This window comes from Acidithrix ferrooxidans (assembly GCF_000949295.1).
GTDB classification, from domain to species: Bacteria; Actinomycetota; Acidimicrobiia; order Acidimicrobiales; family Acidimicrobiaceae; genus Acidithrix; species Acidithrix ferrooxidans.
In genome coordinates, this window is sequence record NZ_JXYS01000022.1 from 1 (window position 1) to 41,611 (window position 41,611).

Here is a 41,611-nt window from a genome sequence, read left to right on the forward strand (position 1 = left end):
GTCCTGGTTTGGATTTGCGAGCTCCCTCGTAGAGCTCGCGCCGTCTATTTAGTAGCTCAATATGTTCGCCACTGTGTGCTTGTTGTGGAGTTACGAATTTGATGCCAGAGTGCTGATGGTCGTTGTTGTAGTGATCAACGAAGTCACTCATCCACTTACGCGATTCTTCTATTGTGGCAAATCCTCCATAGGGATAGCTTGGAAAGTACTTCACCGTCTTAAAGAGCGACTCAATATGAGCGTTGTCATTTGATACCCGAGGCCGTGACCTCGATATATTTACATCTAGCTCATATAAGTACTCAACTAGTGACCACCCCTTCATGGGTGATCCATTGTCGCTGTGGATCACCTTCGGGACCATATTCTCTCTAGCCATTGCTCGCTTTACGACTCTCTTTAGCTGCTCAGAGCTTTCGGATTCGTATACTTCCCATCCGACTATCTTCCTCGAATAAAGGTCGATGATCACATAGGCGTAGTAATAGATACCCCTAGCTGGTCCATTTAGCCAGGTGATATCAAGTGTCCAGATGTCACCTGGTTTTACTGCTGTGTGCACTGGTCTAGCTCTCTTCTTCGGCGGTTTCGTCCTGCTCCTGCGCTTGTTTAGATTGCTATCGGCTAGTACTCGATAGAAGGTCCTCTCAGATGCAATGTATCTGCCCTGATCAGCGAGCTTTGGAACTATTTGGGCAGGGGTAAGAGAGGAGAACTTACTCGAAGTACATACTTCGATGATCTCATGTCTCTCTTCCTCCGATAGTGCGTTAGAGCGACGTTTGTGTACAGCTCCTCGCCGGCGATCTGTAGCACCAGATTCCCATCGCCTAAATGTACGAGTGGATATCTTCAAAACTTCACAGGCTTTGTAACATCTAGCACCTGCATCTACTGCTTCATTGATTAGAGCTACAGCTTGAGCTCGATCTGAGGGAGAGACTAAACGTCCCCTTCTTCCCCCCAGATCTCTCGTACTTTTTTTTGAAGAACCAATAGAGCAGCAGCTTCTGCTAGCGCCTTTTCTTTCCGTCGAAGTTCAGCTTCAATTCGTACTCTAGCTTTACGTTCTTTATCAAGTTCCGCCTGGTGAGCCCTATTAGCAGCACTCTTGTTGTCAAGAGCTGACTCTAGGGTGTTGCGCCACTCCTCCAGGTCTACTGCTAGAACTCCATTTGATCTCAACCAAGAACCGAGTTCGTGCTCATTCATCGCAGCTGTGTCAACAACAGCTTTGATCTTGTTGATCTTATCGCTGGCTGAATTTGCACTAGCCTTGCGCTCTGAGTTCCACTGGTAGACAACGTTTGCATTGATTTCGTTATCCCTTGCAATCTTGGCGATAGCACCAGGTGTAGCATCTCCTGAATTGTCGAGCTCATATAGAGCTGCAACTACTTTTTGCTTTAGTTCTTTGGGGTACCTTTTCATGACCATTCCATCTTCGCCCTCTTATAAACAAAAATCAAGCTAGGTGACAACAATCTTGGCAGAGAGGGTGTTTCAAGATCAGAAGAAGGAGCAACCAAACGAGCACATATTACAGCTTTAGCAATTGCTGTCTCTTTTTCACTAAGGCCACACCGTAGTAGTTGCTCTTTGATCTTCAATCTGTCATAGAAGCTACTAGCTATTAGTTCAGGACCTAAGCGCCTAATATCAGATGCCTCTAGAGATGATGTATTGACATTTAGGAACTCGGCATCTTTTGTGATTACTTCACGATCAGAGCGAAGTGTTTGAGTAACAGAAAAGCTAGATAGAACTTTATCGGCGATTGACTTTAGTTCTAGATCACCTTCAAACAAAGACTCAGAGCCAGCTAGTCTCATCGTCAATATCTGAGCTAGCTTCTTGTAGTCCTTAGGATCGATCTCAAGTCGTCCTAGATCCATAACTATCTCTTGGCGTACTTTATCTCCTTCGCGATAAGACCTAACTAACTGATGCTTTATATATTTAGTTCCAGTTGCCTTATTCTTAGTGGTCTTCTCGCGAATGAACATATAACAAGTATACCAGATGAATTACCTTGTAGGCCAATATACCCAGCTAATACTCAGCTTAGGGCACTACATTCGCCATTTGAGAAAACCGAACTTCATCTACCAGCATCTCCAAATAGGGGTTACCCCCAAATAGGGGCTAAAAGGGGGCTTAAACGGGGTCTTGGGGGGGGGATTCAGCCGAAACTGGGGTTAGAGAAATGGGCGCTGGCTCCGTCCCCCCCTGTGAATAGGAACGGAGCCAACTTTGGTTCAATTTGTTCGACGAGAGCCGCCATTCTCATCACAAAGATGAACCAATACTACTTTCGGTGTTAGTGGCTCTCACCTTGAGTGTTTTTACACCGAAAAATCTTTGTACCCAATTTATCGTCAATACAGATGCCAACTTAAAGACAAGTTTCACTTCGATCCTAAAAATCGAGCGCTATGTCGATAAGCCCGAATGGATTACAGGATCAAAAGGAGCCCCGATGGCACCTACGGTCGTACAAGACGCTAGCTCCAGAAGATACTGTCGATTCCCTGTCTCGCCCCACCTCGAACCAGCCCTTGCTTCACCCTGGTGATCCCAATGAATCGAGATAGATCCAAAACTCCAGAGTTAACCCACATAACGAAATTTACAATATTTAAATCACCTAAACAATAAACTCCTAATCGGCACTCTGTGGCATTCAAGGACACCACGACGGTTACTTCTACAAGGCGATCGATATCTTTGGTCCTTATCTGAACCCATAGTCATGCAATTTGCCTATCAAATAAACGCCCGCCCATAGTGAAGAGCTCAGCGTCAAAGTGTCAACAACCTGTCAAGGTTCATAGAAACTCGAGATTCAGAGAGGATAAAGTAACTGCAAACCGACTGCCTAGCCTCATTCTCCAAAGTGCAGTTGCTTCCTCCGCTAGGACATCGGCGGAGTAGCAGCTAACGTAAATGAAACCTTGCAGATCTCAATGGCCCCTAACAAGTTATAGGGAAGTTCTCAACTGTATGAATCGGAACATTGTAGCTTAGAGACCATCAGTGGAATATAATTTTTAAAAGCCACCTCTTATGCTCCAAATATGAATCGCAGAAAGCTGCGATTCATTTGAAGTCGCACCTAGCCCCTTACCTCTAAACGTGCCTTTACGATGACCCCTCGCAAAGGCTACCAATCAATCGCATGAACTCAAAGCTTTGTTGGTCGCAGCTTCCAACCACACTCGCTTTTATTGAAACGATTTCCAAAGGACACTCGATGATCGATACGAACCCTAGATGCGATTTGAGCCGCATCTGCGATCTAAATGGGGTTACCTTGATCCGATCGAATCCCTTAGAAGGCGAATTTCAATGGAGCAATAACTAAAGCACAGGAACGAGCCAACGAAATCTTCGAGTTACTAGAACCCCTATCTATCGCATTATGGTTACCTTTACATTTAATGCTTTCGCAAATCGTAGGTAACGCAAATTACAAAGATAACCCGACATGCAAACTTTATTCAAAGACGACTACTTGCGCGCTATTAAACCCTAAATAAAAGGTGCAATTCCCAGTTTTAAAATGCTATTTAGTCATAAATCGAGTTATTGGTCGATTATTTATAGAAGCATAGGATGGAAATCAACCCGGATATCCAAAATATATAAAGTAGCAATGAACTACTTCAACTTCATCCTGGAATTATAGTTACCGAGTCACCGGCCAATCTGTTGCGCTCTCTAAGGAGGAATCCTCTTCCTACGAGCATCAAAAGAGCCGCCACTACACCAGCAATACTCGCCATTGCCCATGCCGTCCCGAATGAATTATGATCTACTACATAGCCAAAGATCAATGGCCCGACAACGGATCCGACAAAGGCGCCAGATTGAGTAGTTCCAGTAGCGCGACCTTCTGCTCCTGGGTGGTTGACAATAATTGCAAAATTAAAGACACCGTTCCATCCCCAACCTGCGGCATAACCAATAACGGTAGCAGGAACAATCAGGTATGAAAGTCCAGTTGCAAATCCTAAATAGCCAATGGATCCAAGACATAACATGGTCGCTATCACGACCAAATGGCGTCCACCGCGCCTATCCGCGAAGTAACCGCCGGCCAAACGTGAAATCAAACTAGTTGCCGAACCTAGTGCGCCCAACAATCCTGCATTACCTGGTGTCCAGTGTGCATGCACTGCATTCTCAACCAAAAATGCACCAAGAGCATTTGCCACTCCAGCGCCGATAGCCATTGCAAGCGTAAGCATCAAAATTGGAGCAAGAGCGATTTTAGGCCGGGTCGCCTTGTCGACCTTTGCAATTATTCTTTCGCCTTCATGTGGCTCTCTCGGAATGGCGATAACGACCAAAAGGGCAAAGAGCGCGCCCATGGCGTACGCATATCTCCAGCCGATCGTCAAAGCAACAGAAGGCACCGCTAGACCTGCTAACAGGGTTGCTACTGGGATCGCGGCCTGCTTCACCCCAAGTGCAAAGCCACGGCGACTTTTGTTTACAGAATGAATGACAAAGAGATTAGCCGCAGGTTGATTAGCACCATTTGCCATACCCGCAATAGCCAAAATAACAATCATGGTAGATATCGAATGCACAAATAATGATATCGATGCCATTGACAGACTTGAAACCGACACACAGATACGCATTATCGTGGGTCCGCCTGCACGTTCAGCCAAGGATCCAGAGGCTAAAGAGACGATCGCTGCAGATGCGAAGAAGACAGCTACCAAAATACCGAGTTGGCCGATGGAAAATTTAAGACTTTGACGAACCTGCACCGCCAATGCACCGGTAAGAAATACAGGAAACACAGTTGAAGTGGTCGTTGAGATTGCCACTGCGACTCTGTACCCACCGCGAGAACGAAGTTTTAGGGGTTGAGTCGAAGTCAAATGAACCCCACCTCTACTTCTTGTAGAATCAAAGCTTTGTGACTAGCCTGATCAGTAGCGGATCCAATTTCAGATTCCATCGTTAATATCGCCTGTTGTATCTATCCATAACAGCTTAGTCAGTTAGGGTAGATTGCACAGACTATTGTAATGTGCAATGGATTACTCGATAGATCGAGGTGTATTCCGGTATTCGATCCAACCGAGACGATACAATACCGCTAGTTGTCTACAATTTTAATTGCGAGCTCTGGACAAAGCTGTACGGCTCTTTTGGCAGATTCAAGATGAACATCTCGAAGTTTATCGTTATGAACTAATGGGTAGTGCCACTTGTCGAGCTCCATATACTCCTCCAATAACGCAGCACACGTTCCATGGCCGTGACAGCGCGTAGGATCAATGACGATTCTCATTTTCCGCCTATGGACGACATGCCGCTATTCATCTTCGGCGTCGGCAGAAGAACCGATCTATGGTTTACGCCAACGACCGAACAGTTCCCGGACTTATGAAGCTTGATCTCATCTCCAAAGGCGCCTACTGTTGAGCGGACCAATCCGATAACACCATCTGGATGCTGGCAGCCACCTCGATGCTCGACGAGCGGGATTACACTTCTCAGCTCAGCTATACCTTTTTCAACATTTGAAGAGAGGGCAATACGTGCAAATGCCGTCGAAATCTCGGGGAGACCAAAGACGCAAGGGCCACACTGTCCAGCGCTCTGTCGTGAAAGATATTCAACAATTCCAGCAGCCTCAACTACTGGACATGTGTCCTTGGATAGGACGCCTATAATTCCTGCTCCGATATTAAGCTTGCGATCCGCCAAAGTATGATCATCGAAAGAGAAATTAAGATCACTTTCATCTCGGACATTGATCCAACCACCAAAGTAGCCGCCCACCAAAAGAGCCCTGACGGAGGAAGCTCCGGCCTCCCGTAATAGTGCAGCCACAGAGACACCTGGGTTCACCTCATAGACACCCGGCCTAGCCACCGAACCGGATATGGTAAGCAGTCTTGTTCCCGAGTCATACCCAACACCACCACTACGATACCAATCGCCTCCAAAGCGAAGTATTAAAGCAGCATTTGCAAAAGTCTCCACGTTGGATAGTAGCGTTGGCGCCCCTTTAATACCCGAAGTAGCGAGTCGATCTGTTGAAAACCTAGGAAGAGCAGGTCCGCGCTCAATGCGTCGTACCACAGAGGTCTCCTGACCCGAAACGTATCCAGGTGGGGCCTCTACGACCGAAACGCGTACCTCGTTGATTCCACGATCTCGACGTTCGCGAAGCGCAGCATTGATTGCTACGTGGGCCTCTTTATCTTTGACGTAAATATATCCTGCTTTAGCGCCCAAGACCTCGGCAATAATGGACATCCCATCTAATACCAAATGAGGGTTGGCTCGTAGTAAAGAAGAATCCTTCCTGGACAAAGGTTCTGACTCTGAGCCATTGGCGACGATATAGATAGCCTTCTTGGTTCGAGCGTTCGCTACAGCATCTATCTTTCGATACATCGGGAAACGCGCACCACCGCGACCGGTAAGGTTCGCAACCCTAAGTGTCTCTATAATCATATTCAAACTAAGCCCAGTGGGAATTCGGCCATAGTTTGAGATATGTTCAGCCAAAGTAACTCGAGATTTTGATCGGAGTTCGAAATCACCAGCATAGGAAATATCGGGATTGCCCGTTCTGAGCGAAGTCTCCCAAGATAGGCTCAGGCGACGTGAACCCGACGGTGCCATAATGCTAGTTGAAACGCTTTCATTCATTACTTCAAAACCTCCAAGATAGTAAAATATCCCAATAACCTTTAATGTCCCTCGGAAGATCCTGAGAATTGGAAGGGAGCGCTAAAAGTACCGCTAAAAGTACTGCCGCTTAAGGAGACATTCATCGAAGCAAGGACCTTGCCGCTAGGCCCGCTCAAAGAGAGAACTAGCGAAGAACCATTTGCTTGGGAGACCGTGCCAACATAGGTGTTGGGTTTGGCGACTGTACCAAAGTAAGCCGTGCTGGATTGCAATACAAGTGCCCCATTTTGAGGGACACCATTCAACTGCACTTCAACATAGTCCTGCGAGTTGGCTACCGAACCACGCAATGTCAAAATAACTACACCAGCACTTGTCTGGCTTTGAACCACCGTTCCAGATATCGACCCATTTACCGGCAAAGCAACCGAGGGGGTCGTAGTGGGTGAAGAAGACGAGATTGCGCCTGTCGTAGCGACCGTTGTTGCACTCAATGAAGTTGACTTAGGCAATATAGAAAAGCTAGACGAGGACTTCGCCCACCCTGGCTTTAACGGACCTTGAGATGCCCACGCCAAAATAGCCAGGGGAACTAAACTCAAACTCGCACCGGCCACCAACTTGCGAATTGGCGTCAAACCGCGCTCGCGCGAAGTTCTGAAGATTCCAAAGGCTCCAACTCCCAAAACAAACGCCACATAGATGATCTCGACGATCTTGATCTTGTCGTCAGAGCCTGTCCCAAGCGCATGAAAGAGAACCAGGCCAACCACTGCCCAGGACAGATAGTGGATCTTTTTCCATCTGGAGTGTGGAAACTTATGCCTAACGATAGACGTCGCAATAATGATAAGCATCAAGTCAAAAGATAAAGTCCCAAGGCCGACCCACAGCGGACGGTATTTAGAGACAAAGGGAATAATGGTTGTGGTAATTCCAATCTTTACAAAGGGATCCAAGATAGCAGTTACTATATGAACCCCGAGGAAGATAACTGTAGTAAGCGAAAGTCGCCTATGTAGATCTGGCCCGATAAACTTGCCAATTCCAGCTGGAGTTGACTTAGTGGCCGTCATTATTCCAAGGATTACAATCGCACCTAAAAGCAAAAGTGCGATAATACCGGTAGCACGCGTTATGTACCAAAGCAACTTCGGATTAGATACAATTGATCCAATAAGATTAACATGGCTCATCGCGCGCCCACCAGTGACGACTGCCCTTTGTTTGATAGTTCATTACTAGGCCAGCCACCCAAGCCAATTCCAATCCCATCTGCGGTGCGAACCAAAGCTGGAAGTCCAAAACGAGCCAACATCGCAGGAGCCTCATCTTGGGATAATAGAGCAAAGAGGGTGTAGAAATTGGCCAAAGTAGCACTGGAAGCTGCGACCGTGACACTCGTGTAATCACATTTTATGGGACTCTTGTCGCCAAGAACAATGTGTTCGCGATCATTTCCAGCCCTATCAATCCAACGTCTTGTGAGCCTAGATGATGTAGCCACCCCACCTAAGACAATAGAAATCAACTGACCAGGGGCATCCGGAGAAAGCGAGAGATCGTTTGTGACTTTAATAAGCCAACCGCCTTGAGGAACTTCTCCTTCTACGCGAATATCACCGCCTAGATTGACCAAAACGCCTCCACCACCAGCCTCTATGATTTTGATCGCAAGGTTGTCGGCAATAAACGATTTACCCAAACCACCAAAGTCAATTAAAAGTCCAACCGGACGAGTGATCAAATTATTTTTAGAATCGATCTTGACATCGCCAAAGGTAGCTTCACCACCGTGGGCATTTTGAACAGCAAATTCATAAAGAATAGAATTGTATGGTGCTACTAACTCAACGAGTTGGTGACCAACAGCGGCATCGATTTTGGACTTGCTCTCGCAATATGCCCAATCGTAGAGCTCCAGCAACTCTAAAAGTTGTTCTGAAACCGAAACGGTCTCACTTCTAGCGACATTCAGAGTTGTAAGTTCGGAGTCTGAACGATAAAAGCTAGCTACCTTGTCCATCTGGCGAATGTAGGAATGCGCGGTAGAGATAGCTAACTTCGAATCAGTTGATTTGTACAGAATTATCTGACAGCTAGTGCCAAGCGCGTCAAAGCTCTCAACGATGAAGTCGCTCTCAGACATCTCAAGATCCCCCAGTTGCTGCTACTGGAGCTTGGGCAGCGGGAGCTTGGGCAGCGGGCGTTCCCGCTACGGGAGCCAACGTGGGCGAGGTGCTATTGAGTGCCGACGAACCCGAAGCAGTAGTTCCAGATGAAGCTCCGGTACTGGCTGAGGTTGACGAGGTTGGCGCAGTTGAGACGCCCGGGTTAAGCCTAGCTAGAACCAGCGCAAAAGTTGCTGTTACTGCAATTGAGACCGCCACTACGGTACGATGTAACCTAGATGACCGAGCAAGAGCCACTTCACCGCTCGATCGTCCTGTTGGTCTGGCTGTTGTGTATGTGACAGACATAAATTTCCTCCATAAACTTCTGTGCAATATGTTGTGCTTGAAGACAAGCGCAACGGTTCACTGATAACGTTCTAATTGCTTCAATTGAGATCAAACTGAATAGATCTAAAGCTGCTCTTGGGTCGTGCTGTGAATTCAGTGAGTGTTTCTGCAAAATCCCTTGTTGAAGTGCATTTATGGCTCCCGCTCGAATGAGACGGATTTCACAGGCTCAATTAGATAACGTCGAAGAACCCGACCGCTTCAAAACGAGCTTCTCCTAAAGAATCTTTCCTCCAAAGAAAGAGCCAAGGGCCCCATTGTTTCAGAAAGGGCGAGCTGTGCTTCGAAAGATCATTAGATCTGGCGACGACTCAAAATGAACGAGCAAGATTGCGCTTAAAAGCAAGACAATACTTATATCCAAGATCCAAGGAGGCTAAAGAGCAAAACCGACCATCCTAACATTCATCGAGAGGGCCTTTATCCAATAATCCCCCGCTTGTACCAGTCTTGATTCAATTCATCGAATAGGGCGATAAACTGCGAACACCTTCGAAAAGGTGCATCATTTTGAGTGGTCTCACTATTGATCGCGCTGGTGCAACGGTTGAAACCTCTTGTGAATCTATCCAAACCGTCGCCTCAAAATGTCGCAATACTACATCTCAAAGGTAATGCAGCAAAAACATTACTAGAGGCTCTATTGATCACAGTACTCCCAACTGCCATAATTGCTGAAGCCAACCGAGCTGGCAGTCCTTGAACAAAAAGGGGAAACACCACCCATAAACAACCAATAATCATTTGTTTGATGGGTATTAATATTTTTCACCCATTAGCGTCAGCAAAGAAGTTAAAATGTCGCTAAGATTTTCAGAACGTAAATTCGATTGTCGGAGTGGCGGAATAGGCAGACGCGCTAGCTTGAGGGGCTAGTGCCCGCAAGGGCGTGGGGGTTCAAGTCCCCCCTCCGACACCAAATCATGGTGCTTTTAGCATCGGTTCAAAATAGCTTTTTGTCTTGGTGAATCTCCTTTGAGTTCAAATACTTCAATCTCGCCCAGGCCCATATGGTTGCCATTCATACAATAGTGTCACGCCAGAAACAGCATCGCACTAGTAACTGGGCGTTCGACCTTCGAAATCTTACTTAAGCATTTGGTCTTTTAGATTTGGCCCTTTGCACTGGCATAGATACTTGCGACTCTTGGTAGGCAAGTTATTTAAGTGCCACAAGATATTCATGGTAAACAATTCGGCAAGCCAATAAGTGAACTCGAAATTACCTTTGAAAATTGCTAGGCTGATTTCAACCAAAGGATTACCAAATCTATGGCAATCTATGATGCCTTGGAAGTTCCATTTGACGATCGAGGTGTGCGCCACGAGCAAACAACCTCGTCGAAAAAATTACCCAAAAACTAAAGTTGCCAGAGAAGTCTTGCACATCATTTCGAATCCTCATGAAGTTGTTCAAAGTTGCCTTCATCACCCTCAAAAAGCTTTAGTTCAAACGCTAGAATCCATAGTCGATGCATCCTCCCGGAGCGCTTTGAAGTATTCCCGAGAGAGTCGCACGAGTGTTGACAAAACAAGTCGAATTCGATTCCAATCATCCTCTTCTAAGGTTGCTGATCATCCATTAGAGCATTCACAAAAAGAATTCTTTCGAAAATTGCGTTATCAATCGTTGCAATTGCAAAAGTATCTTCAAAAAGAAATAGTTCTATTTTCCATATTTGCTAATATCGGTAATCAGCTTCATAGGTCATAAGTCATAAATAGAGGCAAGCGGCTTGTCTGTCGCGAGCACATCACTACGATAAGCAATTAGACACCATTTAAACAAATCATCTTCGATGTCGTAATGCATCAACCTTTATAGTCTGCAAAAAGCGCAAATACAAAAGATACCGCGCAACTCTCCTGTAAGTAATCGAAAATTTCCTCAAAAAACAAAATGAATATTGCTTTGATGATCGCACAATGCAAGACCCAATTTTGATGAAATTGATTGCGATAGATAGATCAATCAAATAAAACATTATACTGAGATTAGCTAGTCATAAACTAACTTATTCTTACAATAATAATCGATGCTAGCCTTCGATTATCAAAATTCCACGAAACATACTAAATGCAATAATAATGTAACTTCGAGAACAAACCTATAAATATCGATGACAAATCCGTATGCAAGTCAAAATCCAAGGTATCAACATAGAGAACCTATACAGCTAGTTTTTTAATCCGATTCTGCTTATAAATAAGTAAGGTTATCGATGCTTTGGGGAAAAGGTTTCTGTACGAAATTTTCACACTTATCATCTATCAGCCAACTTGATAATGACTCCCAATACTTTTAGATCAAGATCAATGATTGAAAGCGCCTAACTCTGTATGAGATATTCTATCACTTTCAAAATACAAAACTAACCCGGTAAAACTTATTTGAATTGAAGATCGCGCTCAAAGCTACTCTTCACCCTCGCGCACTTTATCGGCAAGCCAACCCAGCAAGCTCCGGCTCAATTCTCTTCGACGATCACGATCAATTCCACTGTGGATCTGACGGTGACATTCATTGATTTCGCTATCATGATATCCACTTATGGCGAGAAAAGCATCTACGGGACATTCATTGGCATCTGATTTAGCAGTTGCTCTTTCAAAATAAATATATGCCATATGATAGGCAAGAGCACCTAAGTACGAAGAGATCTCGTTGAACCGCGGTCTTTGCCATTCCTTTTCGGTGACCCATTTATAAATCATCCCAGCAGGCATGGGCTTAGCGATCTCAAAACCTTGCGCAATCGTAGCTCCTAGAAGATGAATCGCTTCTATCTCCGCTCGACTTTCCAAACCCTCCACTATTACATAGCGATCGAAGTCGTCGCCAATTTGAATTATCGTCCTTATCAAAGATAAGTTAGCAATTGGATCATATTTTAACGCCCGAACGATTGACTGATCAACTTTTATAACATCAAATGGCAAACTTGCAAGCCGCTTTAAGCTCGAATATCCTGATCCAAGATCGTCGATGGCCAATCGAATTCCAATCTTAGAAAGCGTACGAACTGCATCAGAATGACGGTCGCCCGCGATCTCCTGATTCTCTACCAACTCAAGTGTGATCCTCTGAGGATCAATTGAATAAGTGTCTAAGTGTTGCTTTAACCAAAGGTTGCTTTGGGGATTAAGCACTGTCGAGGGCGCGATGTTCATTGAAAGATCTATCTTGAGACCCTGGCGATCCCATGCTTGTAACTGTCGTAACGACTGATCTAACCCTTGTAAGAACAAAGTGTCCAAATCGCCATCGCTGAAACTGGGCAGAAATTGTCCGGGCGTTATCACCGAGCCATCAAAGCTAGTCAATCTCGCTAGCATCTCAACCTTGATCGTGTCGCCACTAGCAATATCTACAATGGGCTGAGCGTACATCGTCAAAGCTCCTGAATACAGCAATTTTCTAAAAGCTTCCCCTTCGCGCACCGTCAAACGATTGGGTTTCTCGCCAATACGACGAAACAATTGACTCCAACGCTGACAAAGCTCCATGGAAAACGAGGCACTCCACTTGCTGGAGAACTGATTCGGGTAGGCGCCATGGAGTACGAGAACTGAGCTAGGAGAGCCACGATCTGCAATTGGAATTGCAACTACGGAATGAACACCTAGAGGGTGGAGCAGGTCGTGCCACGATACTGTACGGGGATCTGAAGAAAAAGAACTAGAGAATGTAATCTCACCGGACAACATTGCGGCTGGCACCAAACCCGCGCCTGTTCGAAAGCGACTGTCAAGGCGCGGCAATATTGATCTAGCCACAACCTCTTCAATGGCTCCCTGCAAAAAACCCACGTTGATGTCCGGATAAAAAACTCCCTCTAAATTGGGCCTCCACAGTTGGCATCCCAAAATCCCGGTCAGCCCTCCAAGTACTCTGGCTTCGCCCAATATTACATCCAACCAATTTTCGCTCATTTGCGGTAATGGAGACGAAAGAACTGAACGATAGCTTTCGATGGCTTCGTCCATGGCTGTGAGTTGCATTTGAAGGTCCAGTTGCAGTCTGGCCTCTAACGCCGATTGAGTACGCAGACGATCGATGGAACGAATATTCATTTCGTCTAAGGCTGTATCCATAAATTTTCTATATAGATTCGTTATTTCAATCAAAGCACTACTAGAAGTGCCCACATAGGCATGTACTGCACCAAGATGACGCGAAAATTCCTTAAACGGTTCAACTCCGCTGGAGCAATCTATAAGAGTAGTTAGGGATTGAACTTGAATGGCCTTTAGGGATTCCAACTCATCCGGGGAGATCTCATTCAGGTTTTTCGAGATGGAACCATCCTGAATCAACCGATCGTAGAAGTCAGATACGAAACTTTGGATTGAACTGGCGACCGTCTTCGAAAGGTTTTCCAGCAAAAAGTTGGCTTCGCTGCCGTATGGATCAATCGTAACGATCTCAACCGCATCTTCAATCTTAGAATCGGCAACCAACCACCATCTTTTGCGGTTACCTTTAAGCTTTTTGATAGCGAACATCGCCGAATCGGCCATCCTAACAAGAATGTCCGGCTCGTCAATAGTGGGGTTTGAGAATGATATCCCCATTGACATTCCAACATTCACCAGATGGCCCCCATCGATCTCAAACGGTGACTCCACAGTCTCGTATAAACGCAGAAGAACTGTCTCAAGTTGTGATTCCAAAGTCTCCTTGCTTAGGCCCTCTAGAATCACAACAAACTCATCACCTCCTAGCCGCGAGGCAAAATCCCCCGAACGCAGGACACTCTTTAGACGTCTAGCAAACTCTTTTAAGAGTTCATCGCCAGATAAATGGCCATAGACATCATTAACTGGCTTGAAGTCATCTAGGTCTATAACGCCTACGGCGAGATGTCGTTCATCGCTACGTGCTCGGGCAATTGCCTCCTCTAGATATTGATGGAGTGCGCGTCGATTCGGAAGATTAGTCAAGGAGTCGAAGTTCGCAAATCGACGTAGCTCGTCGTTGAGTTGATGTCTCCCCGTCACATCTACCGAGGTCCAAACAACCACTTGACTTTCGGAGTCGCCACCATCAAGATAGCGGCCGTGAATATCTACGTAGATTGTCGACCCGTCTTTTTTAAGAACTTGAAGATCGCTCAGGCTCCCCTGTCCGCTCGAGAGGACCGATCGACTCAAAGCCGCCATCCTCGCGTTCTCGGAGTCAAGAGTGTAAAGAGTCGAGGTATTCATTCCAATTAGCTCGGTTAGATCACCATATCCCAACATCTCCGCGAACGCTAGATTTGCCTCAATGATTCGACGCGTTGGGTACTCGACTAGGTCAATGCCCGCAACTGTATTGTTTAGCAGGACGTCGCGCATCTTGCCAATTTCGTTACGTTGACGATCGGCCTCGACTCTATCAGTTACGTCAATCTGTGTCCACACAATTCGAGTAATACCATCTCCAAAGTTCAAAAGTCGACCTGACATGTCAAGAAATACCTTTTCACCTGTGATGGTTCGGTAACCAACAGTATCCAAACTCCCAGAGCCGCACATCTCGACAAGCTTGGCTAATTCGCCGACCCGCTCAAATTGTTCATCATCTAGGTACAGGCTGCGAACGGGCTGGTTCCTGAACTCCTCAAGGTCCTTTGCCTTTGCAATATCCAGCAACTTTTGGTTTGCAATCTCGATAACCCGCTCTGGGTATCGAACGACATTTATGCCCACGCCAAGGCTTCCGAGTAATGTTTCATTCATTGCGCTAGTCTTTAGATCGCGTTTCACGAGTTCGATCCGGTGGATCCCTCGCATGAGATCGTTGGCGATCTCGGCCATAAGCTCTTTTACAAATTGATTCGCTGGAAAGTGTCGTTTGTTGTCGAAAGTTACAAGAATCAACGCACTGGGATTCTTTAAATAATTTTTCAAAGGCAATACGACAGCCGTACTCTTTCCCTCAAAAACTCGTCGCCAAGAAAAAATGTGGCGGGTCAAAGTTGAAGGAAGCTCCAAAAAATAAGGAGATCCGGCGTCTAAACCAATACGAACTGCTGGCTTTATAGCCTCAAAATAACCTTCAAAAACTCCAGACCCTTGCGATTCAAACACTAAATCGAGCTGATCAAGCTCACCATTCGTCAATTCAACTATTGCCGACGTTCTAAAACCGCCATCTGAAACGGCGAGATCACAGGCTAGAGCTAAAAGTTCACTCTCCTCATGAACGTCATTAGCTATCTGATTCAGTCGCGCTATATATTTACTCGATGCGCTAATCTGCTTCGCGGCATTGGCTTGACTCCGCTGTTTGCGAAACAATAGGTATAGAACGAGCGAAAGGATTATCGCCAAAAGCGCAATTCCGCCCCTTTCTGAAAAAAAAGGAAATCCATACTCTGCGATAGTCAAAACCAAAGAAGAAGAGTGCCACGCCATCCAAAACGAGTAAAAACTATGAAAAAGAATCACCATAAGCGCCTGGTGGCTAGGTAGACCCTTTTAGCAACATATGTCAGCAAGCAGCAAGCCTCTAGGGTAACGTCTCGCCGAGCGAACTCACCTGCACCAACGATCAGCAGATCCATTTCATCTTCCAGTCAAACCGAGTGCGCTGCGATAAAATAACATCGATTCGAAGTCACAAAACGCCACAACCTCGCCTATAAGAACTCAAATTCTCCACAATGCAACCAGAGTATCGATGGCTACTCGCAAAATCAAGGATTGGAGATTTCACAAAGTTGAAAACCCCCTCCTCAGTCCGAAATACAACCTTGGATAACTCAGTAAACATTCAAAATACCATCAATTTGCCGATTGCGATTGCGAAATCTCGCTCCGACAGTTTGCTTCGACCATTCTGGAAAAAAGAAAGACAACTTCCAGCTTGGCACCACACTCTTACACTAGCAAACTAATTCGTAATTGCGAAAATTTGCAATTGCATATTTACATTAATATCGAATGAATCCATTTCAATCTTGAACTGTTCAACCACAAAATACCGAACATACAAATCAGCTTCCAAGACAAAAAGAACGACTAGGGCAATTTACGAGATGGAATCAGGTAATAAAATCCTGATTCAGCCAATGGGAGATCCTGTGAAACTTGATGGGCTTTGACTTAGACAGGCTTAGGGAGCATATCTTACGCCTGGAATTTGAGCCAAAGAGCCCAAACTCAATCTAGAGACCGGCCATGAATGAAGTTCACGCACACGCATCAAAAGGAGTTGTGACATTTCATAAGTCTCACAACTACCAGCACACAAAGTTGACATCACCAGTGCAAATTAGAAACTCTGTGCGCCTCTTGGAGCTCAAAGCAGTCATTCTGTCAAGGGGTTAAGCAAATATTTTAAACCAACGACAATACGAACATTCAAATACGACCACAGCACTTAGATCTAAGTTGTTAGGGCTGAAACCTTTCGATCCGCCGCTGGTCATCTGGCCACTTCAATAAATGACAGACAAATAAATCTAAAGTCTTCTAGCTGGAAGTCACTCTGGTGCATTCGAGAATAGTACCGCTATGATCGCTAGCGATCTCTCGGCCTATCTCGACTAAGTCAATCACACGCTCATCAACGACTCGATAGTAGGCAAAATGTCCCTCACGTCGAACACGTACAAATCCGCAATTTACCAGACACTGTAGGTGAGACGAGACCCTGCTCTGTGCAAGCCTTACATGGGCAACACATTCATTACCAGTGTGTTCGCAGGAAACGAGAAATTCAAGCAACAATAACCGATTGGGATCGGCAATTGCCCTAAAGAACTTCGCTAAAACCAACCTCGTATCCGAAACTCCCGGTATCGAAAGCTCCAGCTCTTTTACATCATTCATAACTCTCAACACTTTGCGAAATTTGACATCGGTTGACTGCATATTTTATATCCGCTTATACGGATATACTTAGATCAATCAAACCATAGAAGTCATAATACCGGAGATTACGCATGAAGAACCTACTCAGTGTCACCGTTATCATAAGTCAAACGAATTACCGCTACGACACCATCTCTGTCGTAGCGATGCTCCTAGAATCAGGTGCAACTTCAATAATGCAAGATGAATCCAAGCACAACATCCGCTTCCTCCTGCCAATCGACAAACCGCTAAGTGAGATAGAAGCCGCATTAGGAAGACTTCATGTTGAGACAATCTCTATCGAGATTGACAATTCAGCTCCTGTTGATGAAAGTAATGACTACGATTTCATCGCGATCGGGAGCGGCTCAGCATCATTCGCAGCTGCAATAAGAGCTCGCGAAGCTGGTCTGTCTGTTGCAATAATTGAAAAAGATGTGGTTGGCGGAACATGCGTAAACGTGGGATGCATTCCGTCCAAGGCGCTCTTGCGCGCTAGCGAGCAAATTCAAGAAAAGCGCCTCAGCTCGAATGGGGCCTTTCGGGTCCAATTCGAAATTAATCAAATGATCAAGAATAAAGATGAATTAGTCAATTCCCTGCGAAGATCCAAATATCTAGACTTAGCAAAAGATTACGGCTTCGATATTATATATGGACACGCATCCTTTGTTGCAAAAGACAAAATCGAAGTAGGTGATCGCGTTCTAGGGGCAAAATACTTCCTAATCGCTACTGGGGCTTCGCCGTACATTCCGCCAATTCCTGGATTATTCTCTACGTCTTATCTAACCTCCACCACCGCGCTAAATACAAAGTCGATCCCCAATCGCCTTTGTATAGTAGGCGCTGGCTCGATCGGACTAGAACTAGGACAGCTATTTATGAACCTAGGTTCCCAAGTCACCTTTATCGAAGCAGGCGAACAGATTGCGCCCCAAGAAGAGGCTGAAATCTCGGCCATTCTAAAAGATACTTTGATCAGCCAAGGTGCAACTATCTATACCTCTGCTCAAATTACAAGAGTGAACGCGAAGGGCAGCAGTCGCTCGATTGAGCTCACATCACAAATGGATAAGGTCACAATCGCATTTGACAAGATACTTATAGCCACGACAAGAAAACCCAATACAAATAGACTTGGATTGGAAAAAGCCGGAGTAGAGGTCACTAAAGATGGCGCAATCGTAGTAAATCATCTCCTACAAACTACCAACCCGCAGATCTACAGTGCGGGCGATGTGATTGGCGGTCCACAATTTGTCTACGTCGCCGCCTATGAGGGCGCACTCGCAGTCGATAATTGCGTCTTGGCGTCGAATCGAAGTCTAGATCTCACGGCCCTTCCAAGAGTCACCTTTACCAACCCTCCTATATCTGGGGTAGGACTTAGAGAGAGTGAAGCTAAAATCTTGGGCCTCGATACCATAACGACCATTCTGCCCCTCGATCAAATCCCAAGGTCCTTGGTGAACGGCCAAACCCATGGAGCAATAAAGCTAGTTGCCGACAAATCCACTAGAAAGCTTTTGGGCGCCAATATCATCTCTGAAGGAGCTGGTGACGTGATACAGGCGGCATCTCTAGCGATCAAATACAACATTTCAATCGATGACCTAGCCTCGAGCTTTCATCCGTATCTAACAATGGCCGAGTCGCTAAAGCTTGCATGTCAATCCTTCACAAAAGATGTAACTAAATTATCGTGCTGCGCATCGTGACCCAGCAATAGACAAATTCCTCGTGTGCAACCGACCGAATTTGGAAACGCTTGACCAAAATGGCCCCAGCACGTTTGAGCTAGTGGCCCCATTCAACTTTCAGTTATCACGACAACCAAAAGTCCAACCATTTATTCCAAAGGTGAAATCTCGGTCGACGCTATATGTGGGGCTAACTCACACGTTCAATGCATCAAATGAATCAATCTACAATGGTAGGAACCGACGCCCCCATATGAGTTGAACTAGAAGGTTCACAACAAATCGCGGCGGGTGTTACTTGGAACTTCATAAACCAAACATCTTGGCTCACTCGAAAATCAAAGGAAGTAAAGTCAACAACTTGAACAATCGAGTCGCAAGAGTTAATTTTGGAGTATCACATTAAACATCCATCGAATTCCAAATCTATCTAGACCTGCCCCCCATAGGGAAGTCCAAGGGGTCTGCGATGGTTGAGCGCAGAATATTGCCCCTTGCGACAGCGCTTCATGGAAGTCCCTGGCCCCATCGACATCGTCAAGTTCAAGATTGGTAGTTGTACTGTTTCCAATCGATACCTTTTGGCCCAAGGAATCGATCATATCGCCAGCCATTAGCAGATGACTACCAACGACAGACAACTCCATATTTACAAGCCCATTTCTCTCAAAATCGCTTAGGTCGACTTCGCTACCCCTAGGAAATATTTCGCCCATTCTGGCAATTGGTGTAATGTAATCTGTGTCAAACACGGACTTGTAGACGTCAAAGGCCTCTTCAAATTTACCTGAAAGTTCAAGCAAATACTTATCATTGCCATTTCAACCCCTTGGCTCAAAGCCAAAACGATCATCAAACAAACTACCGAATCGTCTCAGCCACCGCATCATACAGAAAATTACGACGGCGCACGGCACTCAAGCCTTGGGATGAGTCGTTATAAGTCGATCCATGGCGCCTCCGATGTCACTTAGTATTTCCGTCTCTTGGAATATCAAGACCCTATCGCCGATTGGGGAATTATTCATAGAAAATCTAACTCACCACAGACGCCCAAGTCAATAAGTTCAGAGATGGTCTTTGATCTGTAAATTTGAAAGCCTCCCAGAGAAGGTACATCTGCTGTTTCAACGCCGACATCTCAAAAACAGATTTGACCACGTTAGGGGTCAATCTCTCCTGCCGTCTTGTCTTGAGCAGTGGGGTGAAACTCCAAAGTGATAGGATTTATATGTATCTTACGATCCAGACACTATCGCAGTTTGACTTAAAAACGCAATCTAAGTCAAACCGCAATTTGGGCAACGGTATCTATTCCCTAGTGTGGTTGTAGTATGAACGTTGACGTATTGATCAAACGAAATTCCAAATTGACACTTTCCTCCGCCCAAGAATCAATCGGAACCGTCTACCTGGGGGACTCCCTTGCGGTTTTGCCAAAGCTAATGCCGAATTCGGTTTCAATGATTTACATCGACCCACCATTCAATACCGGGATACGCCAGACAAGAACAAACAAAAAGATGGTCCGAGACCCAAATGGCAACCACACCGGATTTCAAGGGCAAAGCTACAGAAGTGAAATTACCTCTACGGTCTCCTACGATGACTCCTTCGATGACTTTATAAGCTTCCTTCGATTGCGTATAAAACTTGCACATAGACTGTTGTCACCGACTGGAAGCCTCTACCTTCACCTTGACTATCGAGAAGTCCATTACGCCAAAGTAATGTTAGACGAAGAATTCGGTCGCGAAAACTTCATCAACGAGATAATTTGGGCCTATGACTATGGCGCCCGTTCTAAGTCAAAATGGCCAGCAAAACACGACAACATTTTGCTCTATTCAAAAGATCGATCCAAATATTACTTCAACTCTGCCGACGTAGACCGAGAACCTTATATGGCACCTGGACTGGTGACACCACAAAAGAGAGAACTAGGAAAGCTTCCAACCGATGTGTGGTGGCACACGATCGTATCTCCTACTGGCCATGAAAAAACCGGCTATCCGACTCAAAAACCCTTAGGAATACTAAGGCGCATGATCACAGCCTCTACCCAGCCTGGCGACACTGTCCTAGACTTTTTCGCCGGCAGTGGCACCACTGGGATAGCGGCAAAAGAACTGGGTAGAAAGTTTCTCCTGGTTGACTCCAACCCAATGGCAATCGATGTTATCAAAGCACGATTTGGCCCTATCGAAGGAATCGATTTTATCGATCTAACAGACCAAACCAACTCAAGCGGTGACTAACACTGAGAACTACCAGCCAGCAAAGATGATCGGAGTCCTTCCAAAAAGTAACCTAGGAAAAGTCGCCTGCTACCGACGGTCCTATAAAGATACTTATAAATTGTTTGGCTATCGTCGAAACATCTCCCAAAACCAGACCCCTTTTTTCTAAAACTCCCATATCCCCCTTAGAAAAAAGATCGCATTTTTGATACTCGAATTGAGAGCGCCTCATCAATCGACCCCGAATACCAACATAGCCCATCGCCAAATTCCCCTTTTAGATCGACGTTGACCCTATCTATGGTTGCAATGGGCTTCAACCTTGGGCTTTGGGGGTTGAATTCAAAAATGCGATGCAGACCAAGTCCGAAATTGCATCTAGAAGATAATGCAGGGACTCTCGATTAAATTATTCACTGCTACTCCAATGAAGTTCGTCTTTACAATCCAATGGTTGATTTGGATCATTCACTCAGAACGATTGGGGCCATTGCAATCGAGCGTTCTCCGCGGCGCCACTATAAACACAAGCAGCGATCATTCAAAAGTCAAAATCGAATAGTTCACAAAGAATAGTCAGAGACGCCAACCCAGATAGGAGCAAACTTTTAAGAAACAACATCTCTTCAATCAGCTTGAAATAAGTCTCAACTTCAAAAGAACATCACCAACTCCAGCGCCTTGTCCCTGTACCCATTTCAACCTAGCGTAATAAATGCACTGGAGTTCAAATTCCCACTTGTTATCAATGTCAAAGCTGCATGCAACTCTTCACTAGAGATCGAAGATCCAAAAACTACCTGCTGTGGCACCTGAAATAGTGGCAGTGCAGCCATATCACCCCATATCAATGCATCAATTTTATTATAAAGACGAGAGGAGTTCAATGGATAGACTTGCGCACCAGCCGATCTAACTGTGTTCTTTGTCCCTACTGGAGAGCTACCTAGAATAGATGAATAACTTGCTCCAGCCAAGGGTACAAACGGTTGCACCAAGGGAGCCACCGCTCCTGTAATTGGGATATCAACTATGGCCGCAGTAAATGCTCCAGAAGACAGCGCATTGTTCAATGCACTCTTGCTGTTCTTTGGGTCTAAGGTAACATTCAATCCATAGTATCGCCAGACACTCGCAATCATCGTTGCCACCTTGGAATCCAGGGCAGAGGTAGAGTTGTACACCAAATCGATAGTTGACGAACCTGACGTTGGGTAAAAGATCCCATTGGGGGAATATGTATAGCCGGCCATAATCAATGAGCGCTCAGCTCGAGCGGGATCCCCCAGCATAAAGTATCCTTGTTGATCCTTGTAGTCAGATTGCCCTTCCATGAATAAATTGTTTCCAGGTGGATTGTACTCATAACTAGACAGAGGACTATGGCCGAAAAGATTGCTCCAAAGCGCCCTTCTGTCGATCGCATAGGCCAAGCCATTTCGCATAGTTAGAGAGGAGGCAGTTGTATTGAATCGCAATGAGGTGAGAGTCGATCCGCTCACAAATCCAAAAGTACCAGAGGCGCCAGATTGAATGACTCCCGGCGGATAGATATTGGCGCTTAATGATCCAGACGAAGGCGATACCGCAAGACCACTTTCAAAGGTGACCCCAGAGAACGAAGCAACTGCTCCCTTTTTTGCTTTGAAGCCAATAGAGGTAGAAGAGTAATCAGCAATTCGGTAGGATCCGATAGTTGGAAAGGCTAGTTGTCCCAGAGACATAGATGCAACAAATCCATTGGCCTGCATATACCGAGCCGGAAAGACTGGATTAAAAAAGCTCCGCCAGGACGAATCTGGATGAGACAGTGTAACCGTTACCGCACTCCCTGTGCTGTTGGAGACGACTGATGAGATATCGTTGTATCTTGTTGGATCGACCAAGGAAGATAAGTACTTGGGCACAATCCCGCGAACCCCCGCCTTTTGCGACTCCCAAGTGTAGATAAAGTCAAGGGCGGAAAGTGGGTGACCATCGCTCCAGATCGACTTCTGATTTATTTTATATACAATCACCTGAGGGTTCACCGATACGATTTCAGCTGATGTCACATAAGGAGTGTTAAGTACAAGGTTCCCCCCGGAATCAAGCAAAAATGCGCTTGGCAGAAAGAGTGAATCGACCATCTTCGTGATCGAGGGATCTCCAGATGCTAAGGCCGGATTCAAATTCGAAGGAATTGAAGCAACTGAGATAACCAACGGCCTTCTTGCTACTGGTTTAGCAGACGAGAGCAATGAACAGCCTGCCAAAGTAGTGAGCAAGGCTAGTAAGACACCCACTTGGGCAAATACCCCTATCCCTTTCGGACTTTTGCCCAAGATAAAACCTCTCGGCTCAATAACCACTTATTCGGCCGAGACCATAACGCTGGAGTGTCTTCGGCTCAAATTACTTACCTAAAAATCTTGCGATAGCCTAATATCTTCAAATTCGAAGCGAGAGAGCCACTGCCGAAAACATAAAGACAAGTGCAAATGTGATAGTAATACGGTCTAGGTTACGTTCGGCAACCGTAGAACCTGCGGCTGAAGCTCCAACGGAGCCTCCTAACAGTTCAGACATTCCCCCACCCTTGCCGGAGTGAAGCAAAATCAAAATAATCAAAGCTAGTGCTGAGATGATCTCAATGACCACCAATATTGCGGTAAGCACTCAATTTCCTTCCAAAAACAGACAAAACCAAACCCTAAATTATTTAGAGCATTATTTAGTGCCAAAAACTATCCTCGGATAATTCGGGCAAAAGTCTCAGCATCCAAGCTAGCACCACCAACGAGGAGACCATCCACACCTTCGGTGGCTAGAAGTTCCGGAGCTGAAACAGGAGTCACGGAACCTCCATATTGAATACGAACTGAGTTTGACACGCCTTGTCCAAAAAGAGTGTTGATCTCTTGGCGAATCAGCTGTGCCCCACTTGCGGCATCGTCTGATGTGGCTACCGCACCTGTTCCAATTGCCCAAACAGGTTCGTAGGCTACGACAATCTTCGAGGCAAGCTCACCTGTAAGTTCAGCCATAGCACCTCGAACTTGTCGAGTTATAACTTCATCCGTCAGTCCATCCTGGCGTTCTTGTGCAGTTTCTCCAACGCACAGAATCGGAGTCATTGCTTCACTAAAGACACTCTGAACCTTGGCGGCGACAACTTCATCAGTTTCACCAAAAATTCGACGCCGCTCAGAGTGACCAACAATTACGTATTTCACGTTCAGTTTCGAGAGCATCGACGCTGAAATCTCCCCGGTATAAGCCCCGGAAGGCTCATAAAAGCAATTTTGGGCACCAAGACTAAAGCGCATCTTGTCGCTCTCTATTAGCAACTGAAGAGGTCTAATTGAAGTTGCTGGTGGATGAATACTAATCTCGCTAAAAGAGTAGTCCACGTCTCTCAAACCAAAATAGAGCTTTTGTACAAGCTGAATCGCTTCAAGGTGATTGAGATTCATCTTCCAGTTGCCACTTATTAGGCGATAACGACCAGTTGCTGGATTCGGCTTAAGTTCATAGCCCTTTTTTGCCGACAAAGCTTCTCCTCAAATATAGATTAGGTCAACCACACCAATATAACATTCCATACTACAAGGGCCTAGCAATTACCTGTTGGTCACCCAGTCCTAAAGGAGTTCTCAGTTATAAAACAAGCCCATGCCGAAGAGCAGCGAGACCCGGAAGATCACCCTTCTCTAGAAGTTCTAGAGATGCGCCACCTCCGGTAGATAGGTGACTGATACGAGGCGCCAAGCCGGCTGCGTCAATGGCAGCTGCGGAATCCCCTCCGCCTACCACTGAAAATGCACCACTTTCGGCCACGGCATTTGCAATGGCCAAAGTTCCTCTTGAAAAACGGTCATCTTCAAAGACGCCCATCGGTCCATTCCATAAGATTGTGGCTGCATGATTGATCTCCGCAATAAAAAGCTCAATACTCTTGGGACCAATATCTAGGCCACGAAACCCACTCGGGACATCTTCCCCTAGGGAGACGGGATCGGCTCCTGATTCACCCCGTCCAAATTTTATCGAGCTTTGAAGACCAAGAAAGTCAATCGGGACCACAAGGGTATCGCTACCGGCCAAAAGAGCTTTGCATTCTTCCACCAAATCCACTTCGAAAAGTGAATCCCCTACGCTATGACCCATCGCTGCCAAAAAGGTAAATGCCATAGCGCCGCCAATAAGGATCTTGTCGACCTTCGGTTCTATCGCGCGAATCAATGCGATCTTATCCGATACCTTTGCCCCGCCTATAATCGCTACAAATGGCCCCTTTGGTGCCTCCAAAAGACCGCTTAGAACATTTACCTCTTTCGACAGTAGACGACCAGCAGCGGACTTTAAATACTTCGGCGGACCAACCACAGAGGCATGAGATCTATGGGATACTCCAAAAGCGTCGTTTACATAAAGATCCTGACCAGCGATTAGAAATTGCACGAACTCCGGGTCGTTAGCCTCTTCACCCTTGTTGAAACGCACATTCTCCATCACCTCGATCTCTGGGTAGATGGCTTTCAGGTAGTTGCGCACCGGAGCCATGAGATATCTTGGATCTGGAACTCCTTTTGGTCGCCCAAGGTGCGAACAAACCGTCACTCTGGCCCCATTTTTTATGAGATAATCCAAGGTAGGCAAGCTAGAGGTAATTCGAAAAGGATCAATTATGCTTGCATCCAAGTCGTCATCATATTGAAGCGGAACATTCAGATCCGACCGAACCAGCACTGACTTACCAGAGACATCGCCCAAGTCTTCTAGCTGGGGAATATCCATCTAAAAACCTCACCATTTTTCCAACTCAGTATTACTGAAGAAGATCTTTAATTCCATAAAAACAATACGACGACCTCAAAACTCACAAAAAGTCAGATTTTCAACGATCGCAAAAAGCAAGGATCCCCAACTTAAATAATTTGGAGCGTACTTGAGAATCCTTGCAATTTCTAAAAATAATTAAATCGAAGTCGCCATAATGCGAGCCAGATCAACGAGGCGATTTGAATAGCCCCATTCGTTGTCATACCAACCGAACACCTTAACGAGGGTTGTTCCATTATCTAGGTTCATCGCCATAGTCATTGCTGCGTCGATAGTACAAGAAGCAGGTGTTCCGACAATGTCAGATGAGACCAATGGTTCGGTCGAATAAACCAGAACCTTCGACAATGGACCCGAGGTGGCAGCCCTTTGATAAGCCGCATTTATCTCATCCTTGGTAAACTCGCCATTCAAAACCAACGTAGCATCGGTGATCGAACCATCTGGAACCGGAACTCTAAGCGAGGTTCCATCAAGGCGACCTGCCATTGCTTGAAGCACAAGTCCCGTAGCCTTAGCTGCACCCGTAGAAGATGGGACTATATTCGATGCGGCCGCTCGTGCTCGACGTGGATCTTTATGAGCTAGATCGAGAAGGTTCTGATCGTTCGTGTAGGCGTGAACGGTGCTCATAAGTCCCTTATGCACGCCGAAGGCATCGTCTAACACTTTAACCATTGGTACAAAACAGTTTGTAGTGCACGAAGCGTTCGAAACTATGTGATGGATTTTTGGATCATAATCACCGTCGTTCACTCCGACCACAAAGGTCGCATCAACATTAGTTCCAGGCGCTGAAATGATGACCTTCTTGGCTCCGGCATCGATATGAGCCGAGGCTTTATTTCCATCAGTAAATATTCCGGTACTCTCGATTACAACATCGCATCCGAGTTCTCCCCAGGGTAGCGTCTTTGGATCACGCTCAGAGAATACTCGAATCAAAGACTCTCCTACGATGATTCCTTCAGGACTGACTCTAACGTCCACTCCTAAGCGACCATGCGTCGTATCGTACTTAAGAAGATGGGCGTTTATCTCAGGCGACGTCAAGTCATTTACTGCTACGACCTCAATATCGACGCCCTGCTTGGCTGCCGCTCTATAGAAGTTTCGCCCAATTCTACCAAAACCATTGATTCCGACTCGAAGCGCCACTTAAAACCCCCATCTTCAGACCTTTTGGTCATTTAATATTAAACATCCAACAACGGCTTCCACAATATATCGAAATAACAAGAATCAGCCACTACGTAACTAGCTTCCGCCGATATGTTGTCTATCACTGATCAATGCTTGTGGGCATCCGAGGATAGGCAATAACTTGCATATTCGCCAATGACTCAAATTTCGGGACGTGAGCCTAAAAATCGCAGTCACGACATCCACTCAAAGAGAATAGATGTCAACCAAATCCAAAATATCACGGAGACGATCTCGAAAAACCCCGACACTGCCAAATGAGCACTTGAAGGAAATCTTCAAAACCAGTCACCTAAAAAAGTTCGAGCAAGAAAGCGTTCAATCATCCCGTTAATACCAATTCACTTTATCGGCGCGATAAATCGATATTAGTTCGACCTTGGTCCACAAAAGACGATTTCTGCAAATATGAAAAATCATCCTTGAGGTAATTTCCAATGGTGACCGAATTGCTCTGCCAAATGGCTCTGTCATATTGCTCTAAGGCCAAGAGTAACTAAAGCTAGTGGTTTAAGACAATTTCAAAACCAAAACGCCACGTTACCGATGGAATTGTATTTCGGCTTGAATATCGATCGCACTATTTAATGTCACAATGAAACAAGGTTAAAGTTCAAATGGATTCAAAGATCCAGCTACTCGTCCACTCACTATACAATAACCGCCTCAAGATATTTCTGAAGGCGACTAACGTCGTGAATTCGGGTATCATCGCGACAACCCAAGGAGGCGCGAACCAGGTTGGTAGGATCCATCATTTGGATGTCTCCTAATTCGATGGATCGATCATCGTATAGAACTACATCAGGAGTGACTCCGTATCTTCCGATTGCACGAATGTGGTCCACTACGGTCATATTTTGTGCCTCCCCAACCTGAGATGCAAGATTTGCGACATAGACCAGCCTTGCCTTGGAACGACTAAGCGCCTCTCGGATCTCATGAATTTGACATACTGCAATGACACTCGTATAAATCGAACCAGGGCCCAAAACTATGGTCGTAGCGCGTTCAATTGCCTCAACGACAACCGGGGCAACTCTTGGATTATTTGGAAGATGGTGCAACTCCTGAATCCCTGCGGTATTCGAGAGTCTAGCTTGCCCAAGTATTTGTTTACCTTGAAATTCACCCACCAAAGTTATGGGGTCAAGACTCGCTGGAAATATTCGCCCTGCAGCATGTGTCAGCCTAGCAAGCTCCAGTGCCGCTATCATTGGATCCTGGTTTAGAGTTGCCAACGCGGTGAAAATAAGATTTCCAAGAGCATGGCCCCGCAACTCAGATTCACCAAAACGAAATTCCAGCAACTCGCGCCAGAGCGAGTCGCTAGGCACCAACGCTGATATGCAGCGACGAAGGTCACCTGGAGGGATTTGACCGAAGGCTTCCCTCAATCTTCCCGAAGAACCGCCGTCGTCCGCAACGGAAACTATACCTATCGGGAAATGGCCACCTCTGGCTAGAGCATCTAGTGTCACGCCCAAGCCATGGCCCCCTCCTATAGCAACTATTCGACTCGATGAGTGCAAAAATTGGGGAGCAACATCTTCAAGGATCACCTTTCGACATCCCTATGGATTACCTTAGGAATCAGTCCCTGTTCTCTAAAATATCTGGCCAAGACCTCGGTTAGTACTACAGAACGATGCCTTCCACCTGTACATCCAACAGCCACAGTCAAATAGGACTTTCCCTCTTGAATATAAGCTGGTATCAAAAAGTCAAAGAGATAGGTAAGTCTCTTTATAAATTCATTCGTATCCGCCTGCTCTAGAACATAATCCCGAACGGGTTCTTCGAGGCCCGTATGTGGTCTCAGCTCTGGGATCCAGTGCGGATTTGGTAAAAAACGACAATCAAAAAGCAGATCGACATCCCTCGGAGTTCCATAACTAAACCCGAACGAAACAACCGTCACAGTAAGAGTAGAGCTTGATACTGGACCTGAAAAAAGCTCGTTTAAACGACGTTTGAGCTCGTGAACATTGAGATTCGAGGTGTCAACTATGATGTCGGCGATGTCGCGCAAGACCAAAAGCATTCTGCGCTCGCGCCCAATAGCATTTCCAACACCTTCCTCGCCGATAGGATGCCGTCGTCGGGTCGATTCAAAACGAGTTATTAGCGCTTCATCGGTAGCTTCAAGATAGAGCACCTTCACAGTTGCGCCGTTAAATCTAAGCCGCTCAATCTCCGACACCACTCCATCAATAGCCTCATACCCAAAACGTCCTATCACGAAGGCGAGTCGATCGGCATCACTATTTCGATCTGCCAGGTCAGAGACCTTTGATATCAACTCAACCGGCATGTTATCGATCACGAACCAACCAAGGTCTTCCAGCGCTGCCCCAGCAGTAGAGCGGCCTGCACCGGACATTCCAGTAATAAAGAGATACTCTGACATATGGTTCCTCGCCTTAAAAAACACGGCTGTAAAAGAATCGAACCCAACTCGACACGCCTTGAGTTTTAGATATCCTTTCAAAAAAATCTAGTCCATGGTCCAACCATAGATACCTAATCAAGATCTTACGAGTGACAATCAATTTTCCAAGAAGTTCGACCTGGAGTGCCCGGTAAAGAACACCTACGGCTTCCTAGAGAGCATTCATGAAGGACAACGGGTCAATGGACGTATTAATTCATGGAATGCACGACGAGGTACCTTGGAATTACTAGATCTCAAAACACTAAACCAGCCATCTCTATTGATGACTAGCGCCAGCCATCTCCCAGGTTATCAAAGGAACTAACCCATGAGATTTGCGGATCACAAAGATTAACAGTCAATTAACAGCGATCTGGTACCCAGATTACGAAGGACGACCCAAAGTAGAATATTTAATAAGGGTAAAAGCAGACTCAAGGATAACGAATCGACGTGTTCAACCGCCACGTGTCTGACACGTATCGACGCCCTAACCTCATGATCGCCACTACGACTTTTTGAATTTGACTACTTTGCTGTCAGTCAAGCTTTCGGTAGATAAATCATCGCAATCTGTTGAGAAAAACACCGCCTTAGGAGGTGAGTTTCGAGCTGAAAATAGCCTCTACGCTAACTTCATTCATAGACACCCTAACGATGTGTTGCTAGCTCTTTATGAATCGAAGTGCCAGAAGTCGCGGGACGAATCTGGCCTCGTAATACTCGGGTGCAAGATCAATAAAACCCTGTGGTGGAGCCGGCTCCAGCATCTGTGCTAACGACAAACTTGATGAAATGGCGGCATTTATGTAGTGCGAAAGGGGACGATGTACAAATGGAATAAACACATCTTTCTCCACTTCCTCCACATTTTGACTAACCTGAAGATATTTACCAATTCTCCAATACTGTTCCCCAAATGTCGTATCATCAACCCAACCTGAGTCAGGCGTTTGAAAAAGAGGGTGATTTAAGAGAAAGATAAATTGCCCACCGGTTTCCAGCAGCCGAGCAACCTCCTCGAGTGCTTTGGACAGATCCATTATGTGTTCAAAGACTAAACATGCAATCACTGTGTCGAAATGAGCATCCGCCAAAGGAATTGAGGCAGCGTCGGAACGGATGTACTCAATCTCTCCGCCACGCTCCTTTGCTAAAACAAGCTGCTCGGGCGTTGGATCGATTCCAACTAGAAGTTTGCGCTCGAAAAGCTTTGAAAGCGACCGAAGAATTTGCCCCTCGCCCGTTCCCACTTCTAAAACACGCTGCGAGGCTCCCGTCCAATTGGCGATGATCGGGAGTATCTGTTCTACATACTCAGGATCTGCGCCTTCTGTGAACCCCTCCTGCCACCAAGCGGCGTTGTGACTCCAAAGCTCGGCTGCGATGGGTGCGAACTCATCACGTAAATAGTTTTCCTCGAAGCTCATATGCCCATCACCCTTGGTTAGTAAATCAATTCAAAGTCAGCATGGAAAATTATTTACGCCTTCCAGGCTTGTTATGCGAATTTGTTCATTCTACTCTTATCGCAAAAACCCTAGCAACCAAGGGAAAAATGTAACTGACTACACCGACTCAAAGAACAAGCATCTCCACACCAAAAAGACAGATGGAATTTAGTGGAAATCAACCAATTAGAAGCCACACGGCTACCCTAGGGGCAGCCGTTCTATCTTGTCAACGCATTAGTCGACACCTCTCAATGCGCACTCTCTAGGCAGCCTATGGTATAGCAGATAGAGACGGAGTCGAGATCCAACGACCATTTGCGCAATTGAGAATAGATCTTGGAGATCACATTTAAATTGACCTGAAAATACTCTTTATCCAACAAATAAACATAGGACTAACTGGGCAGGTCGTGCAAGGTCGAATACACTGCAGCACCCACCTCACCTGGTAGCCACCTCAAATTGGATAGCTCTTCGAGAGATGCAGTACGCAACTTTTTAATGCTTCCGTATTCATTGAGTAGTCGCTTTTTTCGTATCGGCCCCAACCCGCGGACATCATCCAAAATAGATTGCGTCATCTCCTTATCACGTAACTGACGGTGAAATGAAATGGCAAATCTATGCGCTTCATCTCGAATCGATTGAAGTAAAAAAAGTGACTCTGAAGTTCTAGGAATTCGAATCGGCTCCGACTCATTCGGACGGTAAACCTCCTCAAACTTCTTCGCCAATGAAATCACAGGGATCTCGTCCTGCAAGCCAGCTTCGCAAAGCGCTTTGTACGCCATCGAGAGTTGACCTTTACCTCCATCAATTACCATCAAAGACGGTGGATAGGAAAACCTTGCCCTTTTCGAATCATCAACCATCGCATCGTCATTGGCATCATTGAGGCGGCGCAAACGTCTAGTAAGAACCTCGTACATAGCCGCAAAGTCGTCATTTTGTTCTATCGATACCTTAAATCGTCGGTACTCTGACTTCTTAGGAAGACCATCTTCCATCACCACCATCGAACCGACGTAATTAGTTCCACTTAGGTGGCTCATATCGTAACATTCAATTCGAAGCGGAAAGATTGGCAAAGATAACTCATCAGCCAGAGCGGTAAGGGCTCGCGATCGGGCATTATGGTCTGATGCCCTCTTTAGGCGATGGCGTCTAAAGGACTCACTAGCATTTGCATTTGCTCGATCCAAAAGTGCCTTTTTATGGCCACGACGCGCAACCCTTATTGACACTAAGTTACCTCGAAGTTCACAGAGCCAATCCTCTATTATCTCAGTGTTCGTTGGTACAAACGGGACGATCAGTTCCTTGGGGAGTTCGGCCGGAGAATCAAAATAAAGTTGCTCAATCAAGACCTCTAGAAGCTCATCCTCCGATAACTCCTCGACCCTATCAACCGTAGTGGATCGCCGTCCACTGACTCTGCCGGCACGCACGACCAGAACGTCTACCTGACATTCAAGTTCATCAAAGCACAAACCAATCACATCAAAATTGTCGTTGGGATTGCCGACCATCTCCTGACGTTCAACAGCACGTTCTAGAGCGCCTAGACGATCCCTTAGCCTGGCAGCGCTCTCAAAATCGAGTTCACTTGCAGCCTTGGTCATATCAGCTCTCAGGCGATCGACAAAGCTTTTAGAATTACCCTTTAAAATCGATTCGAAGTTAGAGACTATCTCGGCGTATTCACGGTCACTTACGAGATTCACACAAGGTCCGCTACACCTTTCGATATGGTACAAAAGACAAGGCTTTTTAACTTTCGCTGCCCGTTGAAACTTGGAATCGGAACATGTTCTAATTGGAAATGTCCGAATAAGGAGGTCAAGCGTCTCCCTTATCGCATAGGTATGCGGATATGGGCCAAAGTAACGAGCACCCTTTCGATGAGGCGATCGTGTTATCACCGCTCTTGGCCAAAGCTGATCAGCTGTAACCATCAAGTAGGGATAACTTTTATCGTCTCTAAGACGAACATTAAAACGCGGTCGGAACTTCTTGATCAGACTAAATTCAAGCATGAGAGCTTCGACGTCATTTGAAACAGTTATCCACTCGACGTCAACTGCCGCTGTTACCATTGCAGCCACCCGGGGATGGAGGCTTTCGATAGGCGCGAAGTAATTTTGAAGACGCGACCGCAAACTCTTCGCCTTGCCGACGTAAATTACTCGACCGTCCTGATCCTTAAACTGGTACGAACCAGGAGAATCCGGAATTGTACCCAGATCAATACGATTTATCAATCCAACTGCTCCAAATACCGAAATATCGCCATCGGCTGCTCACTTACCATCACAGACTAACAAGCCCACCTTGTCTATAAATTTTAGATACCAAAAAATCAATAGGCAAAGCAGTCTCCGACCTCTCTTTGAACAACCTAGCGATTCGATCTTTAGTTGTCATCATCGGTCGAATTTGAAAATTACCTGACAAATCCATCCTCCGAACTTCAAGCACGATGCTTATCTCTCTAATTGCAACCCAATTCGCTATCAACAACCATTAAACTAAATCGCCTTAGAGGGTAATCCACAAATAGCAAAGACAAAGAGCCCTGCCGGCCAAGGAAATAATGCAACCTCGTAGTTATTGCCTTTGCGAAAGCAAGAGGCGTCTTTACCTAACTACAAGGCTCTCATGCAAATGATTTCAGGGCTTTCATGCAAATGGCAATAATCTTCAAAGAAATTGGGTTTACCAACTGTGGCAAATGAGCTAGTAGTAAAAGGTGCAAGAGTACACAACCTCAAAGAGGTTGACCTGTCGATACCACGAAATAAGCTAGTAGTCTTCACTGGACTATCCGGGTCAGGCAAGTCGAGTTTAGCCTTTGACACAATCTTTGCGGAGGGCCAACGAAGGTATCTAGAATCCCTATCCTCTTATGCACGTCAATTCCTCGGCCAATTGGACAAACCTGATGTAGACCAGATTGATGGCCTTTCTCCAGCAATCTCCATTGACCAAAAGTCAGCACCGCGAAATCCACGGTCGACCGTTGGAACTGTAACCGAGATCAACGACTACCTACGTCTCCTGTTTGCACGAGTAGGCATCCAGCACTGCCACAAATGCGGCCAAAGGGTTGAACGCCAAACACCTCAGCAGATTGTGGATCAACTAATGAAGATCCCAGATGGTACTCGTTTTATGGTTATGGCGCCAATTGTTGAGGGGAGAAAGGGAGAATACTCTGCCCTTATCAAAGAGATTGCACGAAAGGGCTACTCTAGGGCGCGCATCGATAACGAAATCGTGGAGATACAAGGCGATAGCCACATTGACTTGGCACGCTATGAAAGCCACAGCATTGACGTAATCGTAGATCGCCTCAGTCGCCGAGACGGAATTCAACCACGACTAACCGATTCGGTTGAGACCGCTCTCGAACTTGGCACCAGACGTCTCAAAGTCCTCGTATTAACGGACGAATCAAACGCGAACTCTGAGCATGAACTTGTATTTTCAGAGCTTTTAGCGTGCGCAGACTGCGGTATCAGCTTCTCGGAATTAGCGCCAAGAAACTTCTCATTCAACTCTCCTTATGGCGCCTGCGAGGCCTGTTCGGGCATCGGAACGATGATAGAGGTAGACCCAGAACGAATCGTTCCAGACCAAACGCTGTCGCTATATCAAGGCGCAGTGGCGCCATGGTCTCATATGCGCAGCGACTTCTACCTTAGTGGCCTCGAAGCTCTAGCAAAGAAGATGGACTTTGACCTAACCACGCCTTGGTCCGACCTCCCCAAAGAGGTAAAAGACGAGATTCTCCATGGGAGGGGCGGACTCAAACTAAAGGTGAAACTCGGCTCGAGATATAACAAAGGTGAGATCAACCTAAAGTGGGAAGGTGTCATTCCGTGGCTTCGTCGCCGCTTCGAAACTGCATCCTCTGAAGGAGCAAAAGAACAGATAAAGGCTTACATGAGTGATGTGGCCTGCGAGTCATGTCACGGAGCACGTCTCAAACCCGAGTCCCTTGCGGTTTCAGTCGAGTCGCACTCAATTTCATACCTCTCTTCGCTTTCAATTGCCCGTAGCCTCGAGGTGATCGACTCCTTTCATTTTGATGAGCGACGTGCCATAATAACTACACCGATTCTAAGGGAGGTGCGAGCTCGCCTTAAATTCTTAATGGATGTCGGCCTTGAATATCTAACCTTAGATCGAGGTGCAAATACCCTAAGCGGCGGCGAGGCCCAGCGAATTCGCTTAGCTTCTCAGATTGGATCGGGTCTAACCGGCGTACTATATGTCTTAGACGAACCATCGATTGGACTTCACCAACGCGACAACCATCGCCTTATTCAGACTCTAGAAAAGCTCAGAGACCTAGACAACTCTGTAATAGTTGTAGAACACGACGAAGACACCATTAGAGCTGCTGACTATGTGGTAGATATAGGTCCAGGGGCTGGAGAGAACGGAGGACGCGTCGTAGCAACCGGAAGCGTCCACGATATTATCAACTCCTCCGAGTCTGTAACTGGTGACTACTTGGCCAAGCGAAGAAGTGTCGAATTCCCGGCCTATCCGAGACCGCGCTCCGACAAAAGGATTGAGATTATCGGTGCAGCCGCAAACAACCTAAAGGGAATAGACGTCGAGATACCACTTGGTTGCTTCGTAGCAGTAACTGGTGTTTCGGGCTCTGGCAAATCAACCCTGGTCAACGATATCCTGCGAAACGCGCTGATGCTGAAGATCTATAAGTCTAAAGTTGTCCCAGCAAGACATCGCGAGATACGAGGACTTGAGAATATAGACAAGATCGTAGACATCGATCAGTCGCCTATTGGACGCACTCCACGGTCAAATCCTGCTACATATACCGGGGTCTTCGACAAGATACGTGCCCTCTTTGCAGGTACTCCAGAATCAAGAGTTAGAGGCTACGAGCAAGGACGATTTTCATTCAATATTCGAGGCGGCCGTTGCGAGTCCTGTTCTGGCGATGGGACGATTCGTATCGAGATGAACTTTCTCCCGGACGTCTATGTCCCCTGTGAGCAGTGCAAAGGGACCCGTTACAACCGCGATACCTTAGAGATCCTCTATAAAGGAAAATCCATCGCTGAAGTCCTTGACCTTCCAATTGAAGAAGCCCTCTTCTTCTTCAAAAGCCTGCCGTCCATCGAACGCCACTTACGAACCCTTTCCGAAGTCGGTTTGGGTTATGTTCGTCTTGGCCAGCCCGCTACAACTCTTAGCGGCGGTGAAGCACAGCGCGTGAAATTGGCCACCGAATTAGCCAAACGCCCAACCGGTCACACCTTTTATATTCTAGATGAGCCCACTACGGGGCTGCACTTTGAAGACGTAAGGCGTCTTCTGGTTGTTCTCCAACGTCTTGTCGACAATGGCAATACCGTATTAGTAATTGAGCACAATCTCGACGTGATCAAATGTTCCGACTGGATAATTGACCTTGGCCCCGATGGTGGCGACAAAGGCGGATCAGTAGTCGGCTGCGGCACGCCACAAGAGATCGCTAAGTTGCCCCAAAGTCATACCGGTCGATTTCTGGTTTAAGGTCAGCGCCAATAGCCACAATGCGGTTCAATCAATAACCAAATGTCCGTCAAAAAACACCGCGGCATCTATAGGGTCGCGCCCGGATTGGAAGTCAAGTGCACAAGATGAAGCAAACCCAATCGCCAGAACGAAGAAGGAGAGTTAGACGAGGTGGCAAATCTATTCGTAGACCTCAGTCCATTACGCGACAGTAAGAATTTTCGCCTTCTCTTTATCGGTCAACTCATCTCCGGCCTGGGCGACCAGATCACGATCGTTGCTATCTCATATGAGATCTACAGATTGACCCACTCGTCGCTTCTAGTTGGCTTGGTAAGCCTCGTTCAGCTAATTCCCCTTCTTTTGGCCTCTCTTGGAGGAGGGCCGATCATCGATAGGACAGATCGCAGGCGACTACTCATTTGGGGCTTCGGCGCGTCTACCTTAGCCGGGGTTGTGCTCTATCTAGATGTGATTCCTTCACACCCGTCAATTTGGCCCATCTTTGCCCTGAGCGCCTTTAGCGCTGGTGTATCAGGAATCGTCAAACCCGCACAGAGCGCAGTAATTCCACAAATGGTCGCCAGGGATAAGGTCACTGCAGCCATAGCCATCCGTCAGATGATGTTCCAAATTGGATTAGTCGTTGGTCCGGCAGTTGCTGGCATACTCATCGCGCATTTCGCCGTAGCAACCGCCCTGGGCATCGATGCCCTGACCTATTTAGTCGGAGCAATAGCGTGCTTTTTTCTACCCCCATTGCATCCCGTCGAAAAAAGTAAGAGCAGAGGATTAAAGTCAATCAAAGAAGGGTTTAGCGAAGTTGCATCAAGCCAAATTCTAAAAGGAATCTTCCTAATTGACCTGGTAGCCATGGTCTTTGGGATGCCCCGAGCCCTCTTTCCTGCATTGGCTTTAACACACTTTCATGACGGGGCAAGCGGACTTGGGTACCTCTATAGCGCCTTAGGAGTTGGTGCCTCAATCGGAGCGGTTACCTCGGGATGGGTCACAAACATCAAACGACAGGGATTAGGAATAATACTTTCCGTCCTATCATGGGGAACTGCAATAATTGTCTTTGGAGCTATCAACTCAATCTCTCTTGCACTTTTACTTCTGGCGGTGGCTGGATATGTAGATCTGGTCTCGTCAGTTCTAAGAAATGCAATCCTACAGAGGATCGCGCCTCCGGAGATGAGGGGTCGACTGTTCTCAATACAAATCTCAGTGGTGACTGGTGGCCCTCGCCTTGGCGACCTAGAGTCCGGCGGCGCTAGTGCGCTCCTTGGAACCACGTTGGCCGTAATTACTGGTGGGGTCGCCTGCGTCGCTGGTTCCTTGGCGATCTGGAAGTTACTTCCAAAGTTTTCAAGGTATTCGGCAGGCGAAAAAGCACCATAAATATGTAGAACACTTCAACTATCGGAAAGTAAAATTGGAAATAATTACAACCCATGTGCGCCTTCCACGATGGCTTGTTTGAACAAAAACTAAATTATTTAATCACATCCGGTTGGTTCGAATTACACTTAGTTATTCGACTTGAGATTCATCGCCATCGATTTCCTAACAAAATTGGACGCTTCGAAAGATATCCTTGCGATTCAAGGTGAAAAAATAGCCTTCGAGCCAAGGCAATGACCTAGGAAAATCTTGGAACAAAAGAACATAAACAAGAGGCTGCTAAAGGTCTCCCTAATAACTATGATAACCGCGGTTGCATTCGAGAACCTCGCAGCTACTGCAGACCTTGGAGCCATTGGGGTACACTTTCATACCACAAAGTCACTCGCTCTCATTCTTAGTTTTTTTCTTGTTGCCGAGATAGTTGGGGTTGTCGCTCTATCGGAGCTTTCCAAAGTCCGCGGTCCAAAACTTGCAGTGCTTGTCGGAAGCACACTATTTCAGGTAGGGATAGTACTGGTCTCGCTCAGCCCCAACATTACCTTCCTAATCTTGATGCGAGGCATCCAGGGCCTTGGAGGGGGCGCCTTCGGATCGGTTGGTTATGTAATCATCAATGATTACTTCGATACAACCGAAAGACCAAAGATCTTCTTTGCCTTCTCACTAGCATGGGTTGTCCCGTCATTGATATCACCTGGAATCTCTGGATACCTAGCACAAAACTTTGGATGGCAATTTCCATTCCTAGTAGTACTCCCGATCTCTCTGATAGCGACCTTGGTCCTAGCCCTAGCGCTACCTAAAAGGTCGAAGATAAAGCCTCGAGTACTCGAGTCCAATCCTCTCCTACGAATCGTCTATGCCACAATTTTCGCCGCATCGATCCTTGCGATCCTCCTAGCGCTGGACTCTATTCCACGTATCACACCACTCTTGATAATCATCCCGGGCATCGTCTTCGCTGGCATCGCTGGAAAACGCCTCCTTCCAAAAGTTGCGTTCTCGCAATTCCCAGCCCTTCGAAGGATCATTCTGCTGCGGGTTCTGACAAACTTCGCCTTCTTTGGAATCGACGGCTTCTTACCCCTTGCCCTCTTTAGGGATAGAGGATACAGCCTGGCGTTAGCCGGATCAACTTTGACCCTAGCAAGCTTGAGTTGGAGCGCCGGCTCCTATTTACATTCACGATTCACCAAGCCCAACCATCGAGGAACGCTCTTTCGGCGCGGAATCGCAATAGCTCTAATAGGGGTAGCAATGACAGGGATATCCCTCTATTTTCAAGGTATTGGATCATGGTTCATCCTGGCAGGGTGGACGATTGCTGGCCTTGGGATGGGCATCTCCTACGTCTCGCTCTCTGTCGCCTTACTTGATGTCGCACCTAGAGACCACTTAGATGAATCGAGCTCCGCACTCGCCTTAGCTGACACGACTGGTGTTTCGGTTGGAACTGGCGTCGCAGGAGGACTTATCGCGACCGCATTGGCCATTCATGGCTCCAGGTCTATATCGCACGGACTCGCCTTTGATGCGATTGCGTGCCTTCTAATCTTCGTCATCTCCTTATCGATCGGAAAGAGCATCGACCACAGCGCCAGTCAACCTACATCATTAGCCTAAGCTACCCCCATCCAGAATCAAGGTGAGGGCAACCTTGGATTTGCCAAATAAGCAAATGGCTCATCTCTTCAAGGTCGACAATAGAGGAAAAATTGCTCCCAATTTAGAGCCAACCACCACACATCCACCTAGGTTCAGCTCAGAGAATTATGGGAGCTGCTTTCCAACTATGTCGCTAACCTTGTCCTTGGACTAATCTTGGGTATAAAATTGAAATTGCGTGAATCCTAATTACCAACCAAACCAGATTGCAATCACCGAATATAAAGATGGGATCAGGGTTCCTTTTTATATCTCGACTCGAAAATCAAGAACTGAGATCACAGGCATACGAGAAACAGCAATCGCGATATCGCTCACATCACCAGCCGTTGAGGATCGCGCAAATCAAGAACTGGTAACATTTCTCGCCAAGGCACTTTCAACTCAAAAATCTCTTGTAAATATTGTGATGGGTGCTCATAATCGAAATAAAGTGATCGAGATCACCTCTATGTCACAATTCGAGCTTCTAACGAAGCTGGGGTTAGCCAACAATTAGATCTTGTCACACCCCAAAAAGATGACTACCGATAAATATCACCACCAATTTTAATTTAGAATCTCTCACCCTTTGATGGGTCCTGAGCTTCGTAGCTACACATTCATATAGTTAGGCATAGCGGTCTATCCTGGATCTTCGGAAATAAGCGGTATTCCGGTACCAAGATCGACCAGGAATCGGCAAGTTATTGAGCGTTCTGAGGTGATTGGCCAGATTGAAGCCGTCATTCGGAGAGGTCTAGGCTACACAACCCGTGAACGGGTAAGAGGGGCCAAGGGGGTTCTCCCTGGTGTCTTACTTATTGGGTTGGTTGGTTCCTGTTACGAACCAAGTGCGCTAGAGATCTGCGTTGTCACCGGGGTAACAGTAGCTAGTAGTGACCAGTCAGGCTTACCAGCCGCCAAGAGCGCTCTGATTCTAAAGTTCGCAAAGTTCGTCATCCCAAAGGCGATGCGCTTAATCCGCTTAATGAGGTTGTTCATCGACTCTGTCGGTCCATTGGTCACGAAGGACGTGTGCCAGGCCAGGATCTCATCATGCCAGCTTTTCAAGGTTCTCCCAAGTAGTTGGACCTCGGGGGGTCGTTGGTTGTCGGTGAAGTCACTGATAAGAGCATCGAGGTGGTCACTAGCGAGTTTTGGGTCACGATAGGTATAGAGCTCTCGTAAGGACTCCTTGGCTCTCCATGCGGTAGCTACCTCGTTGTCTGGGTCACCTAGTTCAAGTAGGTGAGTAAGTTTGGCGTTGGCACCCTCGGTGAGTCTCTCCTTGGCCATAGTCAGGAGTCGCCGGATGCGATAGAGGGGATCCCCACCCCTGCCTCTGTGACCAAGGATGTTCTGTTGTACCCTTCTTCTCACCTCATCAAGGCGAGTGTTGGCCAGCTTTATCAGGTGGAATGGATCGGCTACCATGGTAGCGTTTGGTAACGCCTCTCGAAAGACCGCCCGGTAAGAACCAGCTAGATCAAGAGTTCCCCACTTGATATCATCACGCCACTCCTTGGACTGACTGGCTATCCACTTCTTTGGCTCCTTTCCCTCTCTACCAGGCACGACATCAAGAAGGGTTGGACTCGTAACGTCCACGATTGAGGTAGACCACTTCTGGGTCCGATAGCGACCCTCGCGACAAAACAAGGTCTCATCTAATCCGAGTGCACGAACCTTACCAAAGCGACTTGGATCCTCTACGAGGGGAGTCCCATAGGCAATGACAGCGTCATTGATCGTGTGCCAATCACAATCGAGCTCTCTGGCTACCGATGACACCGATCGACCATCTCTACCAACCACTCGGGTTGCGAATCTAGCTGCCCTATCGGTGAGCTTGAGTCTTGGAGCTGCGATCCTAGTGTCCACGTCACTCCACGACGGGGCGGAACAGTTCCCATCCTTGCACTCCCACCTGCGTTTGTGCCAGATGAGTCTGACGGCACGGCCAAAGCTTTGTAGATCAATCAGCTCTACTAGTGAGCCTCCCTTGGAATAACTCATCCCATTACATACTGGGCATTTTGGTCGTTCGCCTCGACACTCGATATGGACCCGAAGGGGTGTCTTTGAACCTTGGTCACCCAGATCCTCGATGCCAATCAAATTGACATCC

Annotated in this window: 28 protein-coding genes and 1 tRNA gene; 7 read left to right on the plus strand and 22 right to left on the minus strand. The window is 46.6% G+C overall.

The window, feature by feature from the left end; translation table 11 throughout:
- The 9 genes from AXFE_RS04160 to AXFE_RS04210 form a co-directional block, all read right to left on the minus strand.
- On the minus strand, positions 1 to 997 hold a 997-nt coding region (locus AXFE_RS04160), incomplete at its 3' end, for an IS3 family transposase (protein WP_160291725.1).
- Positions 943 to 1,437, minus strand: coding sequence for a hypothetical protein (locus tag AXFE_RS04165; protein ID WP_052605357.1), 495 nt, complete (start codon positions 1,435 to 1,437; stop codon positions 943 to 945). The genes AXFE_RS04165 and AXFE_RS04160, both read right to left, overlap by 55 nt.
- A complete protein-coding gene (locus tag AXFE_RS04170) occupies positions 1,428 to 2,006 on the minus strand; it encodes a hypothetical protein (RefSeq protein ID WP_052604629.1) in 579 nt (192 codons plus the stop codon). The genes AXFE_RS04165 and AXFE_RS04170 overlap by 10 nt, the downstream gene beginning before the upstream one ends.
- Positions 2,007 to 3,671: 1,665 nt before the next feature.
- Positions 3,672 to 4,895 (minus strand): MFS transporter, encoded by a 1,224-nt coding sequence (locus AXFE_RS04185; RefSeq protein ID WP_052604632.1) that lies wholly within the window; start codon positions 4,893 to 4,895, stop codon positions 3,672 to 3,674.
- A gap of 221 nt (positions 4,896 to 5,116) precedes the next feature.
- On the minus strand, positions 5,117 to 5,311 hold the full coding sequence (locus tag AXFE_RS04190; RefSeq protein ID WP_052604633.1) for a ferredoxin: 195 nt from the start codon (positions 5,309 to 5,311) through the stop codon (positions 5,117 to 5,119).
- Positions 5,308 to 6,684, minus strand: a complete 1,377-nt coding sequence (locus tag AXFE_RS04195) for an NADH-ubiquinone oxidoreductase-F iron-sulfur binding region domain-containing protein (protein ID WP_052604634.1) — start codon at positions 6,682 to 6,684, stop codon at positions 5,308 to 5,310. The genes AXFE_RS04190 and AXFE_RS04195 overlap by 4 nt, the downstream gene beginning before the upstream one ends.
- 41 nt (positions 6,685 to 6,725) lie before the next feature.
- Positions 6,726 to 7,862, minus strand: a complete 1,137-nt coding sequence (locus tag AXFE_RS04200) for a ferric reductase-like transmembrane domain-containing protein (protein ID WP_052604635.1) — start codon at positions 7,860 to 7,862, stop codon at positions 6,726 to 6,728.
- Positions 7,859 to 8,815 carry an FAD:protein FMN transferase gene (locus tag AXFE_RS04205; protein ID WP_052604636.1) on the minus strand — a complete coding sequence of 319 codons (957 nt, stop codon included), beginning with the start codon at positions 8,813 to 8,815 and terminating at the stop codon, positions 7,859 to 7,861. Before AXFE_RS04205 ends, AXFE_RS04200 begins: the two co-directional genes overlap by 4 nt.
- A gap of 1 nt (position 8,816) precedes the next feature.
- Positions 8,817 to 9,146, minus strand: a complete 330-nt coding sequence (locus tag AXFE_RS04210; protein ID WP_052604637.1) for a hypothetical protein — start codon at positions 9,144 to 9,146, stop codon at positions 8,817 to 8,819.
- 874 nt (positions 9,147 to 10,020) lie between these two features.
- Here AXFE_RS04210 and AXFE_RS04220 point away from each other — a divergent pair.
- Positions 10,021 to 10,107, plus strand: a tRNA-Leu gene (locus tag AXFE_RS04220).
- A 1,496-nt stretch (positions 10,108 to 11,603) separates the two neighbouring features.
- Here AXFE_RS04220 and AXFE_RS04225 read toward each other — a convergent pair.
- The gene (locus tag AXFE_RS04225; protein ID WP_160291724.1) at positions 11,604 to 15,590 is read right to left on the minus strand and encodes an EAL domain-containing protein; all 3,987 of its coding nucleotides are present in this window, start codon (positions 15,588 to 15,590) and stop codon (positions 11,604 to 11,606) included.
- A gap of 1,059 nt (positions 15,591 to 16,649) precedes the next feature.
- The gene (locus AXFE_RS04235; RefSeq protein ID WP_052604660.1) at positions 16,650 to 17,009 is read right to left on the minus strand and encodes an ArsR/SmtB family transcription factor; all 360 of its coding nucleotides are present in this window, start codon (positions 17,007 to 17,009) and stop codon (positions 16,650 to 16,652) included.
- Between the two features lie 113 nt (positions 17,010 to 17,122).
- On the opposite strand from AXFE_RS04235, the gene merA reads away from it, so the two are divergent.
- Entirely contained in the window at positions 17,123 to 18,754 is a 1,632-nt protein-coding gene (merA, locus tag AXFE_RS04240; RefSeq protein ID WP_052604641.1) for a mercury(II) reductase, read from the plus strand.
- A 365-nt stretch (positions 18,755 to 19,119) separates the two neighbouring features.
- Here the strand turns inward: merA and AXFE_RS04245 are convergent, their stop codons facing one another.
- The gene (locus AXFE_RS04245; RefSeq protein ID WP_052604642.1) at positions 19,120 to 19,539 is read right to left on the minus strand and encodes a VOC family protein; all 420 of its coding nucleotides are present in this window, start codon (positions 19,537 to 19,539) and stop codon (positions 19,120 to 19,122) included.
- 531 nt (positions 19,540 to 20,070) lie between these two features.
- On the opposite strand from AXFE_RS04245, the gene AXFE_RS04250 reads away from it, so the two are divergent.
- Entirely contained in the window at positions 20,071 to 20,994 is a 924-nt protein-coding gene (locus AXFE_RS04250; protein ID WP_052604643.1) for a DNA-methyltransferase, read from the plus strand.
- Between the two features lie 680 nt (positions 20,995 to 21,674).
- On the opposite strand, the gene AXFE_RS04260 is transcribed toward AXFE_RS04250, so the two are convergent.
- From AXFE_RS04260 to uvrC, 9 genes are all read right to left on the minus strand, one after another.
- Positions 21,675 to 23,300, minus strand: coding sequence for an ABC transporter substrate-binding protein (locus tag AXFE_RS04260; protein WP_152625852.1), 1,626 nt, complete (start codon positions 23,298 to 23,300; stop codon positions 21,675 to 21,677).
- 106 nt (positions 23,301 to 23,406) lie between these two features.
- Positions 23,407 to 23,634, minus strand: coding sequence for a preprotein translocase subunit SecG (secG, locus tag AXFE_RS04270; RefSeq protein ID WP_052604647.1), 228 nt, complete (start codon positions 23,632 to 23,634; stop codon positions 23,407 to 23,409).
- Positions 23,635 to 23,702: 68 nt separating this feature from the next.
- The gene (gene tpiA / locus AXFE_RS04275; protein WP_235347599.1) at positions 23,703 to 24,509 is read right to left on the minus strand and encodes a triose-phosphate isomerase; all 807 of its coding nucleotides are present in this window, start codon (positions 24,507 to 24,509) and stop codon (positions 23,703 to 23,705) included.
- A gap of 106 nt (positions 24,510 to 24,615) precedes the next feature.
- Positions 24,616 to 25,755, minus strand: coding sequence for a phosphoglycerate kinase (locus AXFE_RS04280; protein WP_052604648.1), 1,140 nt, complete (start codon positions 25,753 to 25,755; stop codon positions 24,616 to 24,618).
- A 180-nt stretch (positions 25,756 to 25,935) separates the two neighbouring features.
- Positions 25,936 to 26,958 carry a type I glyceraldehyde-3-phosphate dehydrogenase gene (gene gap, locus AXFE_RS04285; protein WP_052604649.1) on the minus strand — a complete coding sequence of 341 codons (1,023 nt, stop codon included), beginning with the start codon at positions 26,956 to 26,958 and terminating at the stop codon, positions 25,936 to 25,938.
- Positions 26,959 to 27,653: 695 nt separating this feature from the next.
- Positions 27,654 to 28,565 (minus strand): gluconeogenesis factor YvcK family protein, encoded by a 912-nt coding sequence (locus tag AXFE_RS04290; RefSeq protein ID WP_052604650.1) that lies wholly within the window; start codon positions 28,563 to 28,565, stop codon positions 27,654 to 27,656.
- The gene (gene rapZ, locus AXFE_RS04295) at positions 28,562 to 29,413 is read right to left on the minus strand and encodes an RNase adapter RapZ (protein ID WP_052604651.1); all 852 of its coding nucleotides are present in this window, start codon (positions 29,411 to 29,413) and stop codon (positions 28,562 to 28,564) included. The genes AXFE_RS04290 and rapZ overlap by 4 nt, the downstream gene beginning before the upstream one ends.
- Before the next feature lie 689 nt (positions 29,414 to 30,102).
- Positions 30,103 to 30,867 carry a class I SAM-dependent methyltransferase gene (locus AXFE_RS04300; RefSeq protein ID WP_052604652.1) on the minus strand — a complete coding sequence of 255 codons (765 nt, stop codon included), beginning with the start codon at positions 30,865 to 30,867 and terminating at the stop codon, positions 30,103 to 30,105.
- Positions 30,868 to 31,286: 419 nt separating this feature from the next.
- Positions 31,287 to 33,152: an excinuclease ABC subunit UvrC gene (gene uvrC / locus AXFE_RS04305; RefSeq protein WP_052604653.1), complete on the minus strand. Its 1,866-nt coding sequence runs from the start codon at positions 33,150 to 33,152 to the stop codon at positions 31,287 to 31,289.
- A 463-nt stretch (positions 33,153 to 33,615) separates the two neighbouring features.
- On the opposite strand from uvrC, the gene uvrA reads away from it, so the two are divergent.
- The 4 genes from uvrA (at position 33,616) to AXFE_RS04330 (ending at position 40,000) form a co-directional block, all read left to right on the plus strand.
- Entirely contained in the window at positions 33,616 to 36,444 is a 2,829-nt protein-coding gene (uvrA, locus tag AXFE_RS04315; protein WP_052604655.1) for an excinuclease ABC subunit UvrA, read from the plus strand.
- 153 nt (positions 36,445 to 36,597) lie between these two features.
- Positions 36,598 to 37,830, plus strand: coding sequence for an MFS transporter (locus tag AXFE_RS04320; protein WP_052604656.1), 1,233 nt, complete (start codon positions 36,598 to 36,600; stop codon positions 37,828 to 37,830).
- A gap of 252 nt (positions 37,831 to 38,082) precedes the next feature.
- Entirely contained in the window at positions 38,083 to 39,459 is a 1,377-nt protein-coding gene (locus AXFE_RS04325; RefSeq protein WP_052604657.1) for an MFS transporter, read from the plus strand.
- A gap of 220 nt (positions 39,460 to 39,679) precedes the next feature.
- Positions 39,680 to 40,000 carry a DUF167 domain-containing protein gene (locus tag AXFE_RS04330; RefSeq protein ID WP_052604658.1) on the plus strand — a complete coding sequence of 107 codons (321 nt, stop codon included), beginning with the start codon at positions 39,680 to 39,682 and terminating at the stop codon, positions 39,998 to 40,000.
- 323 nt (positions 40,001 to 40,323) lie between these two features.
- On the opposite strand, the gene AXFE_RS04335 is transcribed toward AXFE_RS04330, so the two are convergent.
- A partial coding sequence (locus tag AXFE_RS04335; protein WP_152625853.1) for an ISL3 family transposase occupies positions 40,324 to 41,611 on the minus strand: 1,288 nt, incomplete at its 5' end.

Bases quoted from the DNA above. Each gene is read 5' to 3' on its own strand.
- merA (WP_052604641.1), top strand. From the start codon at position 17,123: ATGAAGAACCTACTCAGTGTCACCGTTATCATAAGTCAAACGAATTAC.
- AXFE_RS04250 (WP_052604643.1), top strand. From the start codon at position 20,071: ATGAACGTTGACGTATTGATCAAACGAAATTCCAAATTGACACTTTCC.
- AXFE_RS04190 (WP_052604633.1), bottom strand. From the start codon at position 5,311: ATGAGAATCGTCATTGATCCTACGCGCTGTCACGGCCATGGAACGTGT.
- AXFE_RS04205 (WP_052604636.1), bottom strand. From the start codon at position 8,815: ATGTCTGAGAGCGACTTCATCGTTGAGAGCTTTGACGCGCTTGGCACT.
- AXFE_RS04225 (WP_160291724.1), bottom strand. From the start codon at position 15,590: ATGGCGTGGCACTCTTCTTCTTTGGTTTTGACTATCGCAGAGTATGGA.
- AXFE_RS04170 (WP_052604629.1), bottom strand. From the start codon at position 2,006: ATGTTCATTCGCGAGAAGACCACTAAGAATAAGGCAACTGGAACTAAA.
- AXFE_RS04210 (WP_052604637.1), bottom strand. From the start codon at position 9,146: ATGTCTGTCACATACACAACAGCCAGACCAACAGGACGATCGAGCGGT.
- AXFE_RS04200 (WP_052604635.1), bottom strand. From the start codon at position 7,862: ATGAGCCATGTTAATCTTATTGGATCAATTGTATCTAATCCGAAGTTG.
- AXFE_RS04165 (WP_052605357.1), bottom strand. From the start codon at position 1,437: ATGGTCATGAAAAGGTACCCCAAAGAACTAAAGCAAAAAGTAGTTGCA.
- AXFE_RS04280 (WP_052604648.1), bottom strand. From the start codon at position 25,755: ATGGATATTCCCCAGCTAGAAGACTTGGGCGATGTCTCTGGTAAGTCA.
- AXFE_RS04235 (WP_052604660.1), bottom strand. From the start codon at position 17,009: ATGAATGATGTAAAAGAGCTGGAGCTTTCGATACCGGGAGTTTCGGAT.
- AXFE_RS04300 (WP_052604652.1), bottom strand. From the start codon at position 30,867: ATGAGCTTCGAGGAAAACTATTTACGTGATGAGTTCGCACCCATCGCA.
- rapZ (WP_052604651.1), bottom strand. From the start codon at position 29,413: ATGTCAGAGTATCTCTTTATTACTGGAATGTCCGGTGCAGGCCGCTCT.
- AXFE_RS04195 (WP_052604634.1), bottom strand. From the start codon at position 6,684: ATGAATGAAAGCGTTTCAACTAGCATTATGGCACCGTCGGGTTCACGT.